Origin of the sequence: Hymenobacter tibetensis (assembly GCF_022827545.1) — a bacterium.
In the GTDB taxonomy this organism is placed as follows: domain Bacteria; phylum Bacteroidota; class Bacteroidia; order Cytophagales; family Hymenobacteraceae; genus Hymenobacter; species Hymenobacter tibetensis.
On sequence record NZ_CP094669.1, the window covers coordinates 5,584,118 to 5,640,639 of the forward strand.

Genomic DNA, 56,522 nt, shown 5'->3' on the forward strand with positions numbered 1-56,522 from the left:
GCAGCTATTTCCGAAACTCCTATAAGGACTTGGTTTCGTTTTTCGCGCAGGAGCAGAATATCAGCGCCGACGATTTAAAGGAAATCCTCGACATGATTGAAAACCAAAAGCCCAAGCCATGATACCGGAACTGCTTGTGTATTTGCTGAAGGTAAACGGAGCATTGTTGCTTTTCGTGGCCGTGTACTACACACTGCTGCGCCAGCTCACCTTCCATACCCTGAACCGCTGGTACTTGGTAGGCGCCATCCTGTTTTCGGCGTTGTATCCGCTGGTAGATATAGAGGAGTTGTGGATGCAGCCAGCAGTTTTCGACAATGAGTTACTTGTGTGGCGCTCATCATGGACCACCACGCAGGCAGCAAATTCACCTACAGTTGATTATGCCAGCTGGCTTCTGGCGCTGTATTGGGTTGGCGTAGCGCTAGCAAGTGGCCGGCTACTATTGCAAGGCATATCCTTATACCGGCTGCACCACGTGTCGCATCCCGATACTAGTGGCCTAGCATTCCGGCACGTACCACGTGCTGTTACGCCGTTTTCGTTCTGGCAGAACATCTATGTGAACCCGGAACAACACAGCGCTACCGAGTTGCAGGCTATTCTGCTGCATGAGCAGGTGCACGTACGGCAGTGGCACACGCTCGATGTGCTGCTCGGCCAAGTACAGCGCGTATTCTGCTGGTTCAATCCGGCGGCTTGGCTGTTGCAGCGCGCCATGCAGGAAAACCTGGAATTCATTGCCGATCGAGCAGTCCTTCAGACTGGCCACTTAGATAGTAGAGCGTATCAGTACAGCTTGGTGCGGCTCAGCACCCTGGCGCAGGGCCCGGCGCTTGTCACTCCGTTCACATTTCACCCACTCAAAAGCCGCATCAAGATGATGAACAGCCAGAAAACACCCCTACTACAAGTTGCCCGGTATTTCCTTGCGGCCCCATTAGCCGCGGCCTTACTACTAGGCAGCTGCACCCAGGCCGAGAAAGAGCTAGCCGTGCAGCCCAGCACCACTGCAGCACAGCACACCCTAGACAATGCGCTCTATTTTGTTGATGGTGTACAATCCACGAAAGAAGCTGTTGAGCAGCTCACGCAAGACCCGAACGCCGTTGCCACTATGAATGTGCTCAAAGGCGAGCAAGCTACTAGTCAATTTGGCAAAGCTGCCGCTGCTGGCGTCATTGTTATTACCACCAAAGCCAACGAGAATTCAGCGGCCGTAGTGGCGTTCAACAAGCAATTTAGCCCGACCATGAACACCGCCGACGCCTTAATTCTTATCGACGGCAAGGAGGCTAATGAGGCGACACTGAAGCAACTCCCTGCATCTAGCATCAAGGAAATGAAGGTCCTGAGAGGAGCGGCAGCAGAGCAGCAATACGGCGCTCGAGCCCGCAATGGTGTGATACTAGTTACCACCGGCGCGGCAGGGTTGGGCAAACTCAACCAACTGTATGACCACAACGGCGTGATAGGTATCACAAATAAAAAATGCTAAGCCGTACTATCATAAAGCAAAACGCCGCTCCCTGCTAGATGAGGGGGCGGCGTTTTGCTTTGGGGCCAGGTGCTATACAGCCTATTCCTTACGACGGTAGGGCCGGAAAGTAATGGCAGCATCGGCAGCAATCAAGCCACCAATACCACCATGGGCGGCGAAAAAGCTGCTAACAGCCGTTTCGAAACCCGCTTGGTCTTGTAAGTCCGTATCGAGGAGAACGTCGTGTTGATCGAGGGGAGCAGGCAGGGTGCTCAGGCGGCACCGGTCGATGCCCAACGGATGCTCGGCGTAGAGCCGCGTACCGTCTTGGGCGGCATGCGAATGGCGGTAGCGCCAGGCAGTGCTATGGGTGGTACGGCTGCTTGCTTCGGTGCGCGAGGTTGGCTCGAAGCCCAGACCTTGCAAATAATTTTCTGTCATTCTGCTAGTTACGCATAATTCAGCTAGCAACTGATGCAGCGTGCTTTGGCCTGCTCGCGTGCCGCCACTGCCTTCGCCGCATTGCTCTTAGCGCAGCAGCTATGAATTGCTAGGCAACAAGTAGGCTACCCCTGCACGGTAGGAGCTACCCGCTGGACGGTTGGAGGCTAGGTACAACTACAAAGCACAGTGGGGCTACAGGTGAAGCGGCGCGAAGAATTCAACAAAAATTTGAAAACCCAGCCTCTATTTTCGCCTATCTTGCCTGCCTAGTTTTGTAGTATGGCTGCCACTGCTCTTCCTGAAGTCCTATTACCTACCGCACACCGCGCCGACCTTGATATCTTGGTTGGACGTTGGAGCTGCCAGCCGGAACCAGACCAGTTGCCGGGTGCCTACGCCCATCTTACCCGCGAGGCAGTGGCTTCTGGCTGCCGTTTCTGGCTGCAAGATATTCGAAGCCGCACCCTCAACGACCCACACACCACGCAGTGGCTGCTCACCCAGTACTTTCCGCAGATGGCGAGCCAATTGGGTGGGCGCCTGTCCGTAGCGTACCTGACCAGCCCAACCCTGATGGAGCTGCTAGTAAATGCGCCCGGTTTCAGGACGCCCGACGCGTACGCCACCGAGCCCTTTGTTATTGCTTTCTTCGGTACCGAAGGCGAGGCGCTAACGTGGCTGGAACAACAACGAAGCCACTAAACAGGGCCCAGTAGAACCCGTTGAGAATCAGTCATACCCGCTGCAGAAGGGGGGTCCAAGTACAAGATCATGGTTCTGGTTGAACGCGAACAGGCAAGTCCCCGTAAGCGGAAGGCAACTACCCCGCGTTAGGCGGCTATTTCCTTATGTCTACCACTCCTCAACTCGACTATTTGGATCTACATTACCGCTCCGATTTGGGCATAGTGACGGCACGCTGGACGCGGCCAATGTCCTCCTCTGAGCTCCGCAATGGCTACCAAACCCTTCTGCGCTACGCCGCTACCTGCTCTGATTGCCGGTACTGGCTGATAGACTCGCGCCGCCGGGTGGAAGTGGATGCCCGCGACGTGCATTGGCTTACCAACGTTTTTTATCCCACGCTACGCACGCACATGCACGGAGTGGTATTTCTGGCCTTCCTGGTGGCGCCGTATCAGCTCCACGATGTGCAAGATGATTCGCTACCATCTCTCCCCCACAACCACGGCGACAACTGTTCGCTCAACCAGTTCATCAACGAAGGCGAAGCGGTGCATTGGCTGATGGCTCAGGGGGCCCACCCAGTAACGCAACGGGTTGCGTAGCAACCCTTACAGAATCAGCTAAAAGTAAGCCAGCACCTGGCGTTACTCGTACAAATCCTGGGTGTCGGTGGCAGCCAGCTCCGTCAGAAACTGCCCAATATTCGTACATACGGCCGCCAGAAAAGCCTCACCTTTTTCAGCGGTGGCCGCCGCTGGGTTGCCCACGCCGGTGTCGGCCGTTACTTTGCTCCACTCACGCTGCGCCCACGCCCATTCCCGGAGCGCCTTGATCCGAAACTGTCGGGCAGCCCCGTCCCCAGCTTCCAGTAGGGGCCGCACCAGTTCTGGCGCTATGTGCAGCATGGCGCTGGTTTCCAGCTCGTCAGCATGGTCGCCGGGAGCTTCAAAAAATCGGGTTCGGTCGGCTGCTTTAAACCAGTTGAGCGTGCAAAGAAATACCGTTGGAAACTCTGCCTGCAATTCCCGCAGTATTTGCCGGAAGTCGTTGCCACCGTGTCCGTTCAGCACCACCAGCTTCGGAATACCTTGGCGCGCCAGCACTTGCACTAAGTCACGCAAAATGGCTAGTTGCGTGCTCGGGTTCAGGTTCATATCGAGCGTGATATCCAGCTGGCCAGTGTTTACCCCGAAAGGTATGGTAGGCAGCACCACTACTTTGGCTCCTTGCTCCCACGCCACTCGGGCCGCTTCCGCTGCCACATAGTCGCACTGGAAGTTGTCGGTGGCATAAGGCAGATGGTAGTTGTGGGCCTCCGTGGCTCCCCAGGGTAGCACCACCACTTCGAAGTTTGTGTTCTTGACCTCCTGCCAGTTGGTTTCAGCTAATATATAGGGGCGTGGTGCCATACAAGACAAGCGTAAAGTGGACAGGACAACTACAGCAATTGGCGCAAGTCGGTGAAGGAATCTATGCGCATGGCGGCCTCCTCAGCTGGTACCTCACCGAAGCCGTACGTGGCGAAAATAAACGGAATACCACTTTTCTGGCTGGCTTCAAAGTCGCTGCGCGTGTCTCCAACATATACTGGCGCCTGAAGCTGGTACTGCTCGATAACCTCCAAGATGTTCTGAAACTTAGGTAGGTTCTTGGTTCCGAAGCATTGATGTCCTTCGAAGTACGACTCCAACTGACTATGCTGAAAAAACGCCTCTATGTAGCCGCGTTGGCAGTTGCTTACAATAAACAGCCGGTACCCTTGCTCCTGCAAGTAGCGCAGGGTGCTCTCAAGCTCCGGGTATAGCGTTCCGCCGTATTGCTCCACGCCACCTAACTCGTGCTGAGCGCACAACGCTTTGAATTCCTGGCGCTTTTCCACTGGCAATGACGGAAACAGCTTTTCGTACACCGCTTCGTAAGGTTGTCCGGTTACGGCTTGCACATCAGCCAGCGTGATGTCTTGTTCGATATAGCTAACGCTATTTTTAGCGGCCTGAAAGCCTTTCGTAACCGACTCTGTTGCATTCCAAAGGGTGCCGTCGAGGTCGAAAATCACACTGTCAAAGCGTGGCGTCATAGCTATGTTGTTGATGGTCAAATACGGCACCTGCGCGCCACTTGTGGCCTTACGAACGCCAGTTACCATGCTTTGTTTCACTTGACTGTTGGACGCATCAGGCAGTCATCCCACTTGTAACTGTTCTTTCCATCCAGCAATATGCTCAGGCTTTGGTGCATACTATAGCCTTGCCTGCGTGCTGTTACCCCGTTCTAATCAGGACAAGCAGCATAGTGCCAGTGAATTTGATAACGTTGAAAAGTATAACTTGTGCTATTCGGTGTATTTCGCTGCCAAGGAGCCAATCTTATATTATTCTATGCTTTAAACCGCTAAATTGCTGACTGTTGCCTATACGCTAGGATGTTGTTGGCCTCTCAGTTGTTCGAGCGAATACTAAAAACCCTCTTACTTCCCTCTTATGTACAAGATAGTTTTACTGTTTCTTTGCACGCTGTTCATGCTCTTCGAGCCGGATGCAGCCCAAGCAGCAGAAGCAAGCCTTCCCACCACCGAGGCTGAGAGTAGCCTCTATCCCAAGGTACCGCGCCCCAACTACAAGAGATACCGAGGCAACAGCCGCACCAAGAAAAAGAAGTTTGGCTACTTCCGCCGTAGGGCAGCTCGCCGCAAAGCAATGCGCAAACGCAGAGCCACGCCAGCACCACGCAAAGGGGTCATTTCGGTTGACGAGCCGAAAGGCACTATGCCGAAAAACAACTAGGCATACACGTCCTCCGTCTCCTTTGTTGGTCACTTGAAACTTCAGCCGCACTTGCTCTCAGAGTAGGTGCGGCTGACTTGTTTTACACTTGTACTGTGTTTTGTCACCTCACTCATTCAGTGATTTTAGCTACAACTAAACGCGCTTCTTGGTTCTCGAATTGATTCCGAACCAACTACTCTTTCCCATATCAAGACCCACAGTTGTACTTGACTGGACCTACACCGTGGAGTGCTGATTAGCAGCGAGTTATACACTAGAGCTACAGCCCCAGTTATCCCTTTACAGCAGTGGCGAGAATGTGCAATAGTCTTCCTAGTATGACATATCAAATAATAGAAACAACTGTTATTTGATATGTCATATTATGCATCATTTCTCATTATGAAATGACTTTCTTATATATGGAACAATATATTAAATGTAATATATATTTAACATTCTAATTATCAGCATTTTACCATATATTTTTATAATATGTCAATTTTGGTTGCTAAGTTGTATTGCACCCTATACAATCTGACTACTGTTTCTTTAATCCATGAAACACACCTACAACTTCCAGACGATTTGGGTACGTGCGGCGCTGATTTTAGTTCTATTCGTAAGTAACCTCACTGTGCAGGCAGGAGGGCCGCCCACATCGGCTCAGGTGACAGCCAGCACTACTGCTTTCCTGAAACGTTTTGTGAACAAGGAAGGTGAAGTGAATTACAAGGCGATTCAGAAAGACCCCAAGCAGCTTGATGCTTTGCTTGATGACATTGCCTCTTTCAGCATGAAAGGTGCTTCGCAGGCAGAACTATATGCATTCTACCTGAATGCGTACAACATCCTAGTTATCGGCGAGATAGTTAGCAACTATCCCGTAACATCGGTGCAGGACATGCCCGGCTTTTTCGACAAAACGCAGATGTTGATCGGCGGCGAGAAAATGACCCTCGACGAGCTAGAGCACAACAAACTACGTAAGCTTTATGACGATCCTCGGCTACACTTTGCCTTGGTGTGCGGTACCACTAGCTGCCCACGCCTAAGCCGCGAAGCCTACATGGGCAAGGAACTGTTTGTGCAACTGAATGCGCAAACCAAGCGCGTACTCACCGACCCTGCTTTCGTGAAAGTAGACGCCGAAGGCAAAACCGTGAAACTACCCGAAATCTTCAAATGGTATGAGTCTGACTTCGGCATGAGTGGCAAAACCGGCGTGGCTTACGTCAACCAGTTCCGCGACGACAAGCGGGTTCCAACGTGGTTCGCAATGGACTACTACACCTACGACTGGAGACTGAACGATCAGAAAGACGACTCGAAGAAATAAATTTGCTTCAGAACCCAGCAAAACCAAGAGCGACACTCGTGCATAGCATGGGTGTCGCTCTTGGTTTTGCTGGGTTTGTGCACTAGCACTTCTTGGCTGGATTCCTGGCGAGGCAGTTGGGTTAGCGGCTTGTATGGTGTGTCTTATCCTAGCTCCGCAGTTTACGTAGAAGACACTCCACCCCTTCCCCCACCAATGCTCACATCCAGACTTGAACACGATTTCCTAGGCGAACGAGCCATTCCGGCTAATGTATACTACGGCATCCAAACGCTCCGGGCGCTGGAAAACTTCAACATTACGGGCATTCCGCTGAAGTCGGAGCCACTCTTTGTGCAAGCGCTTGGCTACGTAAAGAAAGCAGCAGCACTAGCCAACCGCGACATGGGTGTGCTGGACCCAGGTATTGCCGATTGCATCGTCAGGGCTTGTGACCGGGTTATTGCCGGCGAGCTAGACGACCAGTTTCTGACCGACATGATCCAGGGCGGTGCGGGCACGTCCGTCAACATGAACGCCAACGAGGTTATTGCCAATGTAGCGTTGGAGCTAATGGACAAGCCCAAAGGCCAGTATGAGTTCTGCCACCCCAACAACCACGTCAACTGCTCCCAGTCCACCAACGACGCGTACCCCACGGCTTTCCGCATTGCCCTCAACAACAAGTTGGTGAGCTATAGCCAAGCATTAGGGGAGTTGGCCGATGCCTTTGCTGAAAAAGGCGAAGAGTTTCAAAACGTGCTGAAGATGGGCCGCACGCAGCTTCAAGATGCGGTGCCGATGAGCATGGGCGACGAGTTCAAGGCCTTTGCCACCAACTTGCGCGAAGAGTTGCTGCGCATCCAAGACAGCCGCAACCTGATCAGTGAAATCAACATGGGAGCCACGGCCATTGGCACCCGCGTAAATGCTCCTGCTGGCTACGGCGAAAAAGTAACCGAATATCTGCGCGACGTAACGGGACTGGAGTTAGTACTAGCCGGCGACCTTATCGAAGCCACCTACGATACGGGCGCTTACGTGCAGCTATCGGGAGTGTTGAAGCGTACTGCCGTGAAGCTGTCCAAGATCTGCAACGACTTGCGGCTGCTGTCATCGGGCCCTCGTGCGGGCTTGTTTGAAATCAACCTGCCACCGCTACAGCCAGGGTCCAGCATCATGCCGGGCAAGGTCAACCCGGTGGTACCAGAAGTAGTCAACCAGACGGCCTTCTACGTTATCGGCGCCGACTTAACCGTGACGATGGCCGCCGAAGCAGGACAGCTACAACTGAACGTCATGGAGCCTGTCATCTCGTTTGCCCTGTTTACCAGCATCTCTTACCTCACCCGGGCCTGCCATACGCTACGCGAGAAGTGCGTGGTTGGCATCACGGCCAACACCGAGCACGCTGAGAAGCTGGTTCGCAACAGCATTGGCATTGTTACGCAGCTGAACCCGGTGCTTGGCTACGAGACTTCTGCAGAAATAGCGAAAGAGGCCCTGCGCACCGGCAAGAACGTCTACGACATTGCCGTAACGGAGCGCCAATTGCTGACTCAAGCCAAGTGGGATGAAATCTTCACCTTCGAAAACTTGATTCGCCCCCACTTCATCCAGTAGTTCGGGCACTACCGAGCAGCTGTATTGTAGGCCGTTCGGTACACCCCCACTCTCCTACACACTTCCAGTGGCAACTATACCAGAGGAGCCCGCTCCAGCATAATGGTAGGCTGGTCGTGGTAGGTGGTGCGGTGGTACTCTTGGTAGCCGAACTTATGGGCCACGCGTAACGAAGCCTTGTTTTTAGGATGGATGATACACACAGTACGGACGGAGCCAAAATGCCCGTCGGCCCACGCGAGGGCAGCTTCTACGGCCTCGGTGGCGTATCCCTGCCCGTGTGCTTGCCCTGCCAGCACCCAACCGATTTCCGGCGCACCGTTGCTGGCCGGCTTGATGTTGCGCTTGGGGTCGGCAAAGCCCACCACTCCAATAAAACGGCCCGTAGCCTTTTCTTCTACGGCCCAAAAGCCGTAGCCCATCAATGTCCAGTGCCCGATGCTACGGAGCAAGGTGCCCCACACTTCTTCTTCGAGCATCGGCCGCGGGCTCAGGTAGCGGTACACTTGGGGGTCGGCCCACATGGTTACGTACTCTGCGAAATCCGTGGGCTTGTAGCCGCGCAGTAGCAGCCGAGTGGTTTCTAGAACTGGAACTTGTTGAATAGAAGTACTAACCATAGATGCATAAGGGAATCCAAAGAAGCAATTGTTGGCTCCGGGTGGGCTAAAGTAAGCACCACGGAGAATAATAATTTGAGTGGGGTACTTCAAACAAAATAAAGAAATTGTTGAGTGGCTTTGGCTCTCTATCCTTAGCCCGAAATAAGACAATGCCTTATGTCCTATGGATCAGCTTCAACGCAACCCAACCTGATAATCAATTAGTTGCTGAAAGAGCCACTCAAACGTCCAGACTACGCCGCAAGCAACGACAATAAAAGAGGCTTAAGCCTGTAATTTTCAATGGTTTATATTTCAATTGATAGTAAAACAACAAGCCTTTCCGCAGTGCGGAAAGGCTTGTTGTTTGTAAGGGCGGATATAAGCTACTGATTTAGGAGCCGGCCCCCGCGCTATGAGGGTGGCCGTTCATTTCAACAACCTGGCCGGCAGAGTTACTTTTCTTTCGTGTGTCATTGCTGGTGTTGCTCTGCCCGTTGTTGCCAATGCCTGACACCGCTACGTCGGTAGCTTGCTGGCTTACACGCTCCGACAACTGACCATTGCTAGCCCCGTTGTTGCCGGTAGTGCTCTGCCCACCGCGCACCTGGATTTGGTGGCGCATCGTTTTCTGCTCGTCTTTCGGTACGCTCACGCGCAGCATCCCATCCTCGAACGACGCTTCGATACGGCCCGCATCCACAGTATCGGGTAGCTGGAACGAGCGTTGGAAAGAGCCAAACGAACTTTCCACCATGTGGTAGCGCCGTTGGTTTTGCTCGTTGCGGAACTGTCGCTCTCCGGCAATGGTCAGGCGGCCTTGGTGGAAATCCACCTTGATGTCTTCCCGCTTCATGCCTGGCAGAGCGGCTTCTATTTCATAACTCTTCTCTGTTTCGTAGGCGTCGACGTGGGGCGAGAAGCTGTTGACACGTCCCCGTGAGGCCAGCGAATCGTTGAAGAACCGGTCGAGCATCGTACTGAAGTTCGACGATGCCAAGTCAGAAAATGAATCTTGATATTTTTGAATAGACATGACGTTGAGAGTTTAGGTGAAACAAACAACGATGCCGTTTACGATTCGAAAAAAAAGCAGGTTTCACCGTCAAAAGCTTTTTTTGAGCCATTGAGATGCATTTTTAGCGGCTACTTCAAGTCCTGGTTTTCAATGGTAGGCCCGGGCCACGAGGCCACCGCCCTAGCTTGCTTGTTGCTTGATAATCTGCCGGGCTACTTCCACTAGCGTTTTGCCTTGGTAGGTGGGAGGCGGCGCCAGCGGATACAGCTCCTGTCCGGGCCGTGCAACAAAGCCAGCAGCCAAGCCCGCGTGCATGGCCCCCGCTACATCCCAGCCGTGGGCGGCTATCAGCATGGCTTCCTGTGGCTGCACGCCCAACGTTTGAATAGCAGCCGCATAGGTGTCGAGGTGGGGCTTGTAGCGCTGGCTAGCTTCAATGCTTAAGCCTTGCTCGAAGTACTGCATGATACGGGCATAACGCAACTGCTCGTCTAGCACTGCACGTGGCGAATTGGTGAAGGCAACCAGACGAATCCCAAGATCCAGCAACATTTCCAGGCCCGGCACTACATCCTTGTGCGGTGGCAACTCGGTGAGCAGCTGCACTATTTCGCGCTTCTTATCCGGCTTGAGGCATTTCTCTTCTAGTTTCTCGGCGGCCATATCGAGGGCCGCCTCGGCAATGCTGCCAAACGGGTGGTAGGAACCCGTTACGGTATCAACCAGTGAGTATTGCAGCAGCAAGCCAAACCATTGCTTGAAGGCAAACTTGTTGCCGAAGGCTTTGGTGACTGCGCGCTTCAACTTACTCATATCCAACAAGGTCTCGTTGACATCAACCAAGATAACCTTGGGGTGCAACGGCCGAACCGCAAGAAGACTTTCCATACACACGCTTTTAGCAGCCCAGCACTAAGCCGCACTCAACACCGCATACGCACACCCGGCATCCAAGTAAGGAACTCAGTGAATTTTCAAGCGTAACTACGTGCTTTTCGATTACTCATCAAACAAAGCAGCCGCCCGTATGGGCGGCTGCGTGAAGCACTGGCAAACGCACGGAACTTACCAAGAACCACTATTGTCGTCGTCGCTGTCGAAACCACCACCTCCGGTGTCGTCCGACGACATGTCATCGTACGACGAATTATCGTCGGAAGAGAAATAGTCGGGGGAAGAGTTATCGAGAGAGTCGTCTTGCGAGAAGTAATCGGGGGCAGCTTCGTTGGAGTCGCCGCCTTGCAAGGCAGGAAAGTCATCTGCCGACCCTCCGGCCCCGCCCGCCAAGCCGGCGCCCCCGGCTAAACCTGCCGCACCGGCTGCGCCTGGGTCGAGGGAAGAGGGCGCGTTACCGTCGCCTGTCAGCCCGTGGCCAGAGTCGTTGTGCCCTGCTGAAGCCATTCGGTTGCCTAGGTACGCGCCGGCTGCCGCCGCTGCACCGGTTGCCAAAATGCCGCCCATGCCGCTGCCTATGCCACCGCCCATGGTACTACCCATACCGCCCCCCATGTTGTTGTTGCCCATACCGGGCCCACGGTTGCCATAGAAGTCGGGGCCTTGTTGTTGGGGAGGCACTCCTCCTCTATTTTGATTTTGGTTGCCCATGGGGCCAGTGGGGCGGTTGCCCAAGAAGTCGGGTGCATTGCTGGGTGCGGCAGCGGCCGCTGAACGGCGCTTAAACAACCGCACCAATCCCCACAATACGCCCCCGATCAGGAGGGCACCGATGGCGAGTGTCCCGAGGCCAAGGCCCGACGACTCGGGTGCAGGCACCGAAGACTGGGGCGAGAAAGGCTCCGTTGTGGGAGTATTGTCGGTGGCGGCTAGGTCTTGATTTAGGGTAGCTCCCCCACTACTAGCAGCAGCCCCTGCCGTTCCCGTTGCAGCAGAACCCGGTTCAACGGCAGCAGCCGGTTGATTTTTCTGCGGGTTGGAATCTGGGTTAGCGGCCAGCATCAGGGTGTTGAGGCCCGTCCGCAGCCCGGCAAAGTAGTTGCCTTTCTTGAAGCCCGGCGTCATTTGCTCGTTGATAACGCGTGCTGTCAGCTCGGGGGTGATGACACTCTGCAACCCTGATCCTGGCTGCACGGTAACTTTGCGCTCTTGTCCGGAGAGCAGTACCACTATCCCGTTGTTTTTTTCACGTTGGCCTACTCCCCAAGCTTCCCCGAGCGCCCGGCCGTAGTCGGCCACTGTGCGGCCACCGAGCGTAGGCACGGTGACTACCACAATTTGGGTTCCGGTGTTGTCGGCGTAGCGGCGCAGGCCATTTTCCAGGCTCTTGGCATCGGCGGTACTCAGCAGCTTGGCCTCATCGGTCACAAACCGGAAGGGCGAAGGCCGGGCTGGTAATCCTTCAGCTGCTTGGGCGGTAGCCTGAACAGTTGATTGTGCGCTTGCTGTTGCAGGCAACCGTAGCTCGGTTGAGGCCAACAGCAACAGAAGAAACAGGAAGCGTTGCATAGCGTACAGGTGTAGAGTGGGGAGAGCACCTTACAAAGCAGGTGTATCGGCCTTCTACGGGCTGCGGCGCTGCAACAGCTATCCTTACTGCCCCAAATCCACTGGATTTTATCCTGATCAAGTAAGCTGCCACATGGGGGCAGGCACTATATAAACAAGGGCATTACCCGCATTTAGGCAACTACACTTATTACTTTTGTGCTTGATGAAGCAAACTTCACCTCGTAACGCTTACTTTAAAAACAATGCTGGAAGCTTGTCAGAAGAACCCGCAGGCTTTCTGCGAGCTGTCTGGACCAGCAACCCACGTCAGCTATCCGAAACCCAGACCCTGTTTACGCACATGCTGCACGCGTTGCAACGCAACCACTGGAGCCGGATTTTAATCAATCAGGTAGACATGCTCCCGTTTTCGCTGGAAGAGCAAAAATGGGTGGCGCAGGAATGGCTACCACTAGCCGGGCAAACCGGCTACCGCTACGGAGCTGTTGTTGTTTCTCACAACGTGATGGTACGCTTGGCTACTGCTTATATCACCACGCACGTTCTGGGCCGCCCCCTAACCTACCGGTCGTTCGAGGTGGAAGCGGAGGCAACCGCCTGGCTACTACAGCAGCCCAATTCGCCGCCGCAGTAGCCATTTCCCGGTTCCTATACGTTGTAGCACTAGGTCTTACCTAGCAAGTAGGCAACGACACGCTAGCAGCCGCAACCAGCAGCCACCTCACCAGAGGCAGCAGCGGCCGGGGCTGGGCCACAGTCGAACAGGCCAAAGTGCCGGTTCTTGTTGCCAACCACCTGAAAATAGGGTGCATAGCGGGTCTCCGCTACCATGGCGGCGGTGTTGCCACACACCAGCATCGGGCGGCCCGTCTCGAAGGTGTGGTGGTCGTCGAGGACGAATTGGTGGGGCTGGCCTGGCACCGTACCCAAATAAGTAGCTACTTGGCCGTAATCCTCGCAACGGTCTTCCAGGTCAAGCTTGAAGGCGCGCACCGTGAACGAGTAGAACCCAATATTGCCCACTTTCGCTTCGATGTCGGGGTTGTTGATGGTAAGGCGGCGGCTGGCAAACAGCCGGTAGTCGGAGACGCCAAGGCGCATGAGCAGCCGCCGGAAGTCCTCGGTGTAGAGGGCGCCGCTCAGGCACTCGCCGTACAGTACGGGGTCTTGGCGCAACGCTTCTGGTACGCGACGGTCGGCAAACACGTCGGCGATAAACAGCTCACCACCAGGCTTAAGCACCCTGAATATTTCGCGGTACGTTGCTTCTTTATCGGTGCTGAGGTTGAGTACGCAGTTGCTCACCACCAAATCCACGCTATTGTCAGGCAAGCCGGCAGCCTGCAAGTCCTCGATGTAGCCGTGGCGAAACTCTACGTTGGGTTGGGCATAGCCGAACTGCACCGTGTGGGTATCCACGTGGCGGCGGGCTACGGCCAGTTGCTCTTCGGTCATGTCCACGCCAATCACGCGGCCCGACTCCCCAACCAGCTTCGAGAGCAGAAACGCATCACGACCGGAGCCGCTGCCTAAATCCAGCACCGTGCATCCTTCAATGGCATCAGGTACGCATACCCCGCAACCGTAGTATTTCTCTAGCACCTCGGGGGCTAACTGAGCCAGGATCCGGCGGTGCGCCAGCGGAATATCGTCGGTACAGCAGGCATTGGTAAGCAGGTCCTGGTTGGTTTCCAATTGGGCACCGTAGTAGTCCTGTACTTGGGCGTGGGTGGTGGAAGTTTGCATAAGGGAATGATAGGGAAAATAACCTACGCGTACAACCAGCTCGCTGGATGTTAGTTGCAACATCTTTAACGCAACACCACAGAGGCCCGCAAACGAGCCGCTGCTAAGGTAGCAACAAGCCAACCCCTTCCCGAAAGCAACACGGCTTTCAAAAAGGGGCATAGCAACAGCAAACTGGGGAGTACAACCTAGAGGTTGACGAAATGATCAAGGCGCTTGAAGAACCCAACCGGCGACAGATACTCTTCCCACACCTTGCGGGCGTTCTTCTGCATCTCAATGAAGTCCTCGTTGGAGATGTTTCGGTGAAACTCCGCTACCACGTCCCCTATCCGGTCGATATCCTTCTCTTCAACCCACACGCAATACTTCTTCCAGTCGATTATATCGTCGAAAGGCAGGGTGCTGTCGGTGTTTACAAAAACCGGAATTCGGCCGCAGCACAAGGTCTCGAAGAACCGAATGGAATTGTTGCCAAGCCCACGGACACACAGAGTGTAGTCGCTCTCCAAGATGTTCTCAACAAAGTTCTTCCGGAAATCAACGTTGTCTTCGGCAGTGTCGCCGGTGTTCAGGCCTTGCGGCCCGAACGCGAAGTTGCTTTTCAGGATAAAGTTCTGAACGATCTTGCTGGACTTTTGGAGCCCAATAATGGCTCTGGCACGGTAGGAGTGCGCTATCCGGTGCGGATAGTTCTGCAGTATGCCAGCGTAGTTGGCAACCAGCTTCACAATGCTTATCACCTTCTCTTTGCCCATACTGATATTCAGCGGGGGCGCGTAGCCGCAAAATCCGATTACTGGCTTGTCTCCTTTGTTGCGGATGCGTAGTTCGTTGTTGTTGTATTTAGCCAGAAAGTCCTCGAAAAAGTGCGGCCAGGGGTGCTGGTTTTCGGGCTGTTTCGACTTATCGATGGCACTGTTGAAGATGATAGAGTTTTTAACGGGGATGTTAACGTCCGTTTTATCGTGGCCCGCGAAGATGAGTATCCGCTTGTTGTGGCTTTCTACTTTCTCTATGAAGGGCGCGACCTGTTTTTCAAACCCTTTCTGATCTTGCAATACGTCATAAAAGATGGGCAGCAAGCAGGCATCACATTCTTCGATGCTCGTGAGTTCCAGAAAATCCTTGCCTGTCCGCGCGTATTCATCAAATCGGCCGTGTCTAACTGATCCTGATTCGTCCTCCTTATTGGAGTACCCCGTGAAGGGCACCATTATCTCAACCGGATAGCCTTTGTCGAGAAGGCTTAGATCTGTATGGAGCTTAAGTTTCATGCGTATAAGACTGAATTTTAAGGCTTTAGCCTTGTTCGGGTCTTGAGTGTACTGAGCGTAGGGCAGGAATTGGGAGGCGGGGAGCAGGCAAAAACCACTTGCACTTCGCTTACCGAAACCAACCGGAGCCGGTAGGTTTTTGGTAGGACGCAAGGAGGATAATGAGACAAATATACGGGCGCTTTTGTATTTACACTTAGAATCAGATAATAACGTATAATTTATGTACAAAGATGAAGACGAATACGGTTCCTTGAAAAATAGCATTCCCCTATTCTACCACCTGCCTCCTGACCACATACCCCAACTTTTGTTTCACCAACACGTGCTTACGAACCCATTTCCTCGAGGGGTATTCGTGGGCGCTGCCACCTGAAAATAGCAGCGCTTGCAAGGCCCGCAAGCTAAACATGTGCCGGCATTAATTCGTACGATTAGGCAGGTAACTTCTGCGCTTGGCGTGCTCACTAGAGCGGTTAGATACTTGCCCATTTCCCTGCCTGATAGCCGAGCTTTTCCTCTCTAGCCTGCCCACCCTATGTTCCGCTGCTCCTTCCTACTACTGCTAAGCTTCATGACGGGCACTGCGGGTGCTCAAAACCGTGCGCCCGTCGAGGCCACTCGCCGCAACCCCACAGAGCGGGTCAGCCCGCTGCCCGGCGTCACGCTGCCGGCGGGTGTAGGCCAAGACAAAGCGGAGCCAGTGCCGGCTCCCACGCAAGTTCGGCCCAACGGCACGCTGCCGTTGCCAGCATTCCCGCGGGGCAACGTAACCGTGGGGCCTGTAGACTCCGGCCAGGTGCAGCCAGCAACTCGCCGCGCTGCGCCGTCTGCTCCGCCACGAAGAAAACTTCCTTAAGCTTTTACGGTTTCTGCCTGACCAGTTTCGGCCGTCGTTAGCCCAACTCTTGCTGCGCCCCTCAGGCCCAGTGGTTTTGGGCTGCTTCTGTATTCGCTGCCCGGGTGTAGCGCCTTGTTTGGGTAGTAAAACGAATACAGTTGTAGCAAAGCCTTGCTGCTCCGCTTTCCAGTATCTTGCATGGCCTCCCACTCACTTCTGTTTCAATGAACGCGCAGTTTGACGTTATCAACCAGTATTTCCATCTAGTTGAATCTTTGAATATCGATCCAGCTGCCTTTGCTGCCGTATTGCACCCAGAGGTAGAGCAAATCGAATTTCCGAATGCTATCTACCGAAGCACGCAGTACCGCTCTTTTGACGACGTGATGAGCCAGGTGCGCATGGGCCGCGAACTGCTGCGCAATACCTCGTTCGAGGTGCACCATACCCACACCAACGCCGACGGCAGCATACTGGTAGAAGGCCTTTGGCAGGCCATAGCAGTGAACGACGTGGCCGGCCTGACACGGGGACAGCAAATGATTGCGCACGTGTGCATGATCTTCGAGTTCAAAGAAGACCGTATTTATCGGCAGCGGCGCTACACCTGCTACCAGATGGAGTAGCCGACTACACACTACACGTACTTATTGAAAAGCCACGAGCAGCCCCGACACCCACTTACGGCTGTCGGGGCTGCTTGTCGCCTGCATGGTGTGTTACCACTAGCGTATGGGCGGGCAGCCTGTTGCTTTTTTGTTTCGGCAACTAGTGGCTTGGCAGTGGCCCTTTCCCAGTATCTTGCACGCATTCTAGACTCTGTTATCTCTCGTATGAAAGAGCCGCTCGACGTTATCAATTTCTACTTTAGCCTCGTTCAATCGTTCAGCACCGACCCGGCGGCATATGCCACCGTATTGCACCCGGAAGTAGAGCAAATCGAGTATCCTAGCCTGCTCCACCGAACCATTCAGCGGCGTTCCTTCACCGATATTATCGACAACATCCGGATAGGCCGGGAACTACTCCGCGACCCTTCCTTCGACGTACAGAAAACGCACATTGGGGCCGATGGCATCATAATGATAGAAGGGCTTTGGCAGGCAACCACCGTTAGTGATGCCGCCGCGCTGCTCCGGGGGCAACGCCTTGCCTCGCAACTCTGCCTGATCTTTGAATTCAAAGACGGGAAGATTTATCGGCAGCGCCGTTATCCTTGCTTCAACCAGTTTTAGCAGGCGTAGGCTTGCTCTGGCTAGCAACTACAGCTAGTGCCTGCCTTTCCAGCCCGTGGCAAGGCAGGCGCTAGCTGTAGTTGCTTTTATTCTGCTGCCGCTGCCTAGTGTACTATGGCTTCAGGTATTTCGAGGCTTCCACCACCTGATAAGCCGGGTCGGTGCGGAAGATGCCTTGCAGGGAGCCGATGTGGCGCGCCCCAATGATGGTTAGGATACGGGCGCTGCGCGTAGCCAGTTGCGTGGTAACTATGTTGGAGTAAATCTTCAAGTCGCGGTTGTAGATGACCGAGATGAACTCTGCCCCCACGTAGTGCGGACTCACAAACGATGAATCCACCATGGGGTCGGGTTTCAGGGTGCCATCGGTTACGCGGGCGGGGGTGCGGTACACTAGCGTATGTAGCTGGTGCAGCAACACGGGGCTGTTGGTAAAGCATAGCAGGCCACCCATGGTCAGGCTACCGGCTTCCCACTTCTGCAACACGGGCGCACCGTACGCCCGGTGTTCGGTGGTAGCATCCTGGTAGAGGTTAATGTTGGTGCCTTCGTGCAGGATGCTTTGGGAAGTCCCACCGGGGGCATTCACGCAGTGGATGCGTTCTACACCCATCCGCTTGCCCACTACAAAGCCAAGCTGATACGTTTCGGAGCGGCCGTTGGGCAGGGTGCGTAAGTCGAGTTTGCCTTCCCGGTACAGGGCATACAGGCTGTCGATGCGGGCCTGCCGCTCGGGCAGCTCTTCCACCAGTATGGCATCGGGCCGAAACCGTTGCAGCTGGTCGCAGACGGCCGCCAACTCTGCTTGGCGCTTGGGCGTGAGTACGTCGGTATTGGGGTTGGCGGGCTTGTAGACCTGAACCAGGTGAGGCCCGCCAACCATCATGATGGCAACAGGAGCCGCGCTGGCCGCCGTGCCTGCTACCGGCTGGTTTTTGGTGGTAGTGCAGCCGGTCAGACTAGTTAGCGCAACAAGACAAGGCAACAGGAATCGACGCATAGGGAGCGGGAAAAGCGGCGCAGGAAGTGCGCCTCGTTTAGTACCTACTCATGACGCCGCCAAGCGCCCCAGCCGTTGCCTTCGCCAGATTGAAAAGTAGCAACTCCTTGGGTTTGCTGTGCACCAAGCCAGCCTACAAGGCAGCTTGTGCGCTACCTACGCTAGCCGTTTTCGGTATCCTATGTCGCCCCACAGATGCTCGATTGGGGGCAAGGCCTGCCCAGGCGTTTGCTTGCCCTTCGTGCGGGTAGGTGGCGCTTAATCCCCGTTGGACTTCTTGGCCACGAACTGAAACGCCGGGGATGGCACGTGCTCCTTGGTGAAGATTTGCTCGAAGCGCGCCACCACGTCCGGATGCTGCTTCGCTACGTCGTGCCGCTCCGAGGGGTCGGCTGTCAAATCGTACAGCTCCATAGGGCCGTTAGGTGCTGTAGCCATGTTCAGGCGCACCGCTTTCCATTGTTGCATGCGGGCCGCCACCTTGCCGCCCTGCTCGTAAAATTCCCAGTACAGATACGGGTGTTGTTGCTGGGTGCCCTTGCCCGTTAGCGTGGGCACCACGGATACGCCGTCGATGCGGGTCGGATTTTTCACGCCGGCCAGTTCCGTGAAGGTGGGCAGCATATCCCAGAAGGCTATCATCTGACTGGACACCACCCCTGGTTTCACGTGGCCGGGCCAGCGGACAACAAACGGCATCCGAATACCGCCTTCGTATAAGTCGCGTTTCAGGCCGCGGAAGCCCCCGCTGCTGTTGAAATAGGCAGAGTTCTTCCCGCCCTCGTCCGACGGCCCGTTGTCGGAGGTGAACACCACGATGGTGTTGTCGTCGAGGTGCAGCTGCTTGAGTTTGGCCATGATTTGCCCCACCTGGTCGTCGAGCACCAGTACCATGGCCGCGAAGGCCGCTTGTGGGTAGGGCTGCGAGAGGTACGGCCCCGATTTGGCGAAGCCAGGAGCTGCGGTATCAGGCCCGATGTACGGCTTTTCGGGCCCGAACTTGCCGATGGTGCGTTTCATGTGCGCCGGGGGTGCTACCATTTCCGCGTGCGGAATAACCGTCGTGACGAACAAGGCAAAGGGCTGGTCTTTGTGCTGGTCGATGAAAGCCAGCGTTTTCTGGTGAATCAAATCCGGGGCATAGGTAACCGAGCGGCCACCCCGGTTTTCCGGCAGCATAATTTTCTCTCGGTTGTGCCACAAGTGGTAGGGGTAGTAGTTGTGGGCCAGGGTTTGGCTGTTGTAGCCGAAGAACTCGTCTAAGCCCTTGTTCACTGGGTCGCCGCTCGTGCCGGGGCCACCCAGCCCCCACTTGCCGAAGCACCCGGTGGCATAACCGGCCTGTTTCAGCAGCTGCGGAATAAGTACGCTGGAATCGGGCAGCGGATATTGTCCTTCCGGCGGTACCGCTATGTTGCCCCGAACGGGCGTACGCCCGGTGTGCTGCCCAGTAAACAGCGACGACCGGGACGGCGAGCAAACTGCCGTGCCAGCATAAGCCTGCGTGAACTTCATGCCCTCCGTGGCCAGCCGGTCGATGTGCGGAGTGCGGAACCGCTGCTGGCCGTAGCAGCTGACGTCACCGTATCCCAAGTCATCGGCCAGAATAAAAACAATGTTCGGGGGGCGTTTAACTTGGCGCTGTGTTTGGGTGAAAGCCACGCCGCAACATGTGCTTACCAGCAACAGGATCAAGGTGGTATACTTTCTGTTCATGCGCATATCAAGAAGGAAACAGGCGGTTCCGATGGTCGTTGTCGGTCCTGAAGATCAATTAATTTCATGAAATTTACCCGTACGCCAGAGGAAGCTTAGTGTACTGCTGAGCTGCTACTCCACGTCCTTTGCGCACCGGAACCCCAGGTTGTTCGAGGCACTGCGGACTTCGCCTTTGCCGCGGCTGCCGGCTTTGTACCGGATGCAATACTGGTCGCTGCACAGGAAGGAGCCGCCGCGTTGCACACGTTTCACTAGGCCCGGCTCCTCGGGGTCGTAGCTGTCGGGGGGGCCTGGCGGATTTGCGGCCGGGCTGGTCTGGTAGTAATCGGGGCGGTAATAGTCGTTGCACCACTCCCACACGTTGCCTTCCATGTCGTAGACACCTAGGCTATTGGGTGGAAACGATTTCACGGGCGCCACGCCCACAAAGCCATCGGCGCGGGTGTTGCCGGCAGGGAAGTCGCCTTGGAAGATGTTGGCTTTCCAGTGGCCGCCGGGAGCTAGGTCTTCGCCCCAGTAATATGCTGCCGTTGTGCTTTTTCCGGCGCGGGCGGCGCACTCCCATTCGGCCTCGGTGGGCAGGCGTTTGCCAGCCCAGCGGGCGTACGCCAGGGCATCATCATAACACACCTGCACCACGGGGTCGTTGTCGTGCCCGACGATGCTGCTGCCGGGGCCCAGCGGATGCCGCCAGTTGGCCCCGGCCACGTAGCGCCACCATTGCCCCGGGTCTGCGAGTGAAGCAGGTTGCTCAGGTTTCGAGAAAACAGCGGAGCCTGCTACCAGCTGCGCCGCCGGCACCCCCGGAAACTCTTCGGCGCTGGGTTTCTGCTCGGCCACCGTTACGTAGTGCGTAGAAGCTACGAAGGCGGCAAATTCGGCATTGGTTACTTCGTGCTCGTCCAGCAAAAAGGACTTTACACGTACCTCATGCACAGGCGACGCATCCGGAAAGGCTGGGTCGTTGGAGCCCATCGAGAACCGGCCGCCGGGCACCACTACCATGGACGTGGCCGCCGCTGGCAGTTTCGCGGCCGGTGGCTGGCTTGGGGTATCGTCGTCGGAGGTAGTGCTGGTGCAACTGCTGCCTAGTACTAGCAAGCCCGCACCCATCAACAGCCAGTAGGTAAGAGAAGCCATGTGCGCTCGGGGGTGAACGGTGAGTAGCTGCCGGTGCGGGTAGTAGCAAGGTAGTCGCAGTCGGCGGGTGGTAAAGAACGGCAAAGAAGGACGCAAAAGCTTCCCGATGCCGTTAGTTGCGTGGCGGTTGTTTCAGAGGCCGCGCCGCCGCAGATGCTACCAACCGCAGCCGCAGGTACTGTTGCAGCCAGATGGGGTACAGGTTGTAGCCGATGTTGAGCACTGCCAGCACCGCTGCCCACCCCCACTGGCTTTGGACGGCCGCATACCCGCTGGTAAACAGAAAAAACAACAGTGCCGCCACATGAAACCGCTCCATGTGGTAGCTGTTGCCCACCACCGCGGCCACCGAACGGCGACTGTGCACCCGACGGTAGTGCGGGTAGTGGCGCCGAATCAGCGCATTCACCAGCGCCCCATCCTGCGCTACTCGGTTAACAACCGGCACCCCCAGTTGCCGATATACTACTGAACTTTCACTCAGCTGCCAATACCGAAACCACGCCCGAGGCACTGCATACGCCAGCAAACTCAGACCCAATAGCCCCACCAGCCACGGCCGCGCCATATACTGGTATCAAAACACCGTCAGCGGCACCAGTGCCAATACCGACCACACCACCGACGGCACGGCATTGTAGAACGCTAGCAAGCTAGCCGCCGGGGCATCGTTTCGGGTAGGTGCCATAGCAGCAAAATACGCAGTCAAGCACGCTTCTAAAGAGAATGTTCAGCAATTACTACATAGCGGAAGTTGCCAACGTAACTGCTTCCGTACTACTCTCACTAGGGGACAACGCTACTGAAGGCGTAGGTTGATTAGGAAAGCGTGCAGTTGGTTGACGTTGCCTTTCACCTCGTCTAGGCTCCTAACATTGTTTAGTACGAAAGCTTGCAATGCAGCAGTAGGATAAGCCACATGATGACTTTTAGCCATTCTCTTGTTGGAGTTAATAGCCTTCACTGTCCGAATAATACCCCACGGTATTCCCCACCAGCCTACAATGATGGAGTGAGAAGTAGCACTTTCGGTGAGCTTATCCAAACAGTCCGGACATGCTATAGCAAGCTCTTCCTTCCAGGTGGTAAGGAAGATAAAGCTTGATACCTTACTGGTTACCGTTGCGTTCAAGAGTTGCACTGAAGAGAAGCAAATTGGGCAGGGCGCTGCGCGCACCAACGCGCAATACTCTTCTATTTCCACATCACTAAGCACTCTGAGTTGCGCCTCTATTCCTGCCTGAGCAGTTTCTCCTAAGCCGCGTACCCCAAGTTCCTCCTGCAACAACGCCAGTGCTTCCGGCCGGAGCTTTGCCGCGTCCTCTGCTGCAAGCCGTAGCAACTTTTCGTCGGAGAGCTTGCGGTAGTTTTCCTTTAAAGTGGCCTCTGAATATGCCATATACAATAATCAGTAACTAATTGATTGGCCATAACAACTTTTGACTGCAGGCAGATAAAAGCGACTACCATACGATGCCAGCTAATTAAACTTCTCTTCTTCCACACTCCATAGCACTCACAAAACGCGTGTGCAGTTGGAGTTGGAAATTAATCAGTGAGTCAAAGCAAAAGCCATGTGCCTAATTTGAATAGAATTAAGAAAAAACTTCATATAGACAAGCCTCTTCAGGCTATGCTCTTACTCGTAGTTGGCCGTAACACAATTGCGTTAAAGCGGTCCTGAGGGGGTTCTATAAATTTACAGGCCTAAAAGCTTGCAATGAACCGCTATTTCCGAGTTACTTTAAAACAAAGAAGGAGCCAGAACTCTTCCGTTCTGACTCCTTTAAACTGGCACAATAACTATCTACAGAAACCAACTGTTTAGTGTGGCAAGCAGCAAATGAGCGTAAGGAGCTAATAAAGGCGCCCACTCTTCAATTGCTTTTCCTAATGCGGTTATGACTCCTAATGCAAGCATTAGATCAGAGCATAATTCACGAAAGGAAAATTTCTTACCAAACTTAGAACTGTTACCACGCTTTCGAAGGCTCATGGGATACAGGATTTAGTTTGGAAAATCGGGGGCGTCTCGCTCCTTGCAAAAAGAAGAGGTTACCGTTGCCGCGGTGCCTCTTTTTTTGTTCGGTCGCTTCTTGAAGTCATAGGACGCCACTTTGGCTATGACTCAGAAAGCTATGTTTTCATTCGATGGAGGTTAGGATAGATAAAATGATGGGCAGAGAAATTCTCTGCCCATCATTTTATGATTACGATCCGCAGGCCTCGCAGGCGTCTGGGTTATCCAGGGAGCAGGCCATGTCCGAAGCGTTCTGAGCCGATACGTTCAGGGGCTCCAGGGTTTCGGCGGCTTGCTTCTGCACCGTGAACTTGATGGCGTCCGCGGCGGCTTTGGTGCGCAGGTAGTACATGCCGGTTTTCAGGCCCTTCTTCCAGCTGTGGAAGTGCATGCTGGTCAGCTTGCCGAAGTTCACGTTCAGCACGTGTAGGTTCAAGCTCTGGCTCTGGCAGATGTACGCGCCCCGATCGGCCGACATATCAATAATGCGGCGCTGCGAAATCTCCCACACCGTCTTGTACAGGTCCTTGATGTGCTGCGGAATCCGGTCGATGTTTTGCACCGAACCGTTGGCGGCAATGATTTCCTGCTTCATCTGCTCGTTCCAGATGCCGAGCTTGATGAGGTCTTTCAGCAGGTGCTTGTTCACCACCATGAACTCGCCGCTCAGCACGCGGCGCACATAGATGTTGGAGGTGTAAGGCTCGAACGACTCGTTGTTGCCGAGAATCTGGGCGGTGCTGGCCGTAGGCATAGGCGCCACCAGCAGCGAGTTGCGCACGCCGTGCTCCACCACTTCGGCGCGCAGGCTTTCCCAATCCCAGCGGCCCGAGTCCGGCGTTACATTCCAGAGGTCGAACTGGAACTTGCCCTCGCTCAGCGGCGAACCTTTGAACGTCTCGTAGGCGCCATCCTTCTTAGCCAAATCCTTGGAAGCCGTCATGGCCGCGAAGTAGATGGTCTCGAAAATGTCTTTGTTCAGGCCACTGGCTTCGTCGCTCTCGAACGGCATCCGCAGCGCAATGAACGTGTCGGCGAGGCCCTGCACGCCCAGCCCGATGGGGCGGTGGCGGCGGTTGCTGCGCTCGGCTTCCACTACGGGGTAGTAGTTGATGTCGATTACCTTGTTCAGGTTCAGCGTGGCGTGGTAGGTTACCTCGTACAGCTTCTGGTGGTCGAAGATTAAGTTGCCTTTCTCGTCGGGGCGCACGTAGCGGGGCAAGGCCAGCGAGGCGAGGTTGCACACGGCAATTTCGTTCTCGTCGGTGTACTCCATAATCTCGGTGCAGAGGTTGGAGCTCTTGATGGTGCCCAGGTTTTTCTGGTTGCTCTTGCCGTTGGCGGCGTCCTTGAACAGCAGGTATGGCGTGCCGGTCTCGGTCTGGCTTTCCAGAATGGCAAACCACAGCTCCTGCGCCTTGATGGTTTTGCGGCCTTTGCCTTCGCGCTCATACTTCTGGTAGAGGCGCTCGAACTCCTCGCCGTGCGTGGTATCCAAGCCGGGGCACTCGTGGGGGCACATCAGCGTCCAGTCGCCGTTGGCTTCCACGCGCTTCATGAACAGGTCGGGCGTCCAGAGGGCGAAGAACAGGTCGCGGGCGCGCATTTCTTCTTTGCCGTGGTTTTTCTTGAGGTCCAGGAAGTCCAGGATGTCGGCGTGCCAGGGCTCCAGGTAGATGGCGAAGGCACCTTTGCGCTTGCCGCCGCCCTGGTCCACGTAGCGGGCCGTGTCGTTGAACACCTTTAGCATGGGCACGAGGCCATTGGACGTGCCGTTGGTGCCTTTGATGTAAGAGCCGGTGGCCCGCACGTTGTGCACAGCCAAGCCAATGCCGCCGGCGCTCTGCGAAATCAAAGCGCAGTTCTTCAGCGTGTCATATATGCCCTCAATGGAGTCGTCCTTCATCGTAAGCAGGAAGCACGAGCTAAGCTGTGGCTTCGGGGTGCCGGCGTTGAAGAGAGTAGGCGTAGCATGCGTGAACCACCGCTCGCTCATCAGCTCGTAGGTAGCAATAGCCGCGTCGATATCCTCTTTATGAATACCAATAGCCACACGCATAATCATGTGCTGCGGGCGCTCCACCACTTTGCCATCGAGGCGGAGCAAGTAGCTGCGCTCCAAGGTTTTGAAGCCGAAGTAGTCGTAGTTGTAGTCCCGGTCGTAGATGATGGCCGAGTCCAAGGTGGCGGCGTGCTTATGAATGGTTTCCCACACGTCTCTGGCCAGCAAGGAGGCATTTTCGCCGGTCTTGGGGTCCTCGTAGGTGTAGAGCCGCTTCATGGTGCTGCTGAACGACTTCGCCGTGACCTTGTGCAGGTTGCTCACCGCAATCCGGGCCGCCAGAATGGCATAGTCGGGGTGCTTGGTGGTAAGCGAGGCAGCGGTTTCGGCGGCTAGGTTGTCGAGCTCCACGGTCGTGACGCCGTCATAAATCCCATCGATAACCTTCTTGGCTACCTCAATAGGAGAGACATACATCATATTAAGCCCGTAGCAGAGCTTCTCGATGCGCGCCGTGACTTTATCGAACTTTACGGATTCGCGGCGGCCGTCGCGTTTTAATACCAGCATAGACGTAGCAGGTTGATGTGGTTGAGGTATGGAACTACCCGCCCCGGAGGGAAGGCAGTTGACGTTTCAAGAAAGGAAACCGGACGCCAGCACGCTGCCTGCATGCGCCAGTTGATAGCGGAAGATATCCCCTTCCAATGGGTAGGACAAACCTAAAGTTTAGAAGTTTTCCACATAGCCGCAAAACGGTGTTGTTCAGCGGGTTTTAGTGAAGTATGTATTGCTATATAAATTAGTAACAGAGTGAAAATTCGGGTTGGCAGATTGCCGAGTAATTGGTATTGCCACCGAAGAGTGGCCGGTAATACAGCCGGGTGCGCGCAAGCAGGCGTTGGAGTTACCAACAGTCACTTGCTTGCACGCACCCGGCTGAATACGTTAAGCGCCTAGCGTCCAGCCAGCGCGGTAATCCCGCTTTACAAAGCGGTTCACTTCATCTAGGTTGGTTACTTTCATCTGGCTTGGATCCCAGTTCAGCTTCAGATTGCGGCCCGGATACGTGAAACCCTTACCGTCCGCGTTGGCCTGCCGGATGTCATGCCCCCGAATAGCCAAGTTGGCAATAAGTAGCGCCTCCGTCAGCGGGCCGGCAAGTTCGAAGGGCGAGCTAACTTCTTTGTTGCCGTAGCCGGCCAAGCAGGCTTCCACCCACTGCGCGTAGTGGCCGTCGGCGCCGCCCGGTACGCGGGCTAGCTTGGGTTTTACTTTTGCTTCGGCTGTGCGGGACAGAGGCAGCAGCTGCGGGTTGGCCGAATACGTGCTGGCCATCATCTTGCCCTTCTTGCCCACAAACAGAATCCCGTTACCTCCGTCGCCGAACATTTCGTTGGCACCCAGCTCGGTGGGGCGCTCGGGCTGAATACCACCATCCATCCAGTGCACCGTCACGTCGTGCTTGGTTTTCGAGGTTTTAGGGAAGGTGAGCACCACGTGGCTGGAAGGCGGGCAGCTCTCGGGAAAATAGCCGCGCTTGAACTCGTCTACATACACGCTGCCTACGCTGGCCTGCACGGCCGTCGGGTACTGCAAGTCCAGTACCCGGAAGGGCGCTTCCAGCAGGTGGCAGCCCATGTCGCCGAGGGCCCCCGTGCCGTACTCCCACCAGCCGCGCCAGTTGAACGGAATCAACTTGTCGATGTAGGCAGTCTGGGGGGCCGAACCGAGCCATAAGTCCCAATCCACCTCGGGTGGTACGGCCGCTGGCGTAGCAGGCCACGGAATTCCCTGCGGCCACACGGGGCGGTCGGTCCAGCAATACACGGTATCCACGTCCCCGATTAGCTTCGCGTCGTACCACTCGCGCAGCTGCCGTACGCCGTCGTTGGAGGCACCTTGGTTGCCCATCTGCGTTACCACCTTGTATTTCTTGGCCGCCTCAGTTAGCACGCGTGCCTCGTAAATATCGTGGGTTAAAGGTTTTTGCACGTACACATGCTTACCGAGCTGCATGGACGCCAGCGCTACGTTGGCGTGGTTGTGGTCGGGGGTGGCCACGGAAACGGCATCGAAGCTTTTGTTTTCCTTGTCGAGGAGCTGGCGCCAATCCTTGTAATATTTGGCCTGTGGAAACGCCTTAACCGATTTAGCAGCTCGACGGTCGTCTACATCGCACAGGAAACCTATGCGCGCTTTGCCGCTCTTCACGAAGTTGGCAAGGTCGCTTTCCCCCTTGCCTCCCACGCCCACGCCCGCAATTACGAGCTGGTCGCTGGGTGCCGTGTAGCCTTTGCCTCCCAACACAAAGCGAGGCACAATCATAATTCCCGCGGCAGCAACAGCGCTTTTTGCTATAAACTCACGACGGGAAACGGTAATAGGAGAACTAGGAGGGGTATCAGACATGGTGGGAAAGGTTGGATAGAAAGAACACGTATGTCAGGAAAGGCACCACTGCCTAACCACTTCCACCCCAGACCACCAAAGCAGTCAGAGGGTTAGCGGCCAAGCATTAGGGGCCAGAAGGTACACATTCCAACGAATTTGCCTAGCGCCCAACCGCTACCTTTTAGAATTAGCAGTGCCTGAAGCCTACCAATCATGCATTGAAAAGCACAGTTCAAAGACCAAATTCTCCTACTTGCTTCTCAGTTCTTCTGCTCCACATACCACCACAAACCACCCACAATCAGCAACGCACCCGCCACCAACGCTACCACCGTTGTACCCCGCCCATAGTTGACGCACGAACAAGTAGTGAACAGCGGCTGCCCCTTCACCTGAATACGACGGCGGCAAGCCAAGCAAGGCGACACAAAAGCAGATTCCATACGGCAGGGATATAAAAAAGGAAGGTTGAAGCTTAATGCTCAAACTCCTCTTTTGGTAACCGTTGAGAGGTAGCCAAATAGCTCAACTGTTTTTGTCGAAAGATCTCAGTGGCATTTACTTACTGATAGCTGATACCAAGACGCTTAGCGTAATCGGCTAAAGGGCCCAACCCAAATGCTGCACGCCGTTCGTCCACGTGTGCTTTATCTTCAATTGGAGCAAACTCTTGCTTTTTTGTAGTTGAATTAATGCGGGTTTTTGTGCCAAACATCTGCGGCTTACCCTTTGCGACCAATATATTGTCTTGCATATATACGTATCCCATAGGCGACAAATCGCCTTGTAGAGTGGCCTGTCTGATCATCGGCAAGTATTTCTCCTGAACAGCTATATCGGCCTGTTGAATAGTGACGAATGCCGCCAAACCTCCGAAATGCCCCACCTGTTTTTTAGTTGGCCAACCTTGCTTGGTTAGTACAGATTCAACCAGAGCCAAGTGGCGAGCATCAGCTTCCTTGATTTGTTGATGGATCTTCTTGATTTGTGGCGAATTAGGATCTGCTGCCGCTTCAATAGAATCTCGTTGAGCACGCAGGCGTTGGTGGATGGAAAACACTTCTTCCAACTGTTTCTTTAACGACCCATCGGTTTGTGTTACTGAACTAATCTCAGCGTTTTGTGCGAAGAGGCTATCCTCGTGGAATAAGGCTAAGCCAAGGCTAAGTACCGCAAGATATATTCTCATAAATAGTTAAGGTTCAGTGTAAACAGTAAAGTAGCCGCTTGAGGAACTGAAATACCTGGTGAAATTTGCTGTACGTGTTTCAAAGATTGGTAATGCCATTAAACACGAGGAGCAAAGAACTCCATTTAGTTCTTTGCTCCTCGTGTTGCCCATTAGAGCTTGGTGGTTGCGCAGCTTAAAAATCTTCGTCTAGAGAGAAAGCATTTTCAGTCCGCTCGCTCATCACCCCGGCCTTCTGGTATTCAGCCACCCGCTTCTCGAAGAAGTTGGTTTTGCCTTGCAACGAAATCATTTCCATGAAGTCGAATGGGTTGGTGGCATTGTAGATCTTGCTGTAACCCAACGATTCCAACAACCGGTCGGCGACAAATTCGATGTACTGCGACATGCTGTTGGCGTTCATGCCAATCAAATTCACGGGCAGGGCATCCGTCACAAACTCCTGCTCGATGGTCACGGCGTCGCGGATGATGCTGTGCACCCGCTCCTGGGGCAGTTTGTTTTGGAGGTAGCTGTAGAGCAGGCAAGCGAAGTCGCAGTGCAGTCCTTCGTCGCGGCTAATTAGTTCGTTGGAGAACGTTAGACCCGGCATCAAGCCGCGCTTCTTCAACCAGAAGATAGAGCAAAACGAACCCGAGAAGAAAATACCTTCCACCGCTGCAAACGCAATAATTCGCTCGGCGAAGTCTTCGGAGTTGATCCACGTCAGGGCCCACTCGCCCTTCTTCTTCACGCACGGCACAGTTTCCAGAGCGTTGAAGAGACGGTCTTTCTCCTGCACGTTTTTGATGTAGGTGTCAATCAGCAGCGAGTACGTTTCGCTGTGAATGTTTTCCATCATAATCTGGAAGCCATAAAAGCAGCGGGCCTCAGGCATCTGCACTTCCTGCATGAAGTTGACAGCCAAGTTTTCGTTCACGATACCGTCAGAGGCCGCGAAGAAAGCCAGCACGTGGCTGATAAAGTGCCGTTCGTTGTCGTTGAGGTTGTCCCAGTCTTTCTGGTCCTGGCTTAGATCTATTTCCTCAGCCGTCCAAAACGAGGCTTCGGCTTTCTTGTACATCTGCCACACGTCGTTGTTCTGGATGGGAAACAAGACGAAGCGGTTGGGATTCTCAATGAGCAGAGGTTCCATAGGGAAAGGCAAAAGATGAGGTGAACTTCTGGTGAAATGTGGGCCGCCACGCAGGCGAGTTGTCTGCTAACCGAGCGACAAACCGGATTGTTCAGGCGCAGTTGCGCTGGCAGCCGAAAAGTTGATGCACCAAATATAAACCCGACTTGTGGGAAGGCTACCCGCCAAAACCATTTTTTCTCTGTTAATTTTTGTGCATACACCTGTATGGCTGCAAACCAAAGAAATCATAGAAAATAGCCGAAAAAACTATGAATAAGCATGTTTTCGGTGATGTTATCCACATTTGGCTTGTGGATAATTGTAGTTGTCCACAAAATGTGTATGCGCGCGTCTATCAGTCGGGCACTTTCTCCACATTTTCAGCTCACTAAAAGTTAGGAGCAATGAGGTTTAATGAGTTAGGGTTTGGATTTGTAAAATGATACTTCTACTTTTGCCTTCCATTTTTCAGAAACCGCGAAGACGCCGATGTACGCAATTGTCAATATAGCCGGGAAGCAGACGAAAGTCGAAGCCAATAAATTTGTATACGCCCACCGCTTGGCTGGCAATGTTGGCGATACCGTAGAATTGGGCAAAGCCCTCCTCACCGACGACAACGGAACCCTGAGCATTGGCTCGCCCCTGTTGGACGTAGCCGTGACGGGTACCATCCTCGCCCACGTAAAAGGCGACAAAGTACTTGTATTCAAGAAGAAGCGCCGCAAGGGCTATAAGAAGCTGAACGGTCACCGTCAGCAGTTCACCAAAGTAATGATCAACAGCATCGGGTAATTAGCTGCTTGTTTTGCGTTGCCAGTTGCCAACTTCTGTAAAGTTCGGCAACAAGAAAGTGGCAGCCGGCAACTAATAACTCTCAACTAACCAATACCATGGCACACAAGAAAGGCGTAGGTAGCTCCAACAACGGTCGTGAATCGCATTCCAAGCGTCTCGGCGTGAAAATCTTCGGTGGTCAGTCCATCATCGCTGGCAACATTATCGTGCGTCAGCGTGGTACCAAGCATCACCCCGGTCAGAACGTAGGTATCGGCAAAGACCACACCTTGTTCGCTATGATCGATGGCACGGTACAATTCCGCAAGGGCCGTCAGGATCGTTCGTTCGTAACGATTGTGCCTAACACGGAAGCTGCTCTAGTAGCAGTAGCCGCCGAGTAGTACGGTAGTATAGCCGAACTGCTTAACAGCATCAGCTAAGCATTCAGCCTACAGGGCCCATCCACACGGATGGGCCCTTTTTGCGTTGGCTCTACTTGGCTATCGGTGCAGCTGATACAGCACGGGTTTGCTGGGGCTGGCGTCTAGCTCCAAGCTGGTTACCTGCAGGTTGAGCAAGTACAATCCGTCTTCCAGTTCGTCGGGCACGAAAATCAGCTCGGTGATAGTGGCTCGTTCGCGGGTAGCGTGCGGGTACTGCCAGAACGCATGGTGCGCCAGCAGCTCTCCTCCATCTTCTTCGCGGTCCACACTTGGTAGGTCGAGGAGTAGGTGTTCTATGTGGGCTGCTGCCACGTACTGTGCCAAAGCCGGCTCCAGGTAGGTTGTGTTGGTACCCGAGTAGTGGCGGGTACGCTTTGCTTTGTGGTTAGGCAACGTGCGCAGAATCAGCGCCTCTGGTTGAACGCCAGCGTCCGGCCCATTTTCTAGTTCGCGCTGCACGTCTGCTAGCAGTACTACCTGGTCGCCGTTGGGCTGGGGACGAGGCTGCACCGACACCAACCGGGCCACAAACAAGAAACGGCGCAAGCACCGGTTAAGGGTAGCAGCAGGGTCCGGGGAGATATGGCCGTAGCACTCGGTATGAGTACCATTGCCGTGTGGGGTGATGTGTACGCGCTTATAGTTGGTGCTACCACCTTCGGCTACGCTCCCTACAAAGTTTCCAACCCGAATCACGTCAAACTGAACTGGTTCGGCCCAGAAGCAGTTCACTTGTTGTTCGCCGGGCGCTAGTGGCAGTGAGATGTCAAAAGGCGCTCCTGGGTTGAAAGAGTAGGTGTGGTGTTGATGCGGGTAGGTAGCAAACATGAAAGACAGCAGTAGAGGAACAGCAAAAGCAAGCTGCAAGAAAAACAATGATTCGTGAAGCTTGTAGCGCTTGTACTGCTAGCATGAGTGTACAACAAGAAGTCACACATCGTACAGCCAATAAAATTAGTAAAAACCCAAACTTCTTGGCTGTCGTTAAAGGACCTACATCTATAGCTAACGAACCATGAAAATTCAAGTTGAAGAAGGTCAGGATAAAGGCTTCTTACCTGACGGTCGTCATACGGTTGAGATAACAGACATCCAGGAAGGCACCAGCGAGCATCAGAACGTACCGTTTTTTGCCGCCCGCATGGAGAACGAAGACGGCTTTATCACGCAGCGCTTCTATACCTCTCCCACTGCGATGCCAATTTTGCTTTCTCTTTATGCCGCGGTTGGCATTCATCCCGAGGCAGGCAAGGACCTTGACACCAAGCAACTGCTAGGTAAAAAGGTATCCATTGAAGTGGGAGAGCATCATTACGCTGATCCAGCTTCTGGCAACGAACGCAACATCAAGCAGGCAACCGGTTTTCGGACTGCATAAGACTGCGTTGGTTGTAATCGGCTGCCAAGCTGCTAAGTAGCTGAACTGCCTCTGGCAATGGATAATCAAAGAGCGCCTCCCAATTCTATTAGGAGGCGCTCTTTGATTATATCGAACTGGTGTTCTTATTGGCTAGCGTTAGCTACTTGGCCGTGGCTTCCGAAGGCATTAGACTGGTGTAAGTGCTGGCCTTACCAAATGACTCTTTTATTTCGTCAACGGCAGCGCGGCTGCTTAGGCGCTTGGGCTTGGTATTGAGGAAAGTGCCGTCTTCGGCCAATAGAAAGTACGCCGGCACGTCTTCTAAAGCATAGGCCCGAGCTATGGGTGCACGCGTGCCACCGTTCTGGTGTACCTGTATGCCAGGCATCTTTTTGCCAACTACTAACTGTTTCCAGGCGCCTTCGTTGTCATCAAGCGCGATGTTGATGAACACGATATTCTTGCCTTCAAACTTGCGGGCTAAGTCGGCGGCATAAGGCACGTCGCGCAAGCAAAGGCCGCTGGTAGTACGCCAGAAGTTCAGATACACCAATTTGCCCCGCAGGTCACGTAGGCGCACTGTGTCGCCGGTAGCTGAAACCAACTTGAAGTCTGGTGCTGGCGAGCCGATAGCAAAAGCTTTATGCGTTTCAAAGTCCTGCTGAAGCACAGGGAAATACCGGTTGTTGGTATCAATCGTTTTGAAGTCGGCTAGCATGGCCGCTGACTGCTTTACGTGCCCGAACCGGAACGACTCCTGCAACACACGGCCCATGATGACGGGCCGCACCACGCCTTTGAGCTGAGTTTTGGCAATGTCGTAGCAAACCTGGTAGAAGTCGGGGTAGGTGCGCAGCTTGCCGCTGGTGGTGGCTACGTGGTGCACATAGTTCAGCAGAAACTCCTGGTATGCCTCGCTCTTGATGGCATCCTCGCTGTTGATAAGGTTCTTATCGTTGAGGAAATCATAATACGTAGGCGATACTTTCAACCGGCTTTCAGTGGCTACCACTTGCTCCCGCAAATCCTGGAAAGTCAGTCGGTCGTTGGCGTAGCTGTAATCAATTTCAGCTTGGGCATACCGCTTGAACGCTTCACTGAAGTGGTTGTCTTCAATAGCATGCGTCAGAAACTTCTTCTCTTGCTTGCGCCGATAGTCCAGGAAGGAAAGGAAGCCAGGCTCATAGAGCATAATGTTTTCGGGCAGCACCTGAAAACCATCGTTTTCTATGAACTGCTCGTCTACGTCAGTTAAGTACGTGTTAGCCTCTGAGCCCTTGCCTTTAAAGCGGACACTGCTGGCCATATCACTGCCCTTGAAGCGGATATCCATGGCGTCGCCGGGCTCCAAGAAGAGGTCTGTTACGTCTTCACCGTGTACGAGGTCGGCACGAGCTGGGCCATCCAGCTTGAGCGCCATCTGAAACTCGCCTTTATCGTTGAGACGCGCGTATGTAATCTGCTCTTTGGGGTCTAGCGGGTTTTCGCGCACCGATACTGCTACTGTATCCGAGGTACGACCTGTTACCTTACCCGTAAGTGTAACGGTACCTTGTGCCTGAGTACCGAAGGATAAGACGGTGAGGCCGGCTACCAGAAGGCCCCCTTTTATAAAGCGAATAGCGTTTGGCATCGGAGCAGAAGTTTCAAGCTGATTACTCGGAAATGAATCCTCGAAGATGGTATAGAACGAATCAAATATCTAGGTGCCTTTCGCGGTAAAAGTCAATTCTTGAACCGAAGATAAGGCATTTAGATTGTGAAAGTCCAATCCAAAATCATCCTTTTTTTCGTTGGTATGGGTGAAGATCTGCTTTTGCTGGTATTATGCAAACAAACCCTCTAATACTTCATCCAAACGGCTAGCTGGCTGTACTCGAATCCCGTAGCGGGATAAATCGAGGCCTCGGGCATTAAATTGGGAAATATACATTTCTGCAAATCCCAGCTTTTCTGCCTCACTTAACCGCTGATCTAGCCTGCTTACAGCCCGGATTTCTCCACTTAGCCCGACTTCAGCAGCCAAGCACATTTCGCTCCGGATAGGTAAGTCGTTGAGGCTACTTACCACTGCAGCGCACACCGCTAGGTCGAGTGCTGGATCATCAAGCCGCAAACCACCGGCAATGTTTAGAAATACATCGTGCTGTCCTAGGCGCAGGCCACTACGCTTTTCCAGCACCGCCAGCAGCATGTTCAAGCGTTTGGCGTCGAAGCCAGTGGAGCTTCGCTGGGGTGTGCCATAGGTGGCGGGCGTTACGAGGGCCTGCACTTCCACTAACAGCGGCCGGTTGCCTTCCAGAGTGGCACCAATGGCCATGCCACTTAAGCTCTCGGTGCGTTGGCTGAGCAGGATTTCACTCGGGTTGCTGACTTGCCGCAAACCAGTGCCCTGCATCTCATAGATGCCCAGTTCGGAGGTGGAACCGAAGCGGTTCTTGATGGTGCGCAGAATACGGTAGCTTAGGTGCCGGTCGCCTTCAAACTGCAGCACTGTATCCACCATGTGCTCCAGAATTTTAGGGCCAGCAATAGAGCCATCCTTGGTGATGTGGCCGATGAGCAGCACCGGCACCCCAGTTTCCTTGGCGTACTTAAGTAGCTCCTGCGTGCATTCGCGCACCTGGCTCACCGAACCCGCTCCGCTTTCCACGAGCCCAGAGTGCAAGGTCTGGATGGAATCGACGATAACCACATTGGGTTGGAGCTGGTCGATTTGTTTGAAAATGTTCTGGGTGTTGGTTTCAGTGAGGATGTAGCAGCCGGGGTGTTGCTCGCCGAGCCGCTCAGCCCGCATCTTGATTTGCTGCTCGCTTTCCTCGCCCGACACATACAACACCTTGAGCTGGCGCAGGGTCATGGCAATCTGGAGCATGAGCGTGCTTTTACCGATACCCGGCTCTCCCCCAATCAGCACCAAAGAACCCGGTACGAGCCCGCCGCCGAGCACCCGGTCCAGTTCCCCATCCTGGGTGAGCATACGGGGCTCTTCTTCAAACAGAATTTCGGAAATGACGCGCGGCCGGGCTGCTTTGCTGGTGCCCCCCACACTGGTGTTGGCTTTCCAGGCAGTAGCCGCTGTGGGTTCGTCTTTCTGAATAACTTCCTCGACGTAGGTGTTCCATTCGCCGCAACTAGGGCAGCGGCCAATCCATTTGGCTGATTGAGCACCGCAGTTTTGACAGAAGTATAAGGTCTTGAGCTTGGCCATAGAGAACAAAAAGCTGGCTGTTGTAAGCCAGTAGATAGTAAGGTTGAGGGACCCCAAAAAGTTGCCTGACGGCAGCAAATTATGGCGTTATTTCCCTTCCTGCTTGCTATTGAATGCGTTACCAAATTGCACCCCGTCTTTGCATTTTTCTCACGTACGACGCCCGTTGACCTAAGCCGCCTCGGTTGGCCGATGGGCTTGCAAGTGCGGGCAGCAAGCAGATGAAAAGGACAAAGTAATTTACGCTTCTTCACGTCTTCGCACAGGAAAATGCTTTTCACTGGAGAGGCTTTCCTGTTGCGTCATCCAATAGAAGGCTATACTTACTCTGCAATGCGCGTTTCACGCCAAGCAAACTGTCTGCCCGACGCGCAAACGCAATGGCCGTGCTCCGGCGGCAACCGTCGTCTAGTGGCCTTTCATTCAATTAAATGCCTACTTTCTGCCATGCCTACTCCGCTAACTACTGCCGATTTCACTTCCGTGCCGCTCCTCGCCGACTTGCCCACCGAAACGCTGGACTGGTTGATAGCGCATGGGGAACGGCGCGAGTTTGCGGCCGGCCAAACCATTCAGCAACCCGGTGACCCGGCCGAACAAATGGTGGTGGTGCTGGAAGGCGGGGTTCAGTTCTACACCTTGCACAACGGCAACCGCGAACCAATATTTCGGGTGGAAGCAGGCCAGATCAGTGGCGTACTACCCTACTCCCGCCTACGCACCATCAAGGGGCTCAGTGTGGCAACGGGCCCCACCGTGGTATTCACCTTGCACCGCGACCTGTTCCCTGAATTAGAGCGAGAAAGCCCCGAGTTGGTGCAGCGGTTGGTGGGTTTGATGAGCGACCGGGCCCGCAACGAAGCCCGCGGCCAAGCCCGCGACGAAAAGCTACGGGCGCTGGGCAAGCTTTCGGCCGGGTTGGCGCACGAGCTTAATAACCCGGCCGCGGCCATTGTGCGTGCCGCCGAAGCCCTGGCCACCCGGTTGCACGAGGCGCCCACGCAGTTCGGCGACTTGCTTTGCCACTGCCCCGAGCCCGCGGCCCTTGCGGCCCTCACCACCCTGGCCGCCACTGCTCCGCCTGCCGGGCCGCCCTTGTCTGGCCTGGCCCGCGCCGACCGCGAAGACGAGTTGGTGGACTGGCTGGAAACGCAGGACGTAGCTGATGCCTATTCGCTGGCTACGGGCCTGCTGGATGCCGGCCTGGCGCCTCCTCAGCTGGAAGCGGCCACGCTGGCCTTGCCCGCGCTAGCTCGGCCAGCAGCTCTCACCTGGCTTTCCACCCAACTCACTATGCTACGGCTGATTCAGGACGTACAGGAAGCTGGAGGCCGCATTAGCACGCTGGTTGGCAACGTGAAAACCTACTCCCACATGGACCGCTCCGGCGGCTTTGCCCCGCTTGATGTGCACGCCGGCCTGGAAAGCACCATCAACATGATGAGCTTCCAGATGCGCGAGAAAAACATCCGCTTGGTGCGCGACTACGCTCCCACTCTGCCGCTAGTAAATGGGCTGGTAAGCAACCTCAATCAGGTATGGACCAATTTGCTCGATAACGCCATTGATGCGCTGCCACCGGGCGGCGAAATCACGTTGCGCACCCGCCTCGAAGGAGAGTTCATCCGGGTGTTCGTAATCGACAATGGGCCCGGCATTGCCCCCGACATCCTACCCCGCATCCTGGATCCTTTCTTTACCACGAAGGCTGCTGGCGAAGGCACGGGACTCGGCCTCGATATTGCCTTGCGCACCCTCGAGAACCACGGCGGCAAGCTGGAAGTAGAGTCTGCGCCCGGCCATACCGTGTTCTGCGCGTGGTTGCCTACCGGGAGAACCGTTGAGTGAAGGCAGTACGCATAGAAGTAGAGGCAGTGTTATCTTATAGTCAGATGATTCTTGACTTTCTTTATAAGAAGTAGCTTGCGTCCGCTACTTTGCTGAAAGTTTCAGTTCAACAGTCCTCCTGTCTGTACGGGATACTAGGCGCAGTTCGTGTGAATAACGCTCGAACCGGCCCGCTACACAGTACCGCAACGGCTCTTGGTTGAGGCGTAGCAGCCTATTGGGCTCCTCCTTCACCACGGGCTTCTTTATCACGTAGTCAATCCGCCACATGGCCAAAAAACCTATTATTCTAGCCGTCGATGATGATACCCAGGTGTTGAACGCGGTGGACCGGGATTTGCGCAGCGAATTCCGGCGCGACTACCGCATTCTGCGGGCCAGTTCGGGCCAGGAAGCCCTGGACACGCTGCGGGAGCTACGAGCCCGGGAAGAGCCCTTGGCCCTGATTCTGGCCGACCAGCGGATGCCCGGCATGGAAGGCGTAGAGCTACTGTCGGAGTCGCGCGCTATTTTTCCGGATGCTAAGCGTGTACTGCTCACGGCCTATGCCGACACCGAGGCGGCCATCCGAGCCATCAACAATGCCCGCCTCGACCACTACCTGATGAAGCCCTGGGACCCACCCCAGCAGCTGCTCTATCCTACTCTCCACGATTTGCTGGCTGCGTGGCAGAGCGAGTATTCACCTAAATTCACTGGCTTGCGGCTGATCGGCTTTCAATGGTCGCCGCTCTCACACGAACTCAAGGACTTCCTGAGTGGCTACATGGTGGGGTTTCAGTGGTTGGATTTTGAAACCAGCGTGGAGGCGCAAGAACTACTGGCGGCCAAGGGCCTGACGGCGGCTGATTTGCCGGTGGTGATTTACGAAGACGGAGTTGCCATGACCCGCCCCGCCAAAACCGACCTGGCGCAGCACATGGGTCTCACTATCACGGCCAAGCAAGAGCTCTATGATGTGGTAGTGATTGGGGCTGGTCCTTCGGGACTAGCAGCGGCCGTGTACGGCGCTTCGGAAGGCCTCCGAACCCTCATCATCGAGCGCCAAACCTTTGGAGGCCAAGCCGGAACCAGCTCCCGCATCGAAAACTACCTGGGCTTTCCAACGGGCCTCAGCGGCGCCGAGCTGGCGCACCGCGCCTGGGCCCAGGCCGTGCGCCTCGGCGCCGAAATTCTAGCGCCTCAAGAAGTGGTAGACCTCTGCGTGCAAGACGGCTACAAAGTTTTGACTCTCACCGACGGCAGCAAAGTGCGCACCCGGGCAGTGGTGCTAACCACCGGGGTCAGCTACCGCACCCTCGACGTCCCGGGCATGGACCGGCTCAGTGGTGCGGGCGTGTACTACGGGGCCGCCCGTACCGAGGCCCGCTCCTGCGACCAGCAGGATGTGTACATCGTGGGGGGCGGCAACTCGGCGGGACAGGCCGCTATGTACTTGGCCACGTATGCCCGTCGGGTGTTCATCGTTATTCGGGGCAAGTCGTTGGCGGCTTCTATGTCGGCTTACTTGATCGAGCAGATCGGCGACACGCCCAACATCGAGATTCTGCCGTTCACGGAAATAGCAGAAGTGTGTGGCAAAGACCACTTGGAAGAAGTGGTGTTGAAAACCAACGGCCAGTTCGAGAAGCGGCCGGCCCGGGCGTTGTTTGTATTCATCGGGGCCAAACCCAGCACTGAGTGGGTATGCAACACCATCATCTGCGACAACAAAGGCTTCGTGCTCACCGGCCGCGACCTAGTAACGGACCCACGCTACGCAGCATCCTGGAAGCACAACCGGGAGCCGTACCTACTTGAAACCTGCGTGCCCGGCGTCTTCTCCGCCGGCGACAGCCGCTCGGGCGCTATGGCGCGGGTGGCCTCCGCCGTTGGGGAGGGCTCTATGGCTATCAAGTTTGTCCATCAATATCTAGACGAATAAACCGACCAGATAAGTGGCTGCAACAGACTGCGCCGCTAGCCAGGTGCAGCCTGTTGAGCCACCTATCCGGCTGCTAGCGGCAGTTGGACTTGCCTTCTAGGTGGCGTTTTCACTGACCTGCTTCACTTGGAAACGCAAAAAAAGTACGCTTGCTTTCAGGCTGCATAAGGAGGGCTACACTGCGCGCAAAACCTGTTCCGCCGGAAACGCCGTCTTGGAAACGCAGGCTGTCTTGGGCTCGGAAGCCGTGACTCGCAAACACTAGGGGTACTGAGCAGGTATGTATCTGTTACCAACGGCGCCAAACGACGGCGCTTGCGGGCTATTGACCTTATTGCTATGTCCTTTTCTACTTTGTTGGGCCGGCGCTGGATAGGCGGCGCGGCCATGCTGGCGCTCCTAAGCAGTTGCGAGCTATTGGAGTTCAACCCAAATGCCCACAACGGCTCCGGCGACCAAACCGACCTTACGGCCAAAAACCTCGCCCGCCTGGCTGCCAATCCGCTGCCGCCCGGCGACACGCTCCGGTTTGTGTTCACCGGCGACTCGCAGCGCTTCTATGAGTACAATGAGCGGCTGGTGGCAAGCGTGAACCAGCAGCCCGGTATTTCGCTACTAGTCGTAGCCGGCGACATTTCGGACTTCGGGATGGCTCGCGAAATGCGGCTGGTGGCCGAGCGCCTCAACAAGCTTAAGGTTCCGTACCTCACCGTCATCGGCAACCACGACCAGGTGGGCAATGGGCGGGAAGCATACCAGCACGTATTCGGGCCGTTGAACTACTCGTTTGTGTATGGCGAAACCAAGTTCACGTTCATCGACACCAATAGCCGCGAGTACAACTTCAACGGCCGCATACCCGACGTGCCCTGGCTACAACAGCAAGTGAGCAACTTGCAAGGGGCCAAACGGCAGGTGGTGATGTCGCACGTACCGCCTCAGGATGATGATTTCGATAAGCAACTGACACCAGCCTACACTCGGGCGCTGGCTACGGCCCCCAAAATGGTCTTCGAGCTGAACGGGCACCGGCATTCCTACAGCATCGGCCAGCCCTTCAACGATGGCGTGACGTACATCAATTCGCATGCTTTCGAGCGCGACCAATATGTAATTCTGACTGTCTGGAACGACGCCAACGACCAGCCTAAGTTTCGCCTCAAAACCGTGACGTTCTGATGCGCCTACTCCTTACACTCGCATGCATAGGCGCCGTGGTACCAGCGCTAGGCCAAAATCTTCCCACTGCAGCTACTGCACCTAGTGCAGTTCCGGCGGCGCATCCGTGGTACCGACCCACCCACTTGGTGCTGCAAACCGCCGGTGGCATGGGCATGGTGGCCGGCGGTGTGGGCTATACCCTGTTGCACGACCGGCTGGAAGCGGATGTGTTGGTGGGCTACGTGCCAGAAAAACACGCCGGCTCGACCCTCGGCGTAGGCACGTTCAAGGTATTGTACACGCCTTATTCGGTACGCCTGAATGACAAGCTGCAACTGCGGCCTCTCACGTTCGGGGTCTACGTGACGCATACGCGGGGCGTCATCAACGATGGGGAGCCCAACCAGTATTACGATGGGTATTATTGGTTTTCGCGAAACACTCGGCTGGGTCCGTTGCTGGGCAGCCGCCTCACCTACGGCTACAAATCGGTGGCGCACCCTGAGCGGCAGAAGCGCGTTTCCGCTTACTACGAGCTAGGTTCCAACGACTTGTACCTGGTGACGTACTTCAGCAACGCTAACCGCAAGGCTTTAAGCCCGATTGATATTCTCACGCTGGGTTTGGGCGTGAAGCTGGATTTCTGAAGACAGGCACGGCCTTACTAAATGGGCTACGTGGCTATTCCTGACGGGCTAAATATTTCTCTCGGGCCTCGGCCAGCAGCCGCAGCACGGTGGCCCGTTGCCGAAGCAGGTTTTCCATGAGGGGGCGTTGTTGGCGAAACAAGCGCAGGGCCCGTACCCGGCGCACCCGGCTCGCTAGCTGATTCCAATACGACAAAGCGTAGAAACCCGTTAGGGGCAAACTCAGGGCGTAGAGGGTGGTCCAGCGCCAATCTTCAGTGAAGTGGTGGACCAGCGCAATCTGCAAGACATAGCCGATGCTAAAAGTCAGCATGCCCACCACCATCATGATGGGCGCCACAAACTCCACCTCTTTGGTCGCGCGCTTGGCTACCACCGACGGCAGCTTGTACGGCAGGTAGTTGTTCACAGCGCCGTACAGATACACCGGCAAGCCCAGCGCCAGCTTCACCACGGCCCGCAACGCCCGCTCCCCCCGCGTACGCCCCACCCGCTCCGACTCCAAGGCGTCGTCGGTGAGGCCCAGGCGCTGAAGTTCTGCTAAGTAGGCGCTTAAGTGTGCCCGTGCCTCGGTCAGGCGGCCAGGGTCGTGCTGGTCGAAATAAGCTACGGCTTGCAGCAAGGTGCGGCTAAGCTGGAAGTTATCGTAGAGGGTACGGGGGTCATCTTCAATGAGATGACCGGTGAAAGTGCGCTCCAATTGCTGCACCAGCTCGTCTTCGGCCGCGTCGCGCGTGATAACGAGGCGCTGCTCTAAGTGGCGGCGGAAGTCTTCGGTGAGCTGGTCGGCGGCGGCTAGGGGGTCCCGGTAGTATGCCTCGGCGTAGTCGGCCACCCGGATGGGCGGCGCTACGTTGATGAGCACGTCGGAGCGGAAATGCTGCGGGTCGAAGTAGTTGATACCCACCGGCAACAAGCGCAAGCCCAGCTTGAAATCGTGCCGGGCCTCGGCCCCCAGCGCAATGCGGGCCGCCCCGGTTTTAAGGGGCCGCAGGCGCCGCTCACTCACGCTGGTGCCTTCCGGAAAAATCATGACCGTGCCACCCTTGCCTAGGTAGTCATAGCACTTGCCAAACGTGGCCTCGTTCTGGGCGGCCATCTGCTCGTTCGTGACGGGAGCTCCATCGGTTTCCACATCCTGGCGGCGGTAGATGGGAATGGAATTGCCGGAAGTGAGAATAGCGCGCGAAATCGGGTTCTTGAAAAACGTGCTCTTTGCCAGAAACGCAATGGATTCGCGCCGGTTGGCGGCCACTACTAGCGGGTCCATCAGGGTGTTGGGGTGGTTGCTGACCATGAGCAACGGCCCTGGGGTTTGCAGCCGGTCGCGGTGCCGGATTTCCAGGCGGCGAAAGAATACGCGCAGCGCCACCTGCACCAACGGCTTCATGACAGTATAGAAGAGCATAGACAGCAAGTACGGCGGAACTCGGATAACGACCAAGTTTGCCGTGCCTGCTGTCTATGCTTTTCGGGAGGCCTCGCCGAGCTACACCGTATGCTACGAGTTCATCACCTTGTTCTGGCGGTTGATGGACTCTAAATGCACCGCTTCGAGGTAGCTGTGCACGAACTCCGGCGAGATACCCACCTTCTCGGCTTGGCGCAGGCTGCGGTCCAGAATCTCGCTGTAGCGGTTGGTTTGCAGGATGGTGATGTCGTTGTCTTTCTTGTATTGTCCGATTTGCTGGGCTACGCCCATGCGGCGGCCGAGCAGCTGCATGATTTCGGTGTCGAGCTGGTTGATTTGCTCGCGCAGGCCGGCTAGCGCGGTCTGGAATTCGCGCTGGTTGTTGGGCTCATGGCGCCATACCAAGTGCTCCAGCATATCCTTGAGGGCGGCGGCGGTTACCTGCTGCTTGGCGTCGCTCCAGGCATTGTCTGGGTCGGGGTGCGACTCCAGCATCAGGCCGTCGAAATCCAGGTCAATGGACTGCTGAGCTACGGCGGCCAGGGTGTCGCGACGGCCGCAGATATGGCTAGGGTCGCAGATGATGGGCAGTTCCGGCATCCGGCGCTTCATCTCGATGGGCAAGTGCCACATGGGGGCGTTGCGGAAGTCGGTGTTGCCGTAGCTGGCGAAGCCGCGGTGAATCAAGCCCAGGTCTTTAAGGCCAGCCTTCGCCAAGCGCTCCACGGCACCCACCCACAGCTCCAGCTCCGGGTGAATCGGGTTTTTCACGAGCACTGGAATATCTACGCCCCGCAGCGCGTTGGCTATTTCCTGCACCGAGAACGGGTTGCCGGTGGTGCGGGCACCCACCCACAACACATCCACTTCGAACGCCAAACAATCCTCTACGTGCTTGGCCGTAGCTACTTCCACGGCTACGGGCAGGCCCGTTACCTCTTTGGCTTTGCGCAGCCACGGCAGCCCTTTCGTACCGATGCCCTCGAACATGCCCGGCTTAGTCCGCGGCTTCCAGATGCCGGCCCGCAGCATGTCTACCCGCCCCGTGGCAGCTAGTTCAATGGCGGAGGTTAGCAGTTGGTCTTCTGTTTCGGCGCTGCACGGCCCGGATATCAGCAGTTGCTTTTTGTCGATGCGCGCCGCTTTCGGCGTAGGAGCAGTTTGGTTCATGGTATGAGGTACGTTTGTGATGTAGTGGATGTATGCTGCCGAGCCACCATTTGGCAGTGCTTCGAATGGCTTATGAAATGATTTTGCGGATGTGGTTGGCTTGTTCAATGGAGTGCCGCAGCCCTTCGTAGTCTTCCTCGGCCAGCAGGCGGCGCAGTTCTTGGAGTTGCCGCAGGTGCTCGTCGAGCACATCCAGCACGTTGGTGCGGTTCTGGCGGAAGATGGGCACCCACATAGCGGGAGAGCTTTTCGCCAAGCGCACCGTCGATTCAAAACCGCCGCTAGCCAAATCAAAGATACGCTGCTCTTCTTTCTCTTTGTTTAACACCGTGAGAGCCAGCGCAAACGAGGTAATGTGCGAGATGTGCGACACGTAGGCCGCGTGCAGGTCGTGGTCGGCGGCGTCGAGGTAGAGCAGGCGCATGGGCAACGCCCGAAACAGAGTTTCCACGGTTTGCACAGCATCCGGGTCGCTGCGCTGCGCATCACAGACCACCAAGGTTTTGCCGGCAAACAACTGCTGCACCGCGGCTTCGGGCCCCGAGTATTCGGTACCTGCCATGGGGTGAATGGCTACGAACCGCCCGCGGTGCGGATGGTCGGCTACGGCGGCCAGTAGCTTCTCCTTGGTAGAGCCAACGTCCACCACCACCTGGCGGCTGGTAGCGGCATCGAGCACCTGAGGCAACACGCCGAGCATGGCATCCATAGGCACGGCCACTACCACTAAATCGGCGGCGGCCACGGCCGTGGCCAGGTCGGTTTCAATTTCGTCGATCAAGCCTAGCTCCAATGCCCGGTGCGCGTGCTCTGTGCTGGCCTCCACCCCAATGAAGCGGGTAGCCAAGCCTTGCTGTCGGAGGCTCAGCGCCAACGAGCCGCCAATCAACCCGATGCCAATGATGGTTACTGTGGTCATGTCTTGTAGTCCGATGATGGTTACTGTCGTCATGCCTCTTAGACACTAGATGTGTGGGAGGCCGTGGGGTGCTACACGTGTACTTTGCGCGCCGCCACTATGCGCTCCACGGCTTTGCGAAGCACGGCTTCGCTCTGGCACAAACTCACTCGAATGAACCCGTTGCCGTTGCTGCCAAAGATGCCGCCCGGGGTAATGAATACGCGCGCTTCCTGCAATAGCTCGTCGCTGAGGGCGTAGCCATCGGTGTAGGCTGGCGGCACGGCGGCCCACACAAACAAGCCGGTTTGGGTAGGGTCGGGCTCACAGCCCAGCAGGTGCAGCAACTCGAACACCACCTTACGGCGGGCACCATACACGGCGTTCAGCTCCGCAAACCATTCTGCGCCTAGCCCCAGTGCCGCCACGGCCGCCTGCTGCACCGGCAGAAACATACCCGAATCCATGTTGCTCTTGAAGCGCAGGACCTCCCGCAGCCAGTCGGCGCGGCCGGCCAGCAAGCCCACGCGCCACCCGGCCATGTTGTGCGACTTGCTGAGCGAATTCAGTTCCAAGGCCACTTCCCGTGCGCCGGGCACCGCCAGCAAACTCATGGGATTGTCGTTGAGAATGAAGCTGTACGGGTTGTCGTGGATCAGCATAATGCTATGCTGCTGGGCAAAGGCCACCAGGCGCGCCAGGAAGGCAGCATCGGCGCGGGTGCCGGTGGGCATGTGAGGGTAGTTGACCAGCATCATCTTCACCTTGGTCAAGTCCGAAGCGGCCAGGGCGTCGAGGTCGGGGAGCCAGCCGGCCGCTTCGGTCAGGTCGTACTCGCGGATGGTGGCGCCGCAGATTTCTGCTACGGCCCGGTAGGTGGGGTAACCCGGATTCGGAATCAACACCACGTCACCGGCTTCCAAGAATGTCATCCCGATGTGCATGAGGCCTTCCTTGGAACCCAGCAGCGGCAACACCTCGGTGGCGGGGTCTAGGGTCACGCCGTAGGCCCGGCTATACCACTCGGCCACGGCTGCTCGCAACGCCGGAATGCCCTGGTAGCTTTGATAGCCGTGCGTGGTAGGCAGGGCAGCCGAAGCAGTAAGGGCTGCCGTTACGCTCGGGTGCGGCGGCAAATCGGGGCTCCCAATACCCAGGTTGATGATGTCGGCGCCGGCTTGGTTGAGGGCCGCAATTTCGCGCAGCTTCTGCGAGAAGTAGTATTCACCGGTGTTGGCTAGGCGCTGAGCGGTTGAAACGTGCATGGCAGATTGGGACTGATTGGTTGCTGATGGTTGGGTTGTTAGTTGTTGGAAACTGTTGCCCTAGGTTCAAAAATTGACAATCAACTCAATGACCTAGCAATCAACACTCAGCGACCAACACTCGACATTACACACTAGTAGTATTCGCCTCTCTGATAGGCACCCAGCACTTGCAGGTCGTCGGTGAGCAGGGTAAGTTCTTGCAGCAGCACCGGCAGCTGGCTGGCTTCCTCGAACTCGATATCGGCGTGGAAGTAGTACTGCCAGGTGCGGCCCGGCCGGGGGCACGACTGTAGTTTGGAGAGGTTGAAGTCGTGGCCAGCCACACAGGTCAGGACCCGGGCTAGGCTGCCGCGCTGGTGGTCGGTGTGGAAATATAGGGAGGCTTTGTTGGCCGAACTCGTGGACCGCTCGGGGTCTTGGCGCTCCAGCACCAAAAAGCGGGTGTAGTTTTCGGGGTCGGCGTGAATGTCGGGGGCCAGCACTTCCAGGCCGTAGAGGCGGGCGGCGGCTTCACCGGCCACGGCGGCAATACCGGTTTGGCTTCTTTCGCGCAAGTGCCGGGCGCTGAGGGCTGTATCGACGGTTTCAACCAGCTGCCACGGATGCAGCGCCAGGAAATCGGCGCACTGCAACAAGGCCACGGGGTGTGAATGCACTTCTCTGATATCGGCTAGGGCCTGGCCAGGCAGGGCCAGCAGGTGCTGCCGGATGCGCAAGTAGACCTCACCCGTCACTTGCACCGCCGAGCGTTGCAGCAAACTGTAATTAGGTAGGATGCTACCCGCAATGGAATTTTCGATGGCCATCAGCCCAGCGGCGGCGGCACCACTCGTCACCTGCCGCACCACTTCACTGAAGGTAGCGCACGGGGCAATGGCAGTTTCTGCACCGAAGTAGTGGCGGGCTGCCAGCTCGTGAAAGCTGCCCGCGTAACCCTGAATAGCAATGGCGGAAGAAGGCATTCGTACTGAAAAGAGAAGAGGATACTGATGTAAAGACTAGGCTACTACTGCTGAGCGGGCAAGAAAAAGGGCTCCGGTGTGCGGGGCCCTGAGTTTGCGGTGGTGCGGAGCGTTGGTCAGCAGCGGCAAAAACGGGCCTGGTTCTTTGGATAAAAGAACAGGTAATAAAAAAAGCTAAAAAAGGAAGTGAAGGAGCGCATGCGGGAAAGACGTAAAAAAAGCGCCTCTCGAAGTCGAGAGGCGCTGGAGTTTTCGGTTGAAAAAGCTACACGGCGGCTACTCGACTACGCGGAGGCGTAGAAGTAATAAAAGCCAAAAAAGTAACGGTTCTGGTGCATGTGCTGGTAGCTTAACGCTGGCAAGGTGGGGAAAGAATTTCTAATAATCAACTCTTTATTGCGTTCATTATCTGAACTACCAAATGCCCCGACCGCCGTATATACACCTACGATGCTCTACCGACTACTCCTCTTGCTTCTGCTGCTGCCCACCACAGCACACCTTTCTGCGGCCCAAACCAAAGCAGCCGCTACGCCTTCCAAAGCCTCTACGGAAACCCAAACCCTGGAAAAAGCGTCGCAGCTGATCCTCGACCGGAAGTACGAGTCGGCCTTCAAGCTGCTCAACCGCTTCGACCCCAAACACCGCCGCCCGGCCATCGTGCTCAAGCAAACCGAGCTGGCGCTCAACTACAACCTGCGTAGCCGCGAATACGAAGGATTTGGGTTCCGCGACCTAGAGCCCCTCGAACGGCTCGACTCGTTGCGGGCCCGCTACCCCCGGGCAGCTATTCCGTATCCCTTCCCAGTGGAGCGCATTCTGCTGAGCTTGAAAAAGCAGTACCCCACCAACTACAAAATCAGCCGAGCCCTAGGCGACTATTACTACCAAGTGCTACAGTGCGAATGTGCCGAGGCGGAGAAGTCGCCGAACACGCTTATGTCGTTGATTGTCCGCAATTACAGCCTGGCACACGCCCACGGCTACGGCGACGTTAGCTCTTACTACGCCCTCGGGTACGTGCGTATGAGCCAGGGCCGGTTTGCTGAAAGCGTCCCGCACTTCAAACGCGCTGTTCAACTGCGGCCCAGCTACGCCCTAGCGTACTTCAACCTCGCCTACAGCTACAACGAGCTGAAGCAGTTGGAGAATGCCAAAGAAGCGGCTCTCACTGCGGCCACCCTCTTCACCGACGATCCGCAGATGAAGGGAGACGCCACCTATCTGGCTGAAGACATCGAGCGCCGCCTCGCCACTACCACCCCGGCCAACTCGAAAACCAGTTCCAAGAAAAAAATGTAACCTACGGGTGTAGCATCCATGGCGAAAGGCTAGCGAGGCTGCATCCGCTAGCTTCGTACGGTCTACAAACAGCAAGGAGCCGCAACGTTGCGGCTCCTTGCTGTTTGTAGACCTTGTGGCTAGCGGTGGGAAGTTGCGCGGTGGTCGGGGTGCCTACCGCTTCACCACTTGGGCTGGTACGGGGCTTTGAGAGCCGCCCGTAAACGGCAGCCCGAGCAGCCGGGCCGTGATGGGAGCTACGTCTTGCAGCGCCATTTGGGGCACCACCTGCCCGGCCGCGAAGCCGGGGCCAAAGCCAATGAAGCCCGTTTGAATCTGCCCGAAATCGGGGAAGAAGCCGTGGGTGCCGCCTTTACCGGGCCGTACCACCTCGCCTTCGCGGCTGCCGTTCATCGAAACGCCTGGTACGGGAGCCAGCGCCAGCGCCACGTTCGGGTCGGCGCCAATCTGGTCTAGCTCGGCGCGCTCCACTACCCGGAACAACTTGCGCTGCTCAGCGGGCGCGGCGGCCAACAGCCGGCGCACTTGCTCTAGCGTTTTTTTGTCGTTCTTGGTTTTCAGCATCAGGAACGCAGCGGCGCCGGAGGTGTGGAATTGCGCTTTCCAGTCGCCTTTGTTGGCACCGTAGAGGCCGTTCTGCGCCAGCCACACGTTGGGCGCTAGCGTGGTGGTGATGTCCACGAAGCCATGGTCACCGGTTACTATCACGGCCGTTTCCTTCTCGATGCCAGCTTTGGTGAGGGCTTCCACGATGTTGCCTACCACCCAATCGGCGGTGGCTAGGGCCCGGCGCACGTGCTCCCCGTCGCGGCCGTCTTGGTGCTCGGCGTGGTCTACCCCGAATACGTGCAGCGTGAGCAGCGCGGGCTTGTAGGTCGACATTAGGTAGGCGGCAATACGGCTGCCGTTTTCGTCGCCGCTGACGTAGTCGCTGCTCATGTCGCGGGCCGTCAGCTTGCCGGTGGCATTGGTTTCGATTTCCTCCATCAAACCCTTGGGCACGGTTTGCTCGCGCACCGGTGTGAACCGGTCCATATTCTTGTCGAGCGACCAGTATTCGGGCACGTTGTAGTCGATGGGGGCGCCCACCGACACGGGCCACATCACAGAAGCCGACTTGAGGCCCGCTTTGTGCACGGCATCCCACAGCGTCTCGGTCTTAATCAGATTTTCCTCCCAATACCAGCGCCCGGTAGCCCCATCTGGTTCAAACGGCGAATTGTAATAGATACCGTGCTGGGCCGGGGCCACACCCGTAATGAGCGTGGTATGCGACGGATACGTCACGCTCGGGAACACACCCCGCACGCCGTCGGCGGAGGTGCCTTGCGCGGCCATGCGCTGCAAGTTGGGCGTCGGCCACTTCGCTTCCCGGTAGAAATCAGGCCGGAACCCGTCAATGCTAATAAGAACTACGTGCTTGGCAGCTTGGCCGAACGAGGTGAGTGCCAGGCCGAAACTTAGGCCTAGGGTGGCAATAAACGACTTCATATCAAGAGAAGAAAACGGGACAAAGACTTGACGTGTGCTCGAGATTGGGTTGAAGCTCATCCTTGTCATGCTGCGCTTGCCAAAGCATGACAACTCCCAAACATGCTCTTAGAAAGAATAGCGGGCCCCGAGCTGCAACTGATAGGGCGTACCGTTTTGGTTGGTAGTGCCCACGTTTTCGTTTACGCGGTAGGTGTAGCGGCGCGTGGTCTGGTTGAACCCGCTGACCGTCAGCAAGCTCTGGTTGCCGAGGTTGTAGTTCACACCCCAATCTTTATTGAGCAGGTTGGCGAAGTTGAAGGCATCCACGCTGAAGGTGAGGCCCTGCGTTTTGAACAGCTTGAAGGTTTTTTGCAGGCGCACATCAAACGTGCCCGAGAATGGGTTAATGCCCCCGTTGCGGTCGGCAATGCCGCCGAGGCTGCGGCGGATGTAGTCTTTGGCGCGGTTGTCGGGGTTGTCGAGCACTTTCTGCATAGAGGCCGCCACGGCCGGGTCAGTTTCCGGGTTGTTGGGGTCAAACACGAACGCCAAATCGTTGTCGGTGCCGGGGCCGCCCACAAAGTCACCGTTGATGTCGGCGTCCGTGAGCAACGAGTAGCGGCTGCCGCCCAAGCCCGTGAAGCGCGCACTCAGCGCAAAGCCCTTCACGGTGGGTGAACTACCGAAGAACACCACCTTGTGCCGGAACTGGTTGTCGGAGTAGTTGATTTCGCTTAGGCTGCGCGGGTCCGACTTGATAGGCCGAAACGTGGAGGTATTGGCCACGTTGCCGTTGTAGGAGGTGTTGTCGCGCGTGTCGTTGAGGGTGTAGCTGGTGTTGAAATATCCGTCGCGGAAGTAGCGCACCTCGGCATCCACAATCAGCGCCGCCTGCTGGACTTTGGCGCCGTTGGTGAACTCCAGGGTGCGGCCTACGGCCTGTGTTTTGCGCCCAAGCACGTTGTTGGTGATGCCCGCGCTGGTGATGGTGTTGGCCGGCACAAACACGCCCCGGTTGGCTTCGTTGTCTAGCGTGAAGTACGGCCGGTCCGCCAGGTTGCGGTCCAGGTACACGTAGTTGTCGCGGGTGTAAGAGTACACCAGGTTCAACCCCACCCGCAGCCAACTCTTCACAATGCGGTTCACACTCAGGTTGGCCTTGTAAATGTTCGGCACCTGCAAATCCTTGTCGTTCAAGTTGATGGTGGACACATATGGCACACCCGGCAGCAAGCCCGGAGCCGAGGAAGGGTCGGCGCGGTAGGCCGGGAAGTCGGGGCGGGGCACTGGGTTTTCGCCTGTGGCTGGCCGGGTCACATCAATGGAAGCCACCTGGGTGCCGCTGTTCTGGATGTTGTTGACCTGCGCGTAGTTGACAGGGTTGGCCGAGAAGATGCCCGCACCCAGCCGCACAATACTTTTCCGCTCGCCCTTCACGTCCCAGGTCAGCTGCACCCGTGGCTGGATGTTGTTCCAGTCGGTGGGGTTGTTGTCGGTCCGCAGGCCAAGGGTTTCGTTCAGCACCGGGTTGTAGGCTCCCGCCGTGAGGTAGCTGGTCATGTCCCAACGTACCCCCACAATCGCCTCCACGTTGGGCAACGGCGTGTACTGCGCCTGCCCAAACAACGACGTATTGAGCACGTACTGCTGCACCGATGGCACGCCTTGCAGCGGCACTTCCCGGGCGTACCGAGTTGGATTCAAATTGTCAAACTCCTGCACGCTGTTGAACACAAACCGCCCGTTTTGCTCGCTGGAAATGTAGGTATCCAGGTACGTCAGGGTGTTGTCGGTGCCGAAGGTGAAGTTGTAGCGGCCCTTGGTCAGGTAGGTGGTGTTCACCAGTTGAATCTGGTTTTCCAGGTTGTTTTCCGGGGTGAAGCGCTGGCCGCCGAGCTGCACCGAGGTGCTGCCCTGACGCCCGTTGGGCAGGCGCGAGCGAACCGTCACAATGGCCCGCGGAATGTTGGCTGCCGGCAGCTGGTCGTTGGGCGTGTAGTCGCGCCTCACGGTCTGGTACTGCACCTTCAGCTCGTTCAGTAGGTTAGGGCTGAACTGCGTGCGCAACGAAGCCAAGGTGCTGTTCTCGCGCGACTTAAAGTTGCCGTACACCTCGTACAGGTTGATGGCCGAGTTGTCGTCGGTGCTGTTGGGGTTGTCGTAGTCGCTGTAGTTGTTGCGCAGCGTCAGGCGGTTCCGCTCGTTGATCTGCCAGTCGAGGCGTGCGAAGAATGTGTTGTTTACCGTGCGGCGGCCAAACTCGCCGGTCTGGGCGGCACTGCTCAGGCCGTACTTGGTGCGGGCAATGGTCAGTACCGTGTCCAGCGCCCCGCGGCTAATACCGAGGGCGTTAGCATCGGCATCCGACTTGATATCGGCAATGAAAAACGGCGCCGACTGATCTTGCCGGTCCAGGGCCGTGAAGAAGTGCAGCTTGTCTTTGATGATGGGGCCACCGAGGCTGAAGCCGTACTGGTTGGTGGTGAAATTTTGGGTGCGGCGGTTGCCCCGAATGTCGTAGGGGCTGGCCAGAAAATCGGCGCGGTAGTAATCGAAGATCGAACCAGTTAAGGTGTTGGTGCCCGATTTCGTGACGGCGCTGATGGTGCCACCACCCTGCCGGCCTTGGGTTACATCATACACGTTGGTGGCTACCTCAAACTCACGAATTGCCTCCAGCGACAGTGAGTACGGCCCGTTGCCTACCGCCCCCGACGTGAGGTTGTTGCGGGCGCTTACTCCATCAATCAGGTAGTTGGTTGATGATGGTAACTGCCCCCCAACGCTCCCCCCGTTCGAGGTGGGAGCCAACGCGGCCAGGTTGGCAAAGCTGCGGTTTAGCACCGGAATCTGCCGGATGGTTTGGTCGGTGATGGCCGTGCTGCTGCCGAGCCGGTCGATGCGGCTGTTGAGGGCATTGCCGCGCACCACCACTTCCTGCAAGCCCACCGTAGCAGGCTGCATGGTGAAATCCACGGCTAGCTGGTCGCCGAGGTTCAGCGCCAGCTCGTTTTTCACTTGGTTGGCCGAGCCGATGTAGCTGGCCCGCACGGTGTAGGGCTTGCCGAGCGGCAGCTGCCGCAGCAAGTAGCGGCCTTCGGCATTAGTAACCGTAGTGGTTTGAAAACCAGTTGCTTCATTACGAACTACTACGGTCACGCCCGGCAGCGTCACCCCTTTTTCGTCTACGATGCGCCCCGCAATGGACGCGTCCGTCGATTGGCTGAAACCAGAGCTGGCACTCAGCAGCGCTACTGAACAAACGGTGGAAAAGAGAGGAAAATCTTTGCGCATAGCAACAGGGTAGAATGAAGCCGCAAAGGTTCCTACTTGGTGTAAAGCCAATATTATGGCTGTAAGACGATGGTGTTATCGTTTTGCCAGGATAAGCCTGCACTTTTCACAGAGACTTCATACACCGCATAGCATCGGCACACCAACCGCCTGCTTTCTTATAGCCGTTGGGCTTACGTACTACTGTTAGTATCTGCACGTAGCAGGAATGCCGCAAGCTTTGTGCCTTGCCTACTCTATATAGAAGCTCTCTGTGGCTTTTTGGAGCCTACATCCCAGTTCTCGGCAAGGCTTTGTGGGAATTGGCACGGTTTTGTAATTACAGTCTGCAACACCGGCTTTTCTGCGACGCGCAACGCACCTCCGGTTCACAACTCTCACCTTCCCTGCTATGAATACGAAGCGACTTTTCGGCCGCCTGGCCGCGGCTACCCTTTTGTTTTCCGCTTTCACCCTCTCCGCCCAAGCGCAGATTCAGCCCCACCGCGTGCCGAAATACCAAGGCAATTATCAGGGCAAAGCCCAAGCTCGCCCTGTATATTCCACTCGGTCTAGCGGCTCCACCCCAGGCGTGCAAATCGGTATCCGGGCTGGCGTAAACGTGTCCGACTGGTCGGGCGACGCGGTGCAGAGCGTAATGAACGTCACTGACTTCACTAACGGAGCCGTAACCAAAGAAATGAAGCCCGGCTTCCACGCAGGCCTTTACGCTACCCTGCCTCTGGGTTCAAGCTTTGCCATCGAACCCGGCATTAGCTATTCCGAGAAAGGCACCAAGTTGGTCGGTACCATCCCGTTTGAGCCTCTCGATTTCCTGAACACCCGCGTGACGGCCACTTCCCGCATGGCCTATATTGATGTGCCCGTGCTGGCCAAAGCCTACATCACGCCTGGCTTCTACATTTTCGCCGGTCCGCAGGCGTCGTTCTTGGTGAGCAACCAAGCCCGCGTAGAAGCCAGTGCCCTAGGCTTCTCGGCCTATAAGCAAGACTTCGACATCAAAGACCAGTTCCGCCCCGTCGATTTCAGTGTGGTAGGTGGCCTCGGCTATCAGTCAGCTGCTGGCTTTGGCATCAGCGCCGGCTACGACTACGGCCTCTCGTCACTCGACAAAAGCAACCGCTTCGACGTGTATAACCGGACCATCAAAGCGTCCGTGAACTACTCGTTTTAAATATCCTTTTCCAAAGTAGTTAACAAGCCATTACAGGACGGAGCCCAACTAATTGATCAGTTGGGCTCCGTCCTGTAATGGCTTGTTGATTTCTCACTTCTTTTCAAGACGAGCTATTTCTTCTTTTAGCTCGACCATACTAACGGGGCGAAAGGCAAGATTTTCTTCTGTACGGTCACTAAGTATTGTTTCCAGTGAGGCAAGATATGTTGTGCCGTTGCGCTGTTTGATGGCAATTATAGTTGCGGGTTCGTTTTGGGGTACGCTTCGAAATCTTGTTTGGAACCCAACCCTTTCACCAGCGAGTACGCTTCGCTTGTTCTTAAAAACCAATTTTATATCCGTATCAGCATCGTCTTCACTCACGGCAAACGTGATGAGCGGTTCTGACGAATTGATGAACCTGTCGCAGTTAATCCACCCTAGTTGCGCGGCGCTGAACAGATAGTTGCTAATGCCACCCGTAGAAGCTTGGCTGAGCGTAGAGCCGGTGAATTGCCGTTCAAACGCCTGCACAAAATCGGCTGCTTTAAGTTGCCGTATGGCTTCTAGTTTATCATAATAGTCGTCCACGAGAATTTTGCCATTGGCAGTGAATCTTACGGTAATGGTGCATGTGCTAGGAGTAGCTACTCCCAGCCAGCGCGCCGGTGACCAACGGGGCAGTGCGCGTACTGCCGAAAGGACTTCAGCTTGTAGGTCGGAAGAGTACACACCTCCTTGCGCTTCAGGAGTTAGCACCTGTCCGTTTTCTGCTATTGTGATACGAACATGCATTACCGCAAGTACCGGTTGCCCTAAGTTGCGCGACAGGCGGCGCAGTTCGCGTCGGTTTGGTTTAGAGGGACGCATTGCTTTCAACTGGCGTCGTAGACTTGGTGCGTAATCTATGCCTTTGCGCAACTGCTGACGCAATACCCCGCTACCACCCACAAATTTAGGCGGCTGGATGTCAGTTGATTCCATCAAACCAACTACTGCCTGCGGCCTTGGGGCTTGCCAATCCAGTTGCTCGGAAGAAGTAGTTTTTATTCCCTTAAACAATTGCATATCCGGCTGTGGACGGCTGGTTGGCATCCGCAACAGTAACTGGACGCCTTCGCGCAAGGCACAAATCTGTCCCGACGTGCTGCTGGCTTCCAACTGCAGCATGCCACCGGTTTCCAATAGTTGCTCGCCAGCGCGGGTGCTCAGGTTGTTGAGCACCATATCGGTCAGGGAGTAGAACTCGCGTATGCGCAACTCCACCGGACCGACTACTGGAACTTGGCTGCCAACAGTTACAAACGCATGAGCGGGCACGAGCACCATCGTGCCTTCGGTAGCCCGCAATACTGTATCCCGGCCAGGCTGAATAAGGAAGGACTGCGCAGGCTTGACCTGCCGAGCGTAGAAATCTGCTAGCTTCTGCTCCCCTGCCAGAGGGGTCAGCGTACCAACTTCTTGGGTTTTGATTCTTACTGTTGGTTTAGGTAGACGAGTAATAAGAGACGGGTAAGTCGCTGTGCGGGCCCGTGCTGCTGGTGGCTGGCTTAGCGCAGGAGGCACAGCAGCAGATAGCGAAGCGGATGATATTGCTGGAGCGTTTGCCTGGGGTGTGGTTGCCGGAACCTTAGGTGCTACCGAAACGGGACTAGTTGGTTTTGCCGCGTCGGCTAGTTGCGGATCCCGACCGGAGCAAGCCGCCAGAGCAGACACCAAAAACAGAGTTGCGAGGAGATGTGAATGCATAGGTTCAGTAAAGAATATAGGAACGTATGCATTCTTATAAATAATATAACGCAGCCCGGATTTTCAGCGTCCTCAGTTGCTACCTCTCATAGACTTTACGCAACAGAAAAAGGCTCCACCGGAAGTGATGGAGCCTTTGCTAATGAATACCAAAGGTCAGGCTGGGCGCAACGGGTAACGTGCAACCGGTAGTCTGCAACCAACCGGAACTCCCGCCGCAATAGGTGAGTGAAAGTCCCAGCCTGACCCAATATCTTGTTTGCTTCTCTTTAGCGGGAGCCGTAGCCGTTTGTGTTTGGTTGCAACCCGTCCGCAATTTTAATTAAACGCACTAATTCTGCGCGGTAGCCCTCCCCGTCTTTTCCCCGTGCTTCATTTGCCA

General features: G+C 55.8%; 51 protein-coding genes (2 of these 51 running past the window's edge). 20 read left to right on the top strand and 31 right to left on the bottom strand.

Going from position 1 to position 56,522, the window contains the following annotated elements; all coding sequences use genetic code 11:
• Together MTX78_RS22555 and MTX78_RS22560 are read left to right on the top strand one after the other, a co-directional pair.
• On the top strand, positions 1-122 hold the 3' end of the coding sequence (locus tag MTX78_RS22555; protein ID WP_243798550.1) for a BlaI/MecI/CopY family transcriptional regulator. 247 nt of this gene lie to the left of the window's left edge; the window shows 122 of its 369 coding nt (coding positions 248-369); its start codon lies off the left edge, out of view; the stop codon is at positions 120-122.
• Positions 119-1,498, top strand: a complete 1,380-nt coding sequence (locus MTX78_RS22560; protein WP_243798552.1) for a M56 family metallopeptidase — start codon at positions 119-121, stop codon at positions 1,496-1,498. The genes MTX78_RS22555 and MTX78_RS22560 overlap by 4 nt, the downstream gene beginning before the upstream one ends.
• Before the next feature lie 81 nt (positions 1,499-1,579).
• On the opposite strand, the gene MTX78_RS22565 is transcribed toward MTX78_RS22560, so the two are convergent.
• Positions 1,580-1,921, bottom strand: coding sequence for a hypothetical protein (locus MTX78_RS22565; protein ID WP_243798554.1), 342 nt, complete (start codon positions 1,919-1,921; stop codon positions 1,580-1,582).
• Positions 1,922-2,203: 282 nt separating this feature from the next.
• Between MTX78_RS22565 and MTX78_RS22570 the strand changes: the two genes are divergently transcribed.
• Positions 2,204-2,626 (top strand): hypothetical protein, encoded by a 423-nt coding sequence (locus tag MTX78_RS22570; RefSeq protein WP_243798555.1) that lies wholly within the window; start codon positions 2,204-2,206, stop codon positions 2,624-2,626.
• 146 nt (positions 2,627-2,772) lie between these two features.
• Positions 2,773-3,213 carry a hypothetical protein gene (locus MTX78_RS22575; RefSeq protein ID WP_243798557.1) on the top strand — a complete coding sequence of 147 codons (441 nt, stop codon included), beginning with the start codon at positions 2,773-2,775 and terminating at the stop codon, positions 3,211-3,213.
• Positions 3,214-3,255: 42 nt separating this feature from the next.
• On the opposite strand, the gene MTX78_RS22580 is transcribed toward MTX78_RS22575, so the two are convergent.
• Together MTX78_RS22580 and MTX78_RS22585 are read right to left on the bottom strand one after the other, a co-directional pair.
• Positions 3,256-4,020, bottom strand: a complete 765-nt coding sequence (locus tag MTX78_RS22580) for a creatininase family protein (RefSeq protein WP_243798558.1) — start codon at positions 4,018-4,020, stop codon at positions 3,256-3,258.
• Positions 4,021-4,049: 29 nt separating this feature from the next.
• Complete coding sequence (locus MTX78_RS22585; protein WP_243798560.1) at positions 4,050-4,688, bottom strand: HAD family hydrolase; 639 nt, start codon at positions 4,686-4,688, stop codon at positions 4,050-4,052.
• A 403-nt stretch (positions 4,689-5,091) separates the two neighbouring features.
• Between MTX78_RS22585 and MTX78_RS22590 the strand changes: the two genes are divergently transcribed.
• From MTX78_RS22590 to aspA, 3 genes are all read left to right on the top strand, one after another.
• The gene (locus tag MTX78_RS22590; RefSeq protein ID WP_243798561.1) at positions 5,092-5,394 is read left to right on the top strand and encodes a hypothetical protein; all 303 of its coding nucleotides are present in this window, start codon (positions 5,092-5,094) and stop codon (positions 5,392-5,394) included.
• Positions 5,395-5,935: 541 nt separating this feature from the next.
• Complete coding sequence (locus MTX78_RS22595) at positions 5,936-6,715, top strand: DUF547 domain-containing protein (RefSeq protein WP_243798563.1); 780 nt, start codon at positions 5,936-5,938, stop codon at positions 6,713-6,715.
• Positions 6,716-6,910: 195 nt separating this feature from the next.
• Entirely contained in the window at positions 6,911-8,317 is a 1,407-nt protein-coding gene (aspA, locus tag MTX78_RS22600; RefSeq protein WP_243798564.1) for an aspartate ammonia-lyase, read from the top strand.
• Between the two features lie 74 nt (positions 8,318-8,391).
• Here the strand turns inward: aspA and MTX78_RS22605 are convergent, their stop codons facing one another.
• The 4 genes from MTX78_RS22605 to MTX78_RS22620 form a co-directional block, all read right to left on the bottom strand.
• On the bottom strand, positions 8,392-8,937 hold the full coding sequence (locus MTX78_RS22605) for a GNAT family N-acetyltransferase (protein ID WP_243798566.1): 546 nt from the start codon (positions 8,935-8,937) through the stop codon (positions 8,392-8,394).
• A 376-nt stretch (positions 8,938-9,313) separates the two neighbouring features.
• On the bottom strand, positions 9,314-9,955 hold the full coding sequence (locus MTX78_RS22610) for an Hsp20/alpha crystallin family protein (protein ID WP_243798568.1): 642 nt from the start codon (positions 9,953-9,955) through the stop codon (positions 9,314-9,316).
• A 162-nt stretch (positions 9,956-10,117) separates the two neighbouring features.
• The gene (locus MTX78_RS22615) at positions 10,118-10,825 is read right to left on the bottom strand and encodes a haloacid dehalogenase type II (protein WP_243798569.1); all 708 of its coding nucleotides are present in this window, start codon (positions 10,823-10,825) and stop codon (positions 10,118-10,120) included.
• A gap of 177 nt (positions 10,826-11,002) precedes the next feature.
• Entirely contained in the window at positions 11,003-12,400 is a 1,398-nt protein-coding gene (locus MTX78_RS22620) for a TPM domain-containing protein (RefSeq protein ID WP_243798571.1), read from the bottom strand.
• Between the two features lie 205 nt (positions 12,401-12,605).
• Here MTX78_RS22620 and MTX78_RS22625 point away from each other — a divergent pair, with 205 nt between their 5' ends.
• Positions 12,606-13,037 (top strand): hypothetical protein, encoded by a 432-nt coding sequence (locus MTX78_RS22625; protein ID WP_243798573.1) that lies wholly within the window; start codon positions 12,606-12,608, stop codon positions 13,035-13,037.
• A gap of 62 nt (positions 13,038-13,099) precedes the next feature.
• Here MTX78_RS22625 and MTX78_RS22630 read toward each other — a convergent pair whose 3' ends face one another.
• Together MTX78_RS22630 and MTX78_RS22635 are read right to left on the bottom strand one after the other, a co-directional pair.
• Positions 13,100-14,149: a methyltransferase domain-containing protein gene (locus MTX78_RS22630; protein ID WP_243798574.1), complete on the bottom strand. Its 1,050-nt coding sequence runs from the start codon at positions 14,147-14,149 to the stop codon at positions 13,100-13,102.
• 188 nt (positions 14,150-14,337) lie between these two features.
• Entirely contained in the window at positions 14,338-15,426 is a 1,089-nt protein-coding gene (locus MTX78_RS22635) for an exostosin domain-containing protein (RefSeq protein ID WP_243798576.1), read from the bottom strand.
• A gap of 538 nt (positions 15,427-15,964) precedes the next feature.
• Here MTX78_RS22635 and MTX78_RS22640 point away from each other — a divergent pair.
• The 3 genes from MTX78_RS22640 (at position 15,965) to MTX78_RS22650 (ending at position 17,502) form a co-directional block, all read left to right on the top strand.
• Positions 15,965-16,285 (top strand): hypothetical protein, encoded by a 321-nt coding sequence (locus tag MTX78_RS22640; RefSeq protein WP_243798578.1) that lies wholly within the window; start codon positions 15,965-15,967, stop codon positions 16,283-16,285.
• Positions 16,286-16,491: 206 nt separating this feature from the next.
• Entirely contained in the window at positions 16,492-16,893 is a 402-nt protein-coding gene (locus tag MTX78_RS22645) for a nuclear transport factor 2 family protein (RefSeq protein WP_243798580.1), read from the top strand.
• Between the two features lie 207 nt (positions 16,894-17,100).
• Positions 17,101-17,502 (top strand): nuclear transport factor 2 family protein, encoded by a 402-nt coding sequence (locus MTX78_RS22650; protein ID WP_243798582.1) that lies wholly within the window; start codon positions 17,101-17,103, stop codon positions 17,500-17,502.
• A gap of 112 nt (positions 17,503-17,614) precedes the next feature.
• Here the strand turns inward: MTX78_RS22650 and MTX78_RS22655 are convergent, their stop codons facing one another.
• The 10 genes from MTX78_RS22655 to MTX78_RS22700 form a co-directional block, all read right to left on the bottom strand.
• The gene (locus MTX78_RS22655) at positions 17,615-18,502 is read right to left on the bottom strand and encodes a DUF5694 domain-containing protein (protein WP_243798584.1); all 888 of its coding nucleotides are present in this window, start codon (positions 18,500-18,502) and stop codon (positions 17,615-17,617) included.
• A 258-nt stretch (positions 18,503-18,760) separates the two neighbouring features.
• Positions 18,761-20,218, bottom strand: coding sequence for an arylsulfatase (locus MTX78_RS22660; RefSeq protein ID WP_243798585.1), 1,458 nt, complete (start codon positions 20,216-20,218; stop codon positions 18,761-18,763).
• 114 nt (positions 20,219-20,332) lie between these two features.
• Positions 20,333-21,361 (bottom strand): formylglycine-generating enzyme family protein, encoded by a 1,029-nt coding sequence (locus MTX78_RS22665; protein ID WP_243798587.1) that lies wholly within the window; start codon positions 21,359-21,361, stop codon positions 20,333-20,335.
• 112 nt (positions 21,362-21,473) lie between these two features.
• Positions 21,474-21,929 carry a glycosyl-4,4'-diaponeurosporenoate acyltransferase CrtO family protein gene (locus tag MTX78_RS22670; RefSeq protein ID WP_243798589.1) on the bottom strand — a complete coding sequence of 152 codons (456 nt, stop codon included), beginning with the start codon at positions 21,927-21,929 and terminating at the stop codon, positions 21,474-21,476.
• Between the two features lie 231 nt (positions 21,930-22,160).
• Positions 22,161-22,760 (bottom strand): hypothetical protein, encoded by a 600-nt coding sequence (locus MTX78_RS22675; protein WP_243798591.1) that lies wholly within the window; start codon positions 22,758-22,760, stop codon positions 22,161-22,163.
• A gap of 811 nt (positions 22,761-23,571) precedes the next feature.
• Positions 23,572-25,953 carry a ribonucleoside-diphosphate reductase subunit alpha gene (locus tag MTX78_RS22680; protein WP_243798592.1) on the bottom strand — a complete coding sequence of 794 codons (2,382 nt, stop codon included), beginning with the start codon at positions 25,951-25,953 and terminating at the stop codon, positions 23,572-23,574.
• Positions 25,954-26,331: 378 nt separating this feature from the next.
• Positions 26,332-27,795 (bottom strand): Gfo/Idh/MocA family protein, encoded by a 1,464-nt coding sequence (locus tag MTX78_RS22685; protein WP_243798594.1) that lies wholly within the window; start codon positions 27,793-27,795, stop codon positions 26,332-26,334.
• 242 nt (positions 27,796-28,037) lie between these two features.
• Positions 28,038-28,220: a hypothetical protein gene (locus MTX78_RS22690; RefSeq protein WP_243798596.1), complete on the bottom strand. Its 183-nt coding sequence runs from the start codon at positions 28,218-28,220 to the stop codon at positions 28,038-28,040.
• A gap of 119 nt (positions 28,221-28,339) precedes the next feature.
• Positions 28,340-28,966, bottom strand: coding sequence for a DUF6624 domain-containing protein (locus tag MTX78_RS22695; protein ID WP_243798598.1), 627 nt, complete (start codon positions 28,964-28,966; stop codon positions 28,340-28,342).
• 175 nt (positions 28,967-29,141) lie between these two features.
• Positions 29,142-30,101 carry a ribonucleoside-diphosphate reductase small subunit gene (locus MTX78_RS22700; protein ID WP_243798599.1) on the bottom strand — a complete coding sequence of 320 codons (960 nt, stop codon included), beginning with the start codon at positions 30,099-30,101 and terminating at the stop codon, positions 29,142-29,144.
• 471 nt (positions 30,102-30,572) lie between these two features.
• On the opposite strand from MTX78_RS22700, the gene rplU reads away from it, so the two are divergent.
• The gene (rplU, locus tag MTX78_RS22705; protein WP_243798601.1) at positions 30,573-30,878 is read left to right on the top strand and encodes a 50S ribosomal protein L21; all 306 of its coding nucleotides are present in this window, start codon (positions 30,573-30,575) and stop codon (positions 30,876-30,878) included.
• A gap of 98 nt (positions 30,879-30,976) precedes the next feature.
• On the top strand, positions 30,977-31,264 hold the full coding sequence (gene rpmA / locus MTX78_RS22710) for a 50S ribosomal protein L27 (protein ID WP_243798603.1): 288 nt from the start codon (positions 30,977-30,979) through the stop codon (positions 31,262-31,264).
• Between the two features lie 99 nt (positions 31,265-31,363).
• On the opposite strand, the gene MTX78_RS22715 is transcribed toward rpmA, so the two are convergent.
• Positions 31,364-32,134 (bottom strand): cyclase family protein, encoded by a 771-nt coding sequence (locus MTX78_RS22715; RefSeq protein WP_243798605.1) that lies wholly within the window; start codon positions 32,132-32,134, stop codon positions 31,364-31,366.
• A 187-nt stretch (positions 32,135-32,321) separates the two neighbouring features.
• Between MTX78_RS22715 and MTX78_RS22720 the strand changes: the two genes are divergently transcribed.
• A complete protein-coding gene (locus tag MTX78_RS22720) occupies positions 32,322-32,684 on the top strand; it encodes a hypothetical protein (RefSeq protein WP_243798607.1) in 363 nt (120 codons plus the stop codon).
• A gap of 142 nt (positions 32,685-32,826) precedes the next feature.
• Here MTX78_RS22720 and MTX78_RS22725 read toward each other — a convergent pair whose 3' ends face one another.
• Both MTX78_RS22725 and radA read right to left on the bottom strand, forming a co-directional pair.
• Positions 32,827-34,299, bottom strand: a complete 1,473-nt coding sequence (locus MTX78_RS22725; RefSeq protein ID WP_243798609.1) for a TlpA family protein disulfide reductase — start codon at positions 34,297-34,299, stop codon at positions 32,827-32,829.
• Positions 34,300-34,491: 192 nt separating this feature from the next.
• Positions 34,492-35,877, bottom strand: coding sequence for a DNA repair protein RadA (gene radA / locus MTX78_RS22730; protein WP_243798611.1), 1,386 nt, complete (start codon positions 35,875-35,877; stop codon positions 34,492-34,494).
• Between the two features lie 447 nt (positions 35,878-36,324).
• Between radA and MTX78_RS22735 the strand changes: the two genes are divergently transcribed.
• The 4 genes from MTX78_RS22735 (at position 36,325) to MTX78_RS22750 (ending at position 41,457) form a co-directional block, all read left to right on the top strand.
• Positions 36,325-37,725 carry a sensor histidine kinase gene (locus MTX78_RS22735; RefSeq protein WP_243798613.1) on the top strand — a complete coding sequence of 467 codons (1,401 nt, stop codon included), beginning with the start codon at positions 36,325-36,327 and terminating at the stop codon, positions 37,723-37,725.
• A gap of 268 nt (positions 37,726-37,993) precedes the next feature.
• Entirely contained in the window at positions 37,994-39,649 is a 1,656-nt protein-coding gene (locus MTX78_RS22740; protein ID WP_243798615.1) for an FAD-dependent oxidoreductase, read from the top strand.
• A gap of 339 nt (positions 39,650-39,988) precedes the next feature.
• A complete protein-coding gene (locus tag MTX78_RS22745) occupies positions 39,989-40,828 on the top strand; it encodes a metallophosphoesterase family protein (RefSeq protein ID WP_243798617.1) in 840 nt (279 codons plus the stop codon).
• Positions 40,828-41,457 (top strand): hypothetical protein, encoded by a 630-nt coding sequence (locus MTX78_RS22750; protein WP_243798619.1) that lies wholly within the window; start codon positions 40,828-40,830, stop codon positions 41,455-41,457. The genes MTX78_RS22745 and MTX78_RS22750 overlap by 1 nt, the downstream gene beginning before the upstream one ends.
• Before the next feature lie 34 nt (positions 41,458-41,491).
• On the opposite strand, the gene MTX78_RS22755 is transcribed toward MTX78_RS22750, so the two are convergent.
• The 5 genes from MTX78_RS22755 to MTX78_RS22775 all read right to left on the bottom strand — a co-directional run bounded on the left by MTX78_RS22755 (position 41,492) and on the right by MTX78_RS22775 (position 47,166).
• A complete protein-coding gene (locus MTX78_RS22755; RefSeq protein WP_243798621.1) occupies positions 41,492-42,865 on the bottom strand; it encodes a lysophospholipid acyltransferase family protein in 1,374 nt (457 codons plus the stop codon).
• Positions 42,866-42,958: 93 nt separating this feature from the next.
• Positions 42,959-44,038 (bottom strand): chorismate mutase, encoded by a 1,080-nt coding sequence (locus tag MTX78_RS22760; RefSeq protein WP_243798623.1) that lies wholly within the window; start codon positions 44,036-44,038, stop codon positions 42,959-42,961.
• Between the two features lie 70 nt (positions 44,039-44,108).
• Positions 44,109-44,990, bottom strand: a complete 882-nt coding sequence (locus MTX78_RS22765) for a prephenate dehydrogenase (protein ID WP_243798625.1) — start codon at positions 44,988-44,990, stop codon at positions 44,109-44,111.
• 38 nt (positions 44,991-45,028) lie between these two features.
• On the bottom strand, positions 45,029-46,201 hold the full coding sequence (locus MTX78_RS22770; RefSeq protein ID WP_243798627.1) for a pyridoxal phosphate-dependent aminotransferase: 1,173 nt from the start codon (positions 46,199-46,201) through the stop codon (positions 45,029-45,031).
• A gap of 134 nt (positions 46,202-46,335) precedes the next feature.
• Positions 46,336-47,166 carry a prephenate dehydratase gene (locus MTX78_RS22775; RefSeq protein WP_243798629.1) on the bottom strand — a complete coding sequence of 277 codons (831 nt, stop codon included), beginning with the start codon at positions 47,164-47,166 and terminating at the stop codon, positions 46,336-46,338.
• 450 nt (positions 47,167-47,616) lie between these two features.
• Here MTX78_RS22775 and MTX78_RS22780 point away from each other — a divergent pair, with 450 nt between their 5' ends.
• Positions 47,617-48,468 carry a tetratricopeptide repeat protein gene (locus MTX78_RS22780; protein ID WP_243798630.1) on the top strand — a complete coding sequence of 284 codons (852 nt, stop codon included), beginning with the start codon at positions 47,617-47,619 and terminating at the stop codon, positions 48,466-48,468.
• A 153-nt stretch (positions 48,469-48,621) separates the two neighbouring features.
• On the opposite strand, the gene MTX78_RS22785 is transcribed toward MTX78_RS22780, so the two are convergent.
• Together MTX78_RS22785 and MTX78_RS22790 are read right to left on the bottom strand one after the other, a co-directional pair.
• Complete coding sequence (locus MTX78_RS22785; RefSeq protein ID WP_243798632.1) at positions 48,622-49,959, bottom strand: alkaline phosphatase family protein; 1,338 nt, start codon at positions 49,957-49,959, stop codon at positions 48,622-48,624.
• A gap of 108 nt (positions 49,960-50,067) precedes the next feature.
• On the bottom strand, positions 50,068-53,235 hold the full coding sequence (locus MTX78_RS22790; RefSeq protein WP_243798634.1) for a TonB-dependent receptor: 3,168 nt from the start codon (positions 53,233-53,235) through the stop codon (positions 50,068-50,070).
• Between the two features lie 391 nt (positions 53,236-53,626).
• Between MTX78_RS22790 and MTX78_RS22795 the strand changes: the two genes are divergently transcribed.
• Positions 53,627-54,409, top strand: coding sequence for a porin family protein (locus MTX78_RS22795; protein ID WP_243798636.1), 783 nt, complete (start codon positions 53,627-53,629; stop codon positions 54,407-54,409).
• A gap of 93 nt (positions 54,410-54,502) precedes the next feature.
• Here the strand turns inward: MTX78_RS22795 and MTX78_RS22800 are convergent, their stop codons facing one another.
• Both MTX78_RS22800 and MTX78_RS22805 read right to left on the bottom strand, forming a co-directional pair.
• Complete coding sequence (locus MTX78_RS22800) at positions 54,503-55,618, bottom strand: energy transducer TonB (protein ID WP_243798638.1); 1,116 nt, start codon at positions 55,616-55,618, stop codon at positions 54,503-54,505.
• Between the two features lie 791 nt (positions 55,619-56,409).
• On the bottom strand, positions 56,410-56,522 hold the 3' end of the coding sequence (locus MTX78_RS22805; RefSeq protein ID WP_243798640.1) for a vWA domain-containing protein. The gene runs 1,879 nt beyond the window's last position; 113 of the gene's 1,992 nt are visible here — the last part of the coding sequence; the start codon falls outside the window, past its right edge; its stop codon occupies positions 56,410-56,412.

What these genes read in the sequence shown, in the direction of transcription:
- MTX78_RS22560 (WP_243798552.1), top strand. Translation starts at nt 119, where the DNA reads ATGATACCGGAACTGCTTGTGTATTTGCTGAAGGTAAACGGAGCATTG.
- MTX78_RS22565 (WP_243798554.1), bottom strand. Translation starts at nt 1,921, where the DNA reads ATGACAGAAAATTATTTGCAAGGTCTGGGCTTCGAGCCAACCTCGCGC.
- MTX78_RS22570 (WP_243798555.1), top strand. Translation starts at nt 2,204, where the DNA reads ATGGCTGCCACTGCTCTTCCTGAAGTCCTATTACCTACCGCACACCGC.
- MTX78_RS22575 (WP_243798557.1), top strand. Translation starts at nt 2,773, where the DNA reads ATGTCTACCACTCCTCAACTCGACTATTTGGATCTACATTACCGCTCC.
- MTX78_RS22580 (WP_243798558.1), bottom strand. Translation starts at nt 4,020, where the DNA reads ATGGCACCACGCCCCTATATATTAGCTGAAACCAACTGGCAGGAGGTC.
- MTX78_RS22585 (WP_243798560.1), bottom strand. Translation starts at nt 4,688, where the DNA reads ATGACGCCACGCTTTGACAGTGTGATTTTCGACCTCGACGGCACCCTT.
- MTX78_RS22590 (WP_243798561.1), top strand. Translation starts at nt 5,092, where the DNA reads ATGTACAAGATAGTTTTACTGTTTCTTTGCACGCTGTTCATGCTCTTC.
- MTX78_RS22595 (WP_243798563.1), top strand. Translation starts at nt 5,936, where the DNA reads ATGAAACACACCTACAACTTCCAGACGATTTGGGTACGTGCGGCGCTG.
- aspA (WP_243798564.1), top strand. Translation starts at nt 6,911, where the DNA reads ATGCTCACATCCAGACTTGAACACGATTTCCTAGGCGAACGAGCCATT.
- MTX78_RS22605 (WP_243798566.1), bottom strand. Translation starts at nt 8,937, where the DNA reads ATGGTTAGTACTTCTATTCAACAAGTTCCAGTTCTAGAAACCACTCGG.
- MTX78_RS22610 (WP_243798568.1), bottom strand. Translation starts at nt 9,955, where the DNA reads ATGTCTATTCAAAAATATCAAGATTCATTTTCTGACTTGGCATCGTCG.
- MTX78_RS22615 (WP_243798569.1), bottom strand. Translation starts at nt 10,825, where the DNA reads ATGGAAAGTCTTCTTGCGGTTCGGCCGTTGCACCCCAAGGTTATCTTG.
- MTX78_RS22620 (WP_243798571.1), bottom strand. Translation starts at nt 12,400, where the DNA reads ATGCAACGCTTCCTGTTTCTTCTGTTGCTGTTGGCCTCAACCGAGCTA.
- MTX78_RS22625 (WP_243798573.1), top strand. Translation starts at nt 12,606, where the DNA reads ATGAAGCAAACTTCACCTCGTAACGCTTACTTTAAAAACAATGCTGGA.
- MTX78_RS22630 (WP_243798574.1), bottom strand. Translation starts at nt 14,149, where the DNA reads ATGCAAACTTCCACCACCCACGCCCAAGTACAGGACTACTACGGTGCC.
- MTX78_RS22635 (WP_243798576.1), bottom strand. Translation starts at nt 15,426, where the DNA reads ATGAAACTTAAGCTCCATACAGATCTAAGCCTTCTCGACAAAGGCTAT.
- MTX78_RS22640 (WP_243798578.1), top strand. Translation starts at nt 15,965, where the DNA reads ATGTTCCGCTGCTCCTTCCTACTACTGCTAAGCTTCATGACGGGCACT.
- MTX78_RS22645 (WP_243798580.1), top strand. Translation starts at nt 16,492, where the DNA reads ATGAACGCGCAGTTTGACGTTATCAACCAGTATTTCCATCTAGTTGAA.
- MTX78_RS22650 (WP_243798582.1), top strand. Translation starts at nt 17,101, where the DNA reads ATGAAAGAGCCGCTCGACGTTATCAATTTCTACTTTAGCCTCGTTCAA.
- MTX78_RS22655 (WP_243798584.1), bottom strand. Translation starts at nt 18,502, where the DNA reads ATGCGTCGATTCCTGTTGCCTTGTCTTGTTGCGCTAACTAGTCTGACC.
- MTX78_RS22660 (WP_243798585.1), bottom strand. Translation starts at nt 20,218, where the DNA reads ATGAACAGAAAGTATACCACCTTGATCCTGTTGCTGGTAAGCACATGT.
- MTX78_RS22665 (WP_243798587.1), bottom strand. Translation starts at nt 21,361, where the DNA reads ATGGCTTCTCTTACCTACTGGCTGTTGATGGGTGCGGGCTTGCTAGTA.
- MTX78_RS22670 (WP_243798589.1), bottom strand. Translation starts at nt 21,929, where the DNA reads ATGGCGCGGCCGTGGCTGGTGGGGCTATTGGGTCTGAGTTTGCTGGCG.
- MTX78_RS22675 (WP_243798591.1), bottom strand. Translation starts at nt 22,760, where the DNA reads ATGGCATATTCAGAGGCCACTTTAAAGGAAAACTACCGCAAGCTCTCC.
- MTX78_RS22680 (WP_243798592.1), bottom strand. Translation starts at nt 25,953, where the DNA reads ATGCTGGTATTAAAACGCGACGGCCGCCGCGAATCCGTAAAGTTCGAT.
- MTX78_RS22685 (WP_243798594.1), bottom strand. Translation starts at nt 27,795, where the DNA reads ATGTCTGATACCCCTCCTAGTTCTCCTATTACCGTTTCCCGTCGTGAG.
- MTX78_RS22690 (WP_243798596.1), bottom strand. Translation starts at nt 28,220, where the DNA reads ATGGAATCTGCTTTTGTGTCGCCTTGCTTGGCTTGCCGCCGTCGTATT.
- MTX78_RS22695 (WP_243798598.1), bottom strand. Translation starts at nt 28,966, where the DNA reads ATGAGAATATATCTTGCGGTACTTAGCCTTGGCTTAGCCTTATTCCAC.
- MTX78_RS22700 (WP_243798599.1), bottom strand. Translation starts at nt 30,101, where the DNA reads ATGGAACCTCTGCTCATTGAGAATCCCAACCGCTTCGTCTTGTTTCCC.
- rplU (WP_243798601.1), top strand. Translation starts at nt 30,573, where the DNA reads ATGTACGCAATTGTCAATATAGCCGGGAAGCAGACGAAAGTCGAAGCC.
- rpmA (WP_243798603.1), top strand. Translation starts at nt 30,977, where the DNA reads ATGGCACACAAGAAAGGCGTAGGTAGCTCCAACAACGGTCGTGAATCG.
- MTX78_RS22715 (WP_243798605.1), bottom strand. Translation starts at nt 32,134, where the DNA reads ATGTTTGCTACCTACCCGCATCAACACCACACCTACTCTTTCAACCCA.
- MTX78_RS22720 (WP_243798607.1), top strand. Translation starts at nt 32,322, where the DNA reads ATGAAAATTCAAGTTGAAGAAGGTCAGGATAAAGGCTTCTTACCTGAC.
- MTX78_RS22725 (WP_243798609.1), bottom strand. Translation starts at nt 34,299, where the DNA reads ATGCCAAACGCTATTCGCTTTATAAAAGGGGGCCTTCTGGTAGCCGGC.
- radA (WP_243798611.1), bottom strand. Translation starts at nt 35,877, where the DNA reads ATGGCCAAGCTCAAGACCTTATACTTCTGTCAAAACTGCGGTGCTCAA.
- MTX78_RS22735 (WP_243798613.1), top strand. Translation starts at nt 36,325, where the DNA reads ATGCCTACTCCGCTAACTACTGCCGATTTCACTTCCGTGCCGCTCCTC.
- MTX78_RS22740 (WP_243798615.1), top strand. Translation starts at nt 37,994, where the DNA reads ATGGCCAAAAAACCTATTATTCTAGCCGTCGATGATGATACCCAGGTG.
- MTX78_RS22745 (WP_243798617.1), top strand. Translation starts at nt 39,989, where the DNA reads ATGTCCTTTTCTACTTTGTTGGGCCGGCGCTGGATAGGCGGCGCGGCC.
- MTX78_RS22750 (WP_243798619.1), top strand. Translation starts at nt 40,828, where the DNA reads ATGCGCCTACTCCTTACACTCGCATGCATAGGCGCCGTGGTACCAGCG.
- MTX78_RS22755 (WP_243798621.1), bottom strand. Translation starts at nt 42,865, where the DNA reads ATGCTCTTCTATACTGTCATGAAGCCGTTGGTGCAGGTGGCGCTGCGC.
- MTX78_RS22760 (WP_243798623.1), bottom strand. Translation starts at nt 44,038, where the DNA reads ATGAACCAAACTGCTCCTACGCCGAAAGCGGCGCGCATCGACAAAAAG.
- MTX78_RS22765 (WP_243798625.1), bottom strand. Translation starts at nt 44,990, where the DNA reads ATGACGACAGTAACCATCATCGGACTACAAGACATGACCACAGTAACC.
- MTX78_RS22770 (WP_243798627.1), bottom strand. Translation starts at nt 46,201, where the DNA reads ATGCACGTTTCAACCGCTCAGCGCCTAGCCAACACCGGTGAATACTAC.
- MTX78_RS22775 (WP_243798629.1), bottom strand. Translation starts at nt 47,166, where the DNA reads ATGCCTTCTTCCGCCATTGCTATTCAGGGTTACGCGGGCAGCTTTCAC.
- MTX78_RS22780 (WP_243798630.1), top strand. Translation starts at nt 47,617, where the DNA reads ATGCTCTACCGACTACTCCTCTTGCTTCTGCTGCTGCCCACCACAGCA.
- MTX78_RS22785 (WP_243798632.1), bottom strand. Translation starts at nt 49,959, where the DNA reads ATGAAGTCGTTTATTGCCACCCTAGGCCTAAGTTTCGGCCTGGCACTC.
- MTX78_RS22790 (WP_243798634.1), bottom strand. Translation starts at nt 53,235, where the DNA reads ATGCGCAAAGATTTTCCTCTCTTTTCCACCGTTTGTTCAGTAGCGCTG.
- MTX78_RS22795 (WP_243798636.1), top strand. Translation starts at nt 53,627, where the DNA reads ATGAATACGAAGCGACTTTTCGGCCGCCTGGCCGCGGCTACCCTTTTG.
- MTX78_RS22800 (WP_243798638.1), bottom strand. Translation starts at nt 55,618, where the DNA reads ATGGTGCTCAACAACCTGAGCACCCGCGCTGGCGAGCAACTATTGGAA.